Annotated in this window: 33 protein-coding genes and 1 pseudogene (1 of these 34 only partly in view); 32 read left to right on the top strand and 2 right to left on the bottom strand. The window is 26.5% G+C overall.

The annotated features are described in order from the left end of the window. The 23 genes and pseudogenes from J7M87_RS05725 to J7M87_RS05615 form a co-directional block, all read left to right on the top strand. Positions 1–392 (top strand): ATP-binding protein (locus tag J7M87_RS05725; protein ID WP_291649543.1); only part of this gene is annotated, 392 nt, incomplete at its 5' end. Continuing rightward, entirely contained in the window at positions 392–2,611 is a 2,220-nt protein-coding gene (locus tag J7M87_RS05720; protein WP_074124050.1) for a CD3337/EF1877 family mobilome membrane protein, read from the top strand. The genes J7M87_RS05725 and J7M87_RS05720, both read left to right, overlap by 1 nt. After that, on the top strand, positions 2,608–3,606 hold the full coding sequence (locus tag J7M87_RS05715; protein WP_074124052.1) for a bifunctional lysozyme/C40 family peptidase: 999 nt from the start codon (positions 2,608–2,610) through the stop codon (positions 3,604–3,606). Before J7M87_RS05720 ends, J7M87_RS05715 begins: the two co-directional genes overlap by 4 nt. Positions 3,607–3,619: 13 nt before the next feature. Beyond that, the gene (locus J7M87_RS05710) at positions 3,620–4,513 is read left to right on the top strand and encodes a conjugal transfer protein (protein ID WP_074124054.1); all 894 of its coding nucleotides are present in this window, start codon (positions 3,620–3,622) and stop codon (positions 4,511–4,513) included. A gap of 255 nt (positions 4,514–4,768) precedes the next feature. Beyond that, positions 4,769–6,232 carry a class I SAM-dependent DNA methyltransferase gene (locus J7M87_RS05705; protein ID WP_074124056.1) on the top strand — a complete coding sequence of 488 codons (1,464 nt, stop codon included), beginning with the start codon at positions 4,769–4,771 and terminating at the stop codon, positions 6,230–6,232. 1 nt (position 6,233) lies between these two features. Next, positions 6,234–7,469 carry a restriction endonuclease subunit S gene (locus J7M87_RS05700; RefSeq protein ID WP_207011495.1) on the top strand — a complete coding sequence of 412 codons (1,236 nt, stop codon included), beginning with the start codon at positions 6,234–6,236 and terminating at the stop codon, positions 7,467–7,469. Between the two features lie 121 nt (positions 7,470–7,590). Continuing rightward, entirely contained in the window at positions 7,591–7,800 is a 210-nt protein-coding gene (locus tag J7M87_RS05695; RefSeq protein ID WP_236872473.1) for a hypothetical protein, read from the top strand. A 20-nt stretch (positions 7,801–7,820) separates the two neighbouring features. Beyond that, positions 7,821–8,183, top strand: a complete 363-nt coding sequence (locus tag J7M87_RS05690) for a hypothetical protein (RefSeq protein ID WP_074124058.1) — start codon at positions 7,821–7,823, stop codon at positions 8,181–8,183. Between the two features lie 268 nt (positions 8,184–8,451). After that, a complete protein-coding gene (locus J7M87_RS05685) occupies positions 8,452–11,784 on the top strand; it encodes a DEAD/DEAH box helicase family protein (protein WP_074124060.1) in 3,333 nt (1,110 codons plus the stop codon). A gap of 169 nt (positions 11,785–11,953) precedes the next feature. Beyond that, positions 11,954–12,888 (top strand): annotated as a pseudogene (locus J7M87_RS05680) (IS1595 family transposase). Between the two features lie 847 nt (positions 12,889–13,735). Further along, entirely contained in the window at positions 13,736–14,119 is a 384-nt protein-coding gene (locus J7M87_RS05675; RefSeq protein ID WP_074124062.1) for a metal-dependent transcriptional regulator, read from the top strand. A gap of 244 nt (positions 14,120–14,363) precedes the next feature. Beyond that, positions 14,364–15,725 carry a salicylate synthase gene (locus J7M87_RS05670; RefSeq protein WP_207011496.1) on the top strand — a complete coding sequence of 454 codons (1,362 nt, stop codon included), beginning with the start codon at positions 14,364–14,366 and terminating at the stop codon, positions 15,723–15,725. Between the two features lie 39 nt (positions 15,726–15,764). Continuing rightward, the gene (aroF, locus tag J7M87_RS05665) at positions 15,765–16,739 is read left to right on the top strand and encodes a 3-deoxy-7-phosphoheptulonate synthase (protein WP_074124064.1); all 975 of its coding nucleotides are present in this window, start codon (positions 15,765–15,767) and stop codon (positions 16,737–16,739) included. 18 nt (positions 16,740–16,757) lie between these two features. Beyond that, a complete protein-coding gene (locus tag J7M87_RS05660; RefSeq protein WP_065986759.1) occupies positions 16,758–17,498 on the top strand; it encodes a thioesterase domain-containing protein in 741 nt (246 codons plus the stop codon). After that, positions 17,499–18,164 carry a 4'-phosphopantetheinyl transferase superfamily protein gene (locus J7M87_RS05655; protein ID WP_207011497.1) on the top strand — a complete coding sequence of 222 codons (666 nt, stop codon included), beginning with the start codon at positions 17,499–17,501 and terminating at the stop codon, positions 18,162–18,164. Between the two features lie 12 nt (positions 18,165–18,176). Beyond that, a complete protein-coding gene (locus J7M87_RS05650; protein ID WP_022618837.1) occupies positions 18,177–19,769 on the top strand; it encodes an AMP-binding protein in 1,593 nt (530 codons plus the stop codon). A gap of 19 nt (positions 19,770–19,788) precedes the next feature. Beyond that, entirely contained in the window at positions 19,789–26,016 is a 6,228-nt protein-coding gene (locus tag J7M87_RS05645; RefSeq protein WP_074124067.1) for a non-ribosomal peptide synthetase, read from the top strand. A gap of 12 nt (positions 26,017–26,028) precedes the next feature. Then, entirely contained in the window at positions 26,029–31,500 is a 5,472-nt protein-coding gene (locus tag J7M87_RS05640; protein ID WP_074124069.1) for a non-ribosomal peptide synthetase, read from the top strand. A 2-nt stretch (positions 31,501–31,502) separates the two neighbouring features. Continuing rightward, positions 31,503–32,621: a hypothetical protein gene (locus J7M87_RS05635; RefSeq protein ID WP_022618840.1), complete on the top strand. Its 1,119-nt coding sequence runs from the start codon at positions 31,503–31,505 to the stop codon at positions 32,619–32,621. Next, positions 32,618–33,697 carry a Gfo/Idh/MocA family oxidoreductase gene (locus J7M87_RS05630; RefSeq protein ID WP_074124071.1) on the top strand — a complete coding sequence of 360 codons (1,080 nt, stop codon included), beginning with the start codon at positions 32,618–32,620 and terminating at the stop codon, positions 33,695–33,697. Before J7M87_RS05635 ends, J7M87_RS05630 begins: the two co-directional genes overlap by 4 nt. Positions 33,698–33,728: 31 nt before the next feature. Continuing rightward, positions 33,729–34,325 (top strand): MptD family putative ECF transporter S component, encoded by a 597-nt coding sequence (locus J7M87_RS05625; RefSeq protein ID WP_022618842.1) that lies wholly within the window; start codon positions 33,729–33,731, stop codon positions 34,323–34,325. Then, a complete protein-coding gene (locus tag J7M87_RS05620) occupies positions 34,325–35,035 on the top strand; it encodes an energy-coupling factor transporter transmembrane component T (RefSeq protein ID WP_074124073.1) in 711 nt (236 codons plus the stop codon). The genes J7M87_RS05625 and J7M87_RS05620 overlap by 1 nt, the downstream gene beginning before the upstream one ends. 8 nt (positions 35,036–35,043) lie before the next feature. Then, complete coding sequence (locus tag J7M87_RS05615) at positions 35,044–36,504, top strand: energy-coupling factor ABC transporter ATP-binding protein (protein ID WP_074124076.1); 1,461 nt, start codon at positions 35,044–35,046, stop codon at positions 36,502–36,504. A gap of 180 nt (positions 36,505–36,684) precedes the next feature. Here J7M87_RS05615 and J7M87_RS05610 read toward each other — a convergent pair whose 3' ends face one another. Beyond that, positions 36,685–37,674, bottom strand: a complete 990-nt coding sequence (locus J7M87_RS05610) for an AraC family transcriptional regulator (RefSeq protein WP_074124078.1) — start codon at positions 37,672–37,674, stop codon at positions 36,685–36,687. A gap of 205 nt (positions 37,675–37,879) precedes the next feature. Between J7M87_RS05610 and J7M87_RS05605 the strand changes: the two genes are divergently transcribed. From J7M87_RS05605 to J7M87_RS05570, 8 genes are all read left to right on the top strand, one after another. Beyond that, complete coding sequence (locus J7M87_RS05605) at positions 37,880–39,637, top strand: ABC transporter ATP-binding protein (RefSeq protein WP_074124080.1); 1,758 nt, start codon at positions 37,880–37,882, stop codon at positions 39,635–39,637. Further along, positions 39,621–41,342: an ABC transporter ATP-binding protein gene (locus J7M87_RS05600; protein ID WP_074124082.1), complete on the top strand. Its 1,722-nt coding sequence runs from the start codon at positions 39,621–39,623 to the stop codon at positions 41,340–41,342. The genes J7M87_RS05605 and J7M87_RS05600 overlap by 17 nt, the downstream gene beginning before the upstream one ends. A 247-nt stretch (positions 41,343–41,589) precedes the next feature. Continuing rightward, positions 41,590–42,027 (top strand): sigma factor-like helix-turn-helix DNA-binding protein, encoded by a 438-nt coding sequence (locus tag J7M87_RS05595; RefSeq protein ID WP_074124084.1) that lies wholly within the window; start codon positions 41,590–41,592, stop codon positions 42,025–42,027. Continuing rightward, a complete protein-coding gene (locus tag J7M87_RS05590) occupies positions 42,011–42,250 on the top strand; it encodes a helix-turn-helix domain-containing protein (RefSeq protein WP_009901892.1) in 240 nt (79 codons plus the stop codon). The genes J7M87_RS05595 and J7M87_RS05590 overlap by 17 nt, the downstream gene beginning before the upstream one ends. 412 nt (positions 42,251–42,662) lie before the next feature. Continuing rightward, positions 42,663–42,809 (top strand): SHOCT domain-containing protein, encoded by a 147-nt coding sequence (locus J7M87_RS05585; protein ID WP_074124086.1) that lies wholly within the window; start codon positions 42,663–42,665, stop codon positions 42,807–42,809. Positions 42,810–42,877: 68 nt separating this feature from the next. Next, positions 42,878–44,632 carry a recombinase family protein gene (locus tag J7M87_RS05580; RefSeq protein WP_291649465.1) on the top strand — a complete coding sequence of 585 codons (1,755 nt, stop codon included), beginning with the start codon at positions 42,878–42,880 and terminating at the stop codon, positions 44,630–44,632. A 174-nt stretch (positions 44,633–44,806) separates the two neighbouring features. Then, positions 44,807–45,007: a helix-turn-helix transcriptional regulator gene (locus J7M87_RS05575; RefSeq protein ID WP_291649463.1), complete on the top strand. Its 201-nt coding sequence runs from the start codon at positions 44,807–44,809 to the stop codon at positions 45,005–45,007. A 159-nt stretch (positions 45,008–45,166) separates the two neighbouring features. Next, complete coding sequence (locus tag J7M87_RS05570; protein ID WP_291649461.1) at positions 45,167–45,328, top strand: hypothetical protein; 162 nt, start codon at positions 45,167–45,169, stop codon at positions 45,326–45,328. 299 nt (positions 45,329–45,627) lie between these two features. Here the strand turns inward: J7M87_RS05570 and J7M87_RS05565 are convergent, their stop codons facing one another. After that, a complete protein-coding gene (locus J7M87_RS05565; protein ID WP_291649459.1) occupies positions 45,628–46,812 on the bottom strand; it encodes an AraC family transcriptional regulator in 1,185 nt (394 codons plus the stop codon). Positions 46,813–46,926: 114 nt separating this feature from the next. On the opposite strand from J7M87_RS05565, the gene J7M87_RS05560 reads away from it, so the two are divergent. Further along, positions 46,927–48,371, top strand: the 5' portion of a protein-coding gene (locus J7M87_RS05560) for a glycoside hydrolase family 3 N-terminal domain-containing protein (protein ID WP_291649457.1). 805 nt of this gene lie beyond the right edge of the window; the window shows 1,445 of its 2,250 coding nt (coding positions 1–1,445); the start codon lies at positions 46,927–46,929; its stop codon lies off the right edge, out of view.

The following is a 48,371-nucleotide window of genomic DNA, read 5'->3' as shown; positions in this document are numbered from 1 at the left end:
TAGATTTAGATGAAGCTTGGACATTTCTTAATGTAGCACAAGGAAAAACTTTATCTAATAAATTAGTTAGAGCAGGACGTGCTATGAATGCAGGAGTGTATTTTGTAACTCAAAATGCAGGTGATGTATCAGATGAAAATTTAAAGAATAATATTGGATTAAAATTTGCATTTAGAAGTACAGATATTAATGAAATTAAGAGAACACTTGAATTTTTCGGAGTTGATAAAGAAGATGATAACAATCAAAAAAGATTAAGAGAGTTAGAAAATGGGCAGTGTTTAATACAAGATTTATATGGACGAGTTGGAGTAATACAAATACATCCAGTTTTTCAAGAGCTTCTTACTGCATTTGATACAAGACCACCTATAAGAAAAGAGGTGGATTAATGAAATCTAAGTCATTTAGAAATTTAAGTTGGATAACTGTTTTAATAGTAATACTTGTATTATTTTTTATCTATATAAGCGAATCTGTAGTTTATGCAGAAGGACTAGTAGATGAAACTATAAATTCAAATAATATATATTCAATGTATCCTTTAAGAAATTATCAGCTTGATTTTTATGTTGATAATTCTTGGGTATGGCTTCCTTGGAATTGGACTGATGGAATAGGCAAATCAGTGCAGTATGGATTATATTGCATAACAAATTTTATTTGGATAATCAGCTTATATCTATCAAATGCAACTGGATATGTTGTTCAAGAAGCATATAAATTAGATTTTATTAATGATATGGCAGATTCGATAAGTAAGAGTATGCAAACAATTGCTGGAATCAATCAAAATGGAATATCTAATAGTGGTTTTTATATAGGATTTCTACTTCTATTTGTTTTAATTCTAGGAATTTACGTAGCATATACAGGATTGATTAAAAAAGAAACTAGTAAGGCAATTAATTCTGTTATTAATTTTGTTGTGATATTTATAATATCTGCATCGTTTATTGCTTATGCTCCTGATTATATCAAAAAAGTAAATGATTTTTCTTCTGATATTAGCACAGCTGTTTTGAATTTAGGAACGAAAATTGTAACTTCTAATTCAAATAATGAAGGCAAAGATAGTATAAAGTTAATTAGAGATAATTTATTTTCTATACAAGTACAGCAACCATGGATATTATTACAATATGGAAATTCTAATATAGAAGAAATCGGAAAAGAAAGAGTAGAGAAGTTACTGTCTACAGATCCAAGTGAAGATGATGGAAAAAAACGAGAGGAAATAGTTAAAACTGAAATAGAAGAAAAACATAATAATAATTTGACTATAACCGAAGTTATGAGTAGATTAGGTAAGGTATTTTTTCTATTTATATTTAATATAGGAATAACCATTTTTGTATTTTTATTAGTATCTATGATGATATTTTCACAGATACTTTTTATTATTTTGGCTATATTTTTACCATTAAGTTTTTTACTATCTATGATACCCTCATATGAAAGTATTGGAAGACAGGCAATTGTAAAGTTATTCAATACTATAATGATGAGAGCTGGAATAACTCTTATTATAACTATAGCGTTTAGTATATCAACAATGTTTTATACAATATCCACAGATTATCCCTTCTTTATGATTGCATTTTTACAGGTAGTCACATTTGCAGGAATTTATATGAAGTTAGGAGATATTATGGGAATGTTTAGCTTACACTCAGGAGATAGTCAGAATATGAGTAGTCGTATGTTTAGAAGACCATATAGAACAATGCGAAATAAGAGTAAAAATATAGAACGCAATATAAGGAAGGCTTTAATATCTAGAGGAAAAGATAAAGAAAGATTATCATCTAACATAAATAATCCACAAAGGAATGTAAATAATACACAAAAAAGAACTGGTTATCCACACAGTAGAGAGAATTATGATAAATCAGTTAGTAAAGAAAGTTTTTCAAAACGTATTGGAAATACTGTTGGAGCATTTATGGATACAAAGAAAAATATATCCGATAAATCAAAACAAGTTAAAGAAAATATACAAGATATACCTGTGCAAGCTAAATATGCAGTTCATAATACAAAAGAAAAAGCTAAAGATAATATATCTGATTTCAAAAGAGGTATCGTAGAAGAAAAAGAAAAACGTCAACAAGATAGAAATAAAAAGCAGCAAAATCATAGAGAGACTATAGCTCAAAAAAGAGCTAAGTTAGGAAATATAGTAGAAGCTAAAGAAAAAAATTCTACAGATAACAAAAATATAGATGGCTACTCAGATTCAAAATATAAACCTTCAATTAATTCTGAAAGAGTGAAAAAGAAAAAAGGAGAAAATATTAGACCAACAGTTTCAAAAAAAATATATGATGAGAAAGACAGAGAAAAAAGTAATTCTATAAATAAAATAAAAAGATCTACAGAGAAACCTATCCATAAAGAAAGAGATATTGTAAATCAAAGCGAAGAACTATCTAATAAAGTTGAAAATAATCAAAGTGTAAAAGTAAAAAACAGTAAAACTATGAAGATAGAACGACATAATATTAATTCTAATTTAAAAGGACCTAAGTATAATCACATAGATATTAAAGAGAGAAAAATAAAAAATAAATCTAATTTTACTCCTGAGAATAAGGTGAGAAAACAATGAAAATAAAGCTGATAACTATTTTTATTAGTATATTCTTATTTATATTTGGAGTAATTTTAATGTTTGTACCTTTAATATCAGATGAGGATCATAACGGAGGTATGAATCAAAATATAATTGGAATGAATTTATCACCAGAAGTTCTAAAATTTAAGCCTATGGTTGAAAGATATGCTAAGAAATATGATGTTCAAGAGTATATAAATTACTTACTTGCTATTATGCAAGTTGAATCAGGTGGAACTTTAGTTGATGTTATGCAATCTTCAGAATCACTAGGGCTTCCACCAAATACTTTAGGAACGGAAGAATCAATAGAACAAGGATGTAGGTATTTTTCAAATCTTTTAAAGACATCAAAAGAAAAAGGATGTGATACTAATTCAACTATACAAGCATATAACTATGGATTTGGATATCTAAACTATATTAAAAGTAATGGAAAAATTCATACTTATAGTTTAGCAGAAAACTTTGCAAAAAATATGGCACAGGGAGTTAGGGTAACTTATACTAATCCAATAGCTGTTGCTAAAAATGGTGGGTGGAGATATAAATATGGAAATCAATTTTACGTAGAGTTAGTACTTCAATATGTTGGAACAAGCGAATTTAATGATGAAACAGTTAAAATAATCATAAATGAAGCATTGAAGTATAAAGGTTGGAAATATGTATTTGGAGGAGATAATCCAAATACTTCTTTTGATTGTAGCGGATTAACTCAATGGTGTTTTAAAAAAGCAGGAATAAATTTACCAAGAACAGCACAACAACAATATGATATTATGCAACATATTGCACTAGATCAAGCAAAACCAGGAGATTTAGTGTTTTTTCATGGTACTTATAATGCTGGAACTTATGTAACTCATGTTGGAATATATGTTGGAAATAACAAGATGTATCATGCAGGAGATCCTATTGTATATGAAGATTTAACAGATAGCTATTGGCAAAAACATTTAATTGGAGCAGGAAGAATAAAAAAATAGATGGGGTGAAAATATGTTAAGAAAAAAGGATAAAAAACATAAGGAAAAGAAGATACTAGTTATAAGGGGAGGTACAAATAAAAAGTTTGTAATTGCTTTATGGATTATTTTAATTGTAAGTATAACATTTAGTGTTTATAAAAACTTTACTGCAATAGATAAACATACTATCCATGAAAAGAAGATTATTGAACAGAAAATTATAGATACAAATGGAATTGAAAATTTTGTGAAAAACTTTGCTAAAGAATATTATTCATGGGAGAATAACAAAGAATCTATTGAAAGAAGAACAGCTAAAATTAATGAGTATCTTACAAAAGAATTGCAGGAACTAAATATAGATACTGTAAGAAGTGATATTCCAACAAACTCTAGTGTAAAAGACGTTCAGATATGGAGTGTAAATCAGATTAAAGAAAATGAATTTGAAGTTAAATATTCTGTGGAGCAAACTATAAAAGAAGGAGAGGAAATAAAAGATATTACTTCTTCGTATGAAGTTGTAGTTAAAATAGACAACACTGGAAATATGATAATTATAAAAAATCCTACATTATCAAAAATGTCAGAAAAATTAAATTATGAATCTAAAAAAGAAGAAACAGATAGCACAATAGAGCAAAAAACAATTAAAGAAATTACAGAATTTTTAAATACATTCTTTAAGCTATATCCTACTGCATCTAAAAATGAGTTAGAATACTATGTAAAAGGAGATGCACTTAAACCTATAAATGGAGATTATATCTTTTCAGAATTAGTAAATCCTATTTTCAAAAAAGAATGGAAAAATATAAAGGTATTAACAGGTGTAAAATATATAGATCAACAAACAAAAATGATTCAAGTTTCTCAATATGAGCTTGTTTTAGAGAAAGATAATAATTGGATTATTGTTAAATAAAAATAAATGGTATGTACAAAAATTTATATGTACATACCATTTATTTTCTTTGATTTAAATGTTAGTAATGACATTTAAAAGTAGATTTAAGCTTAGAGATAGCAGTTTTTTTGTATAATAAAAATGATTTACATATATCTATATTTTTATCATAATAAAAAAAGAAAAAATTATTACCATTAAATTATATAAAATAGTATTTAAAAAAATATGATAAAATAAATATTATACAAAATGTTGGAGGAAATAAAATTTATGATTACAGGTGAGTTAAAAAGTAAGGTAGATAAGATTTGGGAAACCTTTTGGACTGGGGGACTTACAAATCCATTAGAAGTTATAGAGCAGTTTACATATCTTTTATTTATTAAAGGACTAGATGATGTAGAAACAAAAAATGAAGCAGAAGCTGTTTTATTAGGATTTGAACCAGAAAGAATATTTTCAGATAATGAGCAAGAATTAAGATGGAGCAAATTCTCTAATGAGGGAGATGCTCAAAAGATGTATGATATAGTTCAAAATAAGGTTTTCCCTTTTATTAAGAATTTACATGGAAATAAGGAATCAGCATATGCAAAGTATATGGGGGATGCTATATTCAAAATACCAACTCCACTTATGCTTTCAAAAATAGTTGATGGAATAAATGGAATAGAGTTTAAAAAGGAGAATGATACTAAAGGAGATTTATATGAATATTTACTATCAAAGTTATCTTCAGCTGGTACAAATGGTCAGTTTAGAACACCAAGACACATTATTGATATGATAGTAAAGTTAATGAAGCCAACACCAGAGGATATAATAGTTGACCCAGCAGCAGGTTCAGCAGGTTTCTTAGTATCTTCTCAACAATATTTAAGAGATAATCATAATGATTTATTTTATGTTCAAGGATTAAAGGAACATTTTAATAATACTATGTTCTATGGATTTGATATGGACAGAACTATGCTTAGAATTGGAGCTATGAATATGATGCTTCATGGAGTTGATAATCCTAACATAGAATATAAGGATTCCTTATCAGAGGTTAATACAGATAAAGAAAAATTTACTTTAGTATTAGCAAACCCACCATTTAAAGGAAGCTTAGACTATGAAGCAGTAAGTGCAGACCTTTTAAAAGTAACAAAAACTAAGAAAACAGAATTATTATTCCTAGCATTATTCCTTAGAATATTAAAAACAGGGGGAAGATGTGCATCAATAGTTCCAGATGGAGTTTTATTTGGAAGCACTAAAGGACACAAGGATATAAGAAAAGAAATAGTAGAAAATCATAAACTAGAAGCAATAATATCAATGCCAAGTGGTGTGTTCAAGCCATATGCAGGGGTAAGTACAGCCATTATGATATTCACAAAAACAGGCTCAGGTGGAACAGATAAGGTTTGGTTCTATGATATGAAAGCTGATGGATTCTCATTAGATGATAAAAGAAATCCAGTAGAAGAAAATGACATAAATGATATAATAGAAAGATTCTCAAACTTAGAAAATGAAGAAGATAGAAAAAGAACAGAGCAAAGCTTTTTTGTACCAGTAGAAGAAATAAGAGAAAATGGATATGACCTTTCAATCAATAAGTATAAAGAAATAGAATATGAAGAAGTAGTTTATGATGCTCCAAGTGTTATTTTAGGAAGAATCAAGGAACTTGAAAAAGAAATAACTAAAGGTTTAGAAGAATTAGAAGGAATGCTTGAGGTGTAAAATGAAGTATATTAAGTTAAAAGATATATGTGATTTACAAAATGGATTTGCTTTTAAATCAAGTGATTATATTGATAGCTCAACAGTATTAAATTGTAGAATGAGTAATATAAGACCAAATGCAAAATTTGATATAATGTATAATCCTAAGTATTTGCCAGAAAATTTTGTTGAAAGATATAAAGAATATATTTTAAATGATGGTGACCTCATAATTGCTATGACAGATTTGGCAAATGATCCTAAAATTTTAGGGGTGCCAACTATTGTTGAGACTAAAGGGAATACTTTATTGTTAAATCAACGTGTAGGAAAATTAATAATTTTAGATGATAAATTAGTTGATAAATACTATTTAAAATATTCATTAAGCTTACCTCAGCATAAGCCTTATTATAAGAAATTTGCTGGTGGAGGTTTACAAATAAATATCGGTAAAGAACAAATATTAAATTTGAAAATTCCAATTTCAAATATAGAAATTCAAAGAAAAGTAGTTGAAATATTAGATAAATCACAAGAATTAATAGACAAAAGAAAAAAACAAATAGAAGAATTAGATTTATTAATTAAATCGAAATTTATAGAGATGTTTGGTGACCCAATAAATAATCCCATGAAGTGGGAGGTTAAAAAAATGAAAGATATTTCAGTTAATATAATGAGTGGAAACACACCAAAAGGTGGAGAACAAGTTTATGTTGAAAGTGGAATTATGTTTTTAAGAAGTCAAAATGTATGGAAAAACAAATTATTATTAGATGATGTAGCTTATATAGACCAAGCAACACATAATAAAATGAAAAAAAGTAGTTTAAAAAATAAAGATATACTAATGACTAAAACAGGTAGAATAAATACAGAAAATAGTAGTTTAGGTAGAGCAGCAATGTTTTTAGGAGAAGATGATAGTGCCAATATTAATGGACACGTATATTTAATAAGGCTTCAAGAACAAATAATTAATGAGTTTGTTTTGTATATTCTTACAAGTAAAGAATATAGAGGATATATCAGAAGTGTCTGTGTTGGAGGAATTGATAAAAGACAGTTAAATAAAGAACATATAGAAGATTTTCCTATTATTTTTCCACCGATAGAAAAGCAAAAGAAGTTTGTTAGCTATGTTAATCAAGTAGACAAATTGAAATTTAAAATGGAGAATAGTTTAAAAGAATTAGAAGATAATTTTAATTCTTTGATGCAAAAAGCATTTAAGGGAGAGCTATTTAATTAATATAAGATTGAAGGAGAAGGTATTAGTGAAGGAATTTGAGTTGAATTTATATAAAGATATGGTTGATATCTATAAAAAGGCATAAGAAAGTTATGGATATAAGGCTCGTAGATTCTTGCAAATGATAAATGATAAAGGAGCTTTAATAACATCTAAAACTCTTATAAATAAAGATTCTAATACAGAGGGATTTATAGCTTTATGGGAAAATAATAGATTGGATTTATCTTTAGAGGCGCTTATAGTAAGTGGAAAGTATGATGAACTTTTTACTGAAGAAGAAAAAAACATTTGCAAATATAGATTAAGAGATTATGGATATAAGATTTAAGTTAGGGGAATAAAGGTTATATGGATAATAATATGAGAAATGAAATAGAATCATGGGGAATTCCTAATATAGATGAGCTAAAAGGCAGAAATATAAAGTTTGTCTTTAATTCAAGTGAAATTAATAAGGAAAAAGGCTCTTTTGTAGAATTACATTGTGAAAAGGAGTCTGTAAAATTTTGTTTATATGATTTTACTAATGACATAGAAATATTTACTATGGAGTTTTTTGCAAGACCTAAATCTTTATTAATGCTAACTAATGAGTTACCAAGCGTTAAGCTAGAATTATTAAATGTTAATGATTTTAACTTAAGAAGAAAAGGGATAGCATCTTATTACTTAGATAGGTTTAAAGAATATGCTATAAAACATAAGTATTAATGTATAAGAGTTACGCCTAATCCCAATGCACCTGTATTTCAAGGAGAAAGCAAAGACAATTCACTTGAGATAGATGAGTTAGTGAATTTTTATAAAAGTAAATCAACACCTAAAATGCCGATAAAAGTTTTAGAATTATAAATGTTTAGATAGTTAAGTTAAAAGCTTAGCTATCTTTTTTATTTGATTTAATAATGTATAAATTGATATAATTTTACTATAATTAGGAATTAATACATTTTAATATAAAAATCTGAGGAGAAGTTTAATGGGGAGAAATTTTGAATTTTTAAAAGGTAAGAAGCAGTTTGATGGATTTAGGGCACAATGCTTCGAAGCTGAAAAGAGTATTATTGTAAGTCCAGCTACTTGTGCAATTTTATCAAGAAGAGCTTTAGAACTTGCTGTTAAATGGGTTTATGGTAATGATTCAGAGTTAGTTTTACCATACCAAGATAGTATAAGTTCATTAATTCATAATGAAAGTTTTCGTGAGCTTATTGATTCAAGTATGTTTAATATTTTAAAGTACATAATAAAGCTTGGAAATGTAGCTGTTCATACTAATAAACCTATTAGTAGAGAGGAAGCTATACTATCATTACACAATTTACATCAATTTGTTAGTTGGATAGATTATTGCTATGCAGATAATTATACTGCTACTAATTTTGATGAAAGTTTACTTCATGAAGGTGACAATAAAAGAACTAGACCAGAGGAACTTAATAATCTTTATGAAAAATTAAGCTCTAAGGATAGAAAGCTTGAAGAAGTAATTGATGAAAATAAAGAGAAAAGAAAACTTGGAACTGAGAAGAGAAAAGAGAATACAGCAAATAATACTTTTAAAGTGGATAAGATAAGTGAAGCTGAAACTAGAAAAAGGTATATTGATGTAGAGTTAAAATTATCTGGGTGGACTTTTGGTAAGGATATTCAAATAGAAGTAGAAGTAAATGGAATGCCAAATGAATCAGGATTAGGATATGTTGACTATGTTCTTTATGGAGATAATGGAAAACCTTTAGCTGTGGTTGAAGCTAAGAGGACAAGCGTTGATGAAAAGAAGGGGCAACAACAAGCTAAACTTTATGCTGATTGTTTAGAAAAACAGTATAATCAAAGACCAGTAATATTCTTAACTAATGGATTTAGATATTATATATGGGATGACTGTGGAGATAGAGAAGTATTTGGATTCTATAAAAAATCAGAACTTCAATTGATGATAGATAGAAGAACATCTAAGAAAAGTTTAAAAGATATAAAGATTAGTGATGAAATATCAAATAGATATTATCAAAAGGAAGCAATTACTTCAGTAGCAGAAGCTTTTGAAAGAAATCAAAGAACAGCTCTATTAGTTTGTGCAACTGGAACAGGTAAAACAAGGACTGCTATTTCTATAGTTGATGTTTTATCAAGACATAACTGGGTAAAAAATGTTTTATTCTTAGCAGATAGAAAAGCGCTAGTTAAACAAGCTAAGAAAAACTTCTCTAAACTATTACCTAATCTATCACTATGTGATTTATTAGATAGTAGAGATAATCCAGAAGAATCAAGAATGGTTTTTTCAACTTATCCTACAATGATGAATGCCATAGACGATACTAAATCTAAAGATGGAGATAGACTATTTACTCCAGGGCATTTTGATTTAATAATAATTGATGAATCACATAGAAGTATTTATAAGAAATATAAATCAGTATTTGATTATTTTGATGCTTATTTAATAGGATTAACTGCTACTCCAAGAGATGAGATAGATAAAAATACTTATGATATATTCAATCTTGAAAAAGGAGTACCGACTTATGCATATGAGTATGAAAAGGCTGTAGAAGATAGGTATTTAGTTGATTATAGAACTATTGAAATTAAATCTAAAATTCTTGAAGGTGGAATTAAGTATGATGACTTAAGCCAAGAAGAAAAAGAAGAGTATGAAATGATGTTTGATGATGATGAAAATATTGGAGATGAAATAAGTAGTTCTGCTATAAATCAATGGTTATTCAATACTGATACAATAGACTTAGTTTTAAATAAACTTATGACTGATGGCTTGAAAATTGAAGGTGGAGAAAAACTTGGTAAAACAATAATTTTTGCTAAGAATTCTAGACATGCTAAATCTATAGTTGAAAGATTTAATAAGCTTTATCCAGAGTATGGGGGAACATTTGCAAGAGTTGTAGAACATAAAACTCCTTATGTTGAAAATATAATAGATGATTTTTCAGATAAATATAAAATGCCACAAATAGCTGTTTCAGTAGATATGCTTGATACAGGAATAGATATACCAGAGATATTAAATCTTGTATTCTTCAAAAAAGTAAGAAGTAAAACTAAGTTCTGGCAGATGATAGGTAGGGGAACTAGATTGTGTCCTGACTTACTTGGAATAGGTTTTGATAAAGAAGAGTTCTTAATATTTGATTTCTGTAATAACTTTGAATTCTTTAGAGTTAATCCTAAAGGTTTTGAAGGTAATAAAGTAGAAAGTCTTACAGAAAGATTATTTAATGTAAAAGTTGATATAGTTAAAGAACTTCAAGATATAAAATATCAAGATGATGAAAAGTATGTTAATTATAGAAATGAATTGTTAGGAGAATTAATAAAATCTGTACAAGCGTTAAATGATGAAAGTTATTTAGTTAGAATGAACATAGGTGTTGTTCATAAGTATAAAGATGAGAAGGCTTGGAATGCTATTGGTGCCATAGAGCAAAATGAGATTAAAAAACATATATCTCCAATAATTAAATCTATAAATGATGATGAACTAGCTAAAAGATTTGATTTACTTATATATGTGATTCAGTTAGCTAACTTACAAAATATTGTTTTCAAGAAGGGTATAAAGTCAGTAATGGAAACAGCTGATAAGTTATCTAAGTTAGGAACAATACCAGAGATAAAAGAAAAGAAAGCTATTATAGAAAGAATAGTAGAGCCTGAATTCTGGGAATGTGCCGATATATTTGATATGGAGAATGTGAGAGAGGCTTTAAGAGATTTAATAAAGTATTTAGAAAAAAGCACTCAAGGAATATATTACACAGAATTTAGTGATTCAATAATATCAGAAGAAAGCCACTCATCAATGTACAATGTTAATGACCTTAAAAGTTATAGAAAGAAAGTTGAATTTTATCTAAAAGAACATAAAGATGAGTTAGCTATATACAAACTTAGAAACAATAAAAAATTAACTGAGCAAGATATACAAACATTAGAAAAAGTTCTATTTAATGAACTTGGAAGCAAAGAAGAATATGAAAAAGAATATGGAAAAACACCAGTAACTCAATTAGTAAGAAAAATACTAGGATTAGATAGAAATGCTGCTAATGAAGCTTTCTCAGAATTCTTAAATAATAAAAGTTTCAATAGTTCACAAATACACTTTGTTAAGCTTATTGTTGATTATATTGTTAAGAATGGATTTATAGAAGATAATAAGATTTTAACAGAAGATCCATTCAGAAGTGTTGGGAGTATAATAGATTTATTCCCGAATAATGTTAGTGAAAGAGCAAAACTTATAAAAACTATAAACGAAATAAGAGAAAATACATTATAGTTTTATGAATTAAATAGAAAAATTGTATTTTTAATTTAAAAGGTGCTGTTTTAATTAAGTGTTGACTAGTGATATATTTGTGAAAATTGATTATAATATAAGTATAACGACTTTAGGTGGAGTATCTATGAGCAATGTTTCAGAATTATTAGCACAGGCAAAATAATTACTGAAGCAGGAGCAAGAGGAACTATTATCCTAGTTAGAGGAATTTGTAATCTTAAGCTCTAAAGCTAATCAGATAACTAAAGAAGTAAAAGAAATGAGGTTTTCTAAAGGTAGAGTTTGTTGTCACTGAAATGGGAAAAATAATGGTGTTCAAAGATATCTATGTAGAGATTACAACAAAAGCTTTTCAGATCTTACAAGTTTAGCAACGTATAGAAGAAAAAAGGGATTAGATAAATGACTTAAGTATTCAATATGTACACTTAATGGCTACCTTATAAGAAAATGTGCTGAAACAGTGGGAATTAATATTGTTACAAGTTTCTTTTGGAGGCACAAGCTTAAATTGGATTAGTGATTTTATTGGAGTAGGCTTAGTTGATGGTGTTGTAGAAGCTGATTAAGTATTCTTCTTCTACTCATATAAAGCTACTAAGTCATCAAATATTACAAGACCATCTCGTAAAATAGGTAATAGGTTAAGAAGAGGTGGACTAGTAATGAACAAGTGTGTATTGCAACTGATTTTGATAGGCAAGATAATTTTATTATAGAATTACTTTGTGTAGGTAGAATGACTTCTGAGTAGTTGAAAAAACTTTACGATAACCGTATAGAAAATGAAACTATTCTATGCACAGATTATCACAAAAGTTATATTCAATTTTCGACAGATATTAGATTGGAGTATAAGCAAATTAGAATAGGAAGATATAAAGAGGATATATACCATATTCAACATATAAATAGCCTACACTCCAATTTAAAAGGTTGGATGAGAAGGTTTAATTGGGTTGCAACAAAATACTTAAGCAACTATATGAAATAGCATAAATGGATGGGCACTTTTAGATATAAGAAAGAGATAATTATAACTAAAAAATTGTTAGTTAATAGCATATCTCCCATAAATATACGAGAGTAAATGAATTATGATTAACTATTAATACAATAAGGAATTTTTTAAATAGTTTCTTTTAAAATGGATTTATTTACTCTATTAATATATATTGTATAATTTATTTATAAGCTATAACTTAATTTATAAGGGGGAACTATAAGATTAACTTATGAAGATTTAAAAAAATGAAATAGTATAAAGTTTAGAAAACAATAGAAATTAGGTTCTATCCACCTCATCAAATAATATTGTATCATCAAGGTCTATGAGTATAATAAATATAGGATTGTATATATTTTCTCTATAAGACAAAATCTATACATATCTGAAATGATAGCTGAACAAATTGGATTTATGTAATACAAGAAAAAAGCTTTGCACTGATTGAATTAAAATATTTATTTACATCACAAATTTAATAAAAATGTGAGAAAAGAGTGGAGAAGGTGCATTGTCCACTCTTTTTGAGTTCAATATCAACATTTATTTAAAACAGAGCCATTTAAAAAAATAATAAATAATGAAGAAATTAAAATTTATATAGAAATTAATATTAAAACTAATGAAAAATAAAAAAATAAATTTACGATAAAACATAAGAAGAAAACAGTTTATTGTTAAAATATTAAATTTAATAATTTTATATAGATAATATTTATGGGTTTTGATATGTATTTAAAATTTATAAAAATTATTTTATAAAATTAGAAATAAAAAAACATAGAATTATATAGTAAATTATAATAAAATGGAGAGAATGGTGTTTTTATATTTAAATATATATTTGGAAAATTAGGTTAAATTACTATAAATTGCTGATGATATACATTGAAATAAAGACATATAGAAATTAGATATATTATATTTGAGAGAGGGAATAAAATGCACAGTTTATTTTTAGAAGAAAATTATTTAGAAGCTATATATATAGTATCATTAAGAAAAAAAGATGTTAGAAATGTGGATATTACAAAAGAAATGAAAATTGCTAAGTCGTCAGTTGCAGCAGCTATTCAAAGGTTAGTTGAAAGAGGATATATAACTTATGAAGAAGATAAAATAGTAAGATTTACACAGTCAGGTTTGAAAATAGCAAAAAAAATTTACAGAAAACATGTATTTCTTGCAAAAATATTGAAACATATTGGAATAGATGAAGAAACTGCTGAAAAAGAAGCATGTAAAATAGAGCATATTATATCTGATGATAGTTTTGAAAAAATAAATAATTATTTTAAAAAAGAAATTAATACCTTAAACCTATAGAAAGACAAAATTTAGTCCTTCTATAGGTTTTTTGATTATAAAGAAAGTATTTAAAATTTTAAGGATAACTTATTTATTAGCAATATTAATGTGTTTATGTATTATAAAGAAAAGTATAAATTAATAGATTATTATTTTTAAAATAAATGATATTGAAAATCTTTATCAAAAATGATACACTAAAAAATATAAAAGTAAGGACTATAGAACTTACTTTTATATAAATTGGAGAGGGAGATGTTATATGGTAAAAAATAATTTTGAGAATGGATATGATAAAAATATAAAAAAAATAACTCACGTAGTTTCAGAAAAAATGGAATTGATAAAATTAGCTACTTTTCTAGCAACTAAAAATAAAATACATAATGATTTTATTATATATGAAAATAATTTTGATATTTATCTTGGTTTAGGTGTTTTAACTAAAATAGATGTTAAGAAAGATAAATTTATTATTAATTCTTCAGAATCAAAAGAAGTAAAGTGCAATGAGTTAACTAAAGAATTAAAAAATATTTTAAAGGGAATATCCGATGAAGATTGGAATGCATATGGATTAATTGATTTTGATTATGCAAAATACATATATATGAATAAAAATAACTTAGATAATAAAAATTTAATTGAAATTATTTTTCCGCAAATTGATATAAATATAAAAAATACAGGTGATATTTTAATAAAAGCTAAGAATGAAAAAGATTTATCAGTTATTGAGAAATTAATATATGAATTTAAGGCTGTTAAAAATGAATATGAGATGACAGATGGTTCTGATGATATTATTAATTTTGGTAAAGATAAATATAAAGAAATCGTTAGTCAAGCTGTAAATGACATTAACAATGGTGAATATGAAAAAGTAATTCTGTCCAGAAAAATACCATTAAATAAAAGAGTAGACATGTACCAAAGTTATTTGTACGGACGTCAAAAAAATACTCCTGCAAGATCTTATTATATAAAAGTTGATGGAAGAGAAATTATAGGTTTTAGTCCTGAAACTGTAGTAGAAGTAGATAGAGAGAAAAATGTATATACTTTTCCACTTGCAGGAACAAGGGCATTATGTAAAAACTTAGAAGAGAGAAAAAGGTTAAAGAAGGAATTATTAACAGATACAAAAGAAATTGCAGAACATGCTATTTCTGTTAAATTAGCTTTTGAAGAACTTGAAAATTGTTGTGAAAAAGATAGTGTTGAGATTATAAAGTTTATGGATGTTATAGAAAGAGGAACTGTACAACATCTAGCATCAAGATTAAAAGGAAGACTTAAAGAAAATTTAAATGAATGGGATGCTTTAACTTCTTTATTTCCAGCTGTTACAGCAACTGGAATACCTAAAAAAGAAAGTATAGAAGCAATTTCCAGAATGGAAGAAAATGATAGAGAATTATATAGTGGGGGAGTATTTAAACTTAACAACTTTGGAGAACTTGATGTCGCATTAGTATTAAGAAGTGCTTTTCAGAATAATAAGGAAAGTTGGCTTAGAGTTGGAGCTGGTATTGTAAGTATGTCAAATCCAGAAAGAGAATTAGAAGAAACGAAAGAAAAGATAAGTAGTGTTTTAAATCAGATTATTTATGAAGAAGATTGATGTTAATTTATTTAATAAAAAAGTAAAGGTGGTGAATGGATGCACTATGTTTTTAAAAATAAAAGTGATTATTTAAAATGTAGGCGTTTTTTAGATGAATATAAAGTAGATTATTTAAATTTAAAAATTTCAAATTACTATTTAATTAACGTATTTGATGAAACCTTAAAAGAGTGGATAGAGAATAAGGAATTAACATTTAAAAGTACTGAAAGTATATCTTTGGAAAACGGTTATTTAGCTACGAAAAATTATAAAGAAAAAAGTATAATAAAAGTTAATGATATTGAGATAGGTAATGGTAGACCTGTCTTTATAGCAGGGCCATGTTCTGTTGAGAAAGAAGATACTTTACGAGAAATAGCAATTAAGGTAAAGGAAAGTGGAGCAGATGTATTAAGAGGAGGTGCATTTAAACCTAGAACGTCACCTTATGAATTTCAAGGACTCGGCAAAGAAGGTGTAGACATTCTTTATAAAATAGGAAAGGAACTAGATATGCCTGTAATAACAGAGATTTTAGATGTTAGAGATTTGGATTATATGATAGATAAGGTTGATATTTTACAGGTAGGAACAAGGAATATGTATAATTATCCATTAATTAAAGAGCTTGGGAAAGTAGACAAACCTATATTATTAAAAAGAGGTCTTAGTGCGAGTGTTAATGAGTTCTTATTAAGCGCAGAATATATTATGCTTGAAGGAAATGAAAAGGTTATTCTTTGTGAAAGAGGGATAAGAAATTATGATACATCTACTCGAAATATAATGGATATTGCAACAATAGCTCTTTTGAAAGAATTAAGTCATTTACCAATAATTTCAGATCCAAGTCATGCAACAGGAAAAAGAACATTAATATCTCCTATGGTTGATTCTTCAATTTCAGCTGGTGCAGATGGTGTTATTATAGAAACTTGTAATAATCCTGATGCTGCATGGAGTGATGGGAAACAAAGTATTTGTCCAAAAGAACTTCAATCTATAATAAATAGACATAAAAAAATTTAAATAAGTGAGGAAATAATTATGGAGAAATGGTTTGAAGTAATAAATAAAGATATTAAATGTGAAAATATAAAATTGATTTTATTTCCATATGCAGGAGGTGGGGTATCAATTTTTAGAAATTGGAAAGAGTTCTTTAAAGACATAAAACTTTATGCAGCACAGTATCCAGGAAGAGAAAATAGAATGTCAGAAACTCCTATTAATGAATTTAATACTCTTTTAGAAAAAATATTTGAAGAATTTAAAGTAATAATATCGGATAATAAACCTTATTATCTATTTGGTCATAGTTTTGGAACTAAAATTGTTTATGAACTTACATTAAAAATTATTTCAAAGGGTTTACCTCAGCCTAAAGGAATAATAGTTTCAGCGGGAAGAGCACCTTGCTATAAAGAAAAAAAACCAATTTATAATTTAGAGGATAGAGAATTTATAAAAGAAATTAATAGATTTTCAGGAACACCAATTGAAATAATAGAAAATATTGAAATTATGAGTTTGTTTATTCCAATGCTTAGAGCGGATTTCATAATCGATGAAACATATGTAAATGAGAATATAACAAAATTGGATATTCCAATACATGGATTTATGGGTACTGAAGATAAAGAGCTTACTATAAAGGAATTTAAGAAATGGAAAGATTACACCAATAAGGAGTTTACTTATACATATATTGAAGGTGGTCATATGTTTATTAATACAAATACAGAAAAGGTAACTAATGAAATTAATAAATTAATTAGAGGAAAATAAATGATAAAAACATATAGATTTACTAATTTTAAAAGATTTGATTTTAATGATGTTATTAAGCAGACATGTGATAATAAAGTAGTTCTTATAATTGCTAACATAACAATATTGAGAGATGAAAATATTATAGAAACTTATTTAAGTAGTGAGCAAATTCGGGAAAAGAATAATTATTATAAACAGATGGATCGCAATAACTATCTTTTATCACATGGAATTATAAATAGAATATTTTCAAGTATTTTAAGAGTTGAAGGGAAGGATGTAGTATGGAATTATACGAATTATAAAAAACCATATATTAAAAATAAGATGGGAATAAAGTTTAATATATCTCATACTAAAGGAGCGATAGCAATTGCATTATCGATAAATGATGTAGGGGTAGATATAGAATATATGGAAAAAAACTTTAACTATAAAGATATTGTAAATTATTCATTTAACAAAAATGAAAAAATAAATACGGTTATAGATTTTTATAAGTATTGGGTAGCAAAAGAGGCTTATCTAAAATACAAAGGAATAGGTTTGATTCAGGATTTAAGATCTATAGAAATTATTGAGATTACTAATAATAGGGGGATATTAAAAGACAAGAATAAGACTAAAACTTTTGAAATTAAAGAAATTAATGATGATTATTCGGTAGCTATATGCTTTTAATGGAGGAAAATTATGAATTTTAAAATAAGAGAACAGTTAGAAAAGTATTATGATGAAAATATATGGGAACATATTACATTGGGGGAAGCTTTAGAGAGGTGGAGTGAAAAATATAAGAATAAAATTGCAGTTATAGATGAAGATATTGAGTTAACTTACAAAAAATTAAATGAAGAAGTAGATCATTATGCAGAAGGGTTGCTGAATAATGGAATTAATAAAGGGGACAAAGTCTTGTTACAATTACCTAATTGTGCAGAATTTATTATTATTTCATTTGCTCTTTTTAAAGTTGGAGCTATTCCAATTATGGGACTTCCAGCTCATAGGAAAAGAGAAATAAAAGGAATATTAGAAAAGTCAGAAGCTAAGGCTTATATTGCTAAAGATAAATATTTGGGGTTTTCTTATATAGATATGATTAGAGAAATACAAAACGAAATTGATAAAAAAATAAACGTATTCATACTAGGAGAAAAAGAAGAGTATAAGAGTTTTTATAATTTAAGGTGGGGAAATAGAATTTCTGACAGTAAAAAGAATAAAGCGAGTTACAAAGATATTGGGTTATTATTATTATCAGGTGGAACAACTGGAATTCCTAAATTAATACCAAGAAGACATACAGATTATTTATATGTAGCAAAAGAGTGTGGGAAAATATGTAAAATGAATAAAGATACAGTTTATCTAGTATCTTTACCTATAGCTCATAACTTTCCTTTAGGATGTCCTGGAGTTATAGGCACATTAATATATGGTGGAAGAGTTGTTATTTGTCCAACTACAAGTCCTGATGAAATTATACCTCTTATTGAAGATGAAGAAGTTACAATTACAGGGCTAGTTCCTGCTATGGCAAATATGTGTATGGAATTTTTAAAAATAGAGGAATATGACCTATCCTCACTAAAAGTTTTACAGGTAGGTGGATCTGTTTTAGATTCAATTACAGCTGAAAGAATAAAAAATGTTTTTAATTGTAAATTACAACAAATTTTTGGGATAGCAGAAGGACTAATATGTTGTACTGACCTAGAGGATGATATAGATATAATATATAAAACACAAGGTAAACCAATTAGTAAATATGATGAAATTAAAATTATTGATGATAATGGAGAAGAAGTTCCAGATGGAGAATATGGAGAGTTAATTGTTAGAGGTCCATATACTATTTATGGTTATTATAATTTGAAAGAAGTGAATGTAAATTGTGTTACTGAAGACTGTTACTTTAAAACAGGGGATAAAGCAAAGAAGTTGAAAAATGGTAATTATCAGATTGTTGGAAGATTAAAAGAGATGATTAATAGAGCTGGAGAAAAAATAATACCTTCTGAAATAGAAGAGGTTTTACTAAAACATAAAGATATTATAGAAGTACAAGTAGTAGGAGTTCCTGATGAAATATTAGGAGAGAAAATAGGAGTATTTATAATAAAAAGAAATGAAGAAATTAATTTAGATGAAATAAGAGATTACCTTAAGAAAAATGGCTTAGCACATTTTAAAATGCCTGATATAGTAAAATATGTTGAAAGTTGGCCGCTTACAAGTGTTGGGAAAATAGATAAGAGTAGGTTAATAGAGTTAGTTTTGTAAAATAAGGAGGTCAGTTAGAATGGATGAAAAAATATTAAGAGAAAAAGCTATAGATAATATAAAAAAGGCTATAAAAGAAGAATTAAATATTTCTATAGACATAAGAGATAATCTTATCCAAAAAGGTTTAAGTTCAATTCAGGTAATGAAAATATCAGGAGGGTTAAGAAAACTTGGATTTATCATACCTTTTGCGAAATTAATGGAAAGTCCTACAATAGAAAAATGGGAGGATTTAATTGAAAATACACCAATAAAGGTAAATAAAAAAAGGTTATCAAAAGAAGAAAATTTATATGATGAATTTCCGCTAACTGATATTCAATATGCTTATTTAATTGGTAGAGAAGATAATCAAGTACTTGGTGGTATTGGTTGTCATGCTTATTTAGAGATAGATGGTGCAAATATAAAAGTAGATAAACTTAAAAGTTCATGGAATAAATTACAATATTTTAATCCTATGTTAAGAGTTAAGTTTAATGATAATGGTACGCAACAAATAATGAAAGTTCCATTTTCAGAAGATATAAGTGTATATGATTTTAGGTTATTTAAAGAGAATGAATTAGAAAATAGACTTTTAGAAATTAGAAAAAAGTTATCTCATAGAAAGTTAAAGGTTAAAGAAGGAGAAGTTGCAGGACTTAATATTGCAATATTACCTGAAAATAAGTATAGAATATTTTTAGATGTTGACTTACTTGTTGCCGATGTAATGAGTTTGAATATTTTAATTGATGAATTATCTAAGATATATAATGATGAACTAATCTTAGAATCATCTGATTATACCTTTAAAGATTATTTAAAGAATAGAAAATTTGATGAACAAACTATGAAAGAGGATGAGGAATTCTGGAAAAATAAGGTTTTAACATTTCCAAAAGAGTCACCTAATTTGCCATTAAAGAAAAAAGCAGAACTAATAGATAAAACAATATTTTCGAGAAGAAGAAAGGTATTAGATAAATTTTCATGGAAAATTATGAAAGAAAAAGCTGCAAAATATAAGGTTACTCCTTCAATGGTGCTTCTAACTTGCTATTCCATGATTATTGAAAGATGGATAAATCAAGATAAATTTGTAATTAATATTCCTTTATTTAATCGAGAAACTGAAAATGCAAATATAAAAAATATGATAGCTGATTTTACAAGTTTATTATTGGTTGAGTGTGAACGAAAAGAAAATGAAACATTACTTGAAAAAATAAGAACTATATCTAGAACATTTTTAGAAAATGTTTCGCATAGTTCTTACTCAGGAGTAAAAGTACAAAGAGATATTTATAAGGAAGTAGGTAAAAATATAAATATTGCACCTATAGTATTTGCATGTAATATTGATTATCCATTAGAAACTGAAAAATCTAAAAAAGTACTTGGAGAAATCACATATATGATTTCACAGACACCGCAGGTTTGGCTTGATTTTCAAACTTATGTGGTAAATGGAGAACTTATATTGTGTTGGGATGTAGTAGATGAATTATATCATGAAGGAATGATTGATGATATGTTTGATGCTTTCTATGAACTATTATATCGTTTAATTGAGAATGATAATTGGGATAAAGTATATGATGTATTAACTGAAAGTCAAAAGGAAGTTAGGGAAAAAGATTTTAAAAATATTTTACCTTTAGAATATCCTAAAAAAACATTATACAATGACTTTATTGAAATGGTAAATAAATATCCCGACAATATTGCAATTATAGATACGGAAATAGAACGAAAGATAACATATAAAGAAGTATATGATATGGCGCTATTAATTGCCTCTAAATTGATATCAAATGGAGTGAATAAAGGAGATTATGTTGGTATTACTTTACATAGAGGATATAAACAAATTATTGGAATACTTGCAATCTTATTTTCAGGAGCTGCATATGTACCTATAGGAATTAATCAACCGAAAGGAAGAAGAAATAAAATTTATAAACAAATAGGTATTAAACATGTCTTAAGTGATGAAAATGTAATAAAAAGTTTATCGCTTTATGAAGATAAAATAATGTTAGTTGACATTGATGATTTAGAAAATATAAAGAGTATAAAATACCCTGTAGAAATAAGTTGTTTTGATACAGCATATGTAATTATGACATCAGGAACTACAGGAATTCCCAAAGGAGTAGAAATTGCTCATAATAGTGTTATAAATACGATAATAGATATAAATAAAAAATATAATATATGCAGTAATGATACTATTATTATGGTTTCAGCTATTGATTTTGATTTATCTGTGTATGATATATTTGGATTATTGTCAGTAGGAGGGACAGTTATAACATTAAATGATCATAACTTTAAAGATCCTGATGTTTGGATAAAACTAATAGAAAAATATGATGTTACCTTATGGAATTCTGTTCCTATTATTTTTGATATGCTTATTACTATGGCAGAAGGAAAAGATATATATCTTCCAATTAAGACGGTATTACTTTCTGGGGATTGGATAGCAACAACATTGCCAGGAAGATTTTATAGTAGAAGTAAAAACTCTATAGTGGTAGGGATGGGTGGAGCAACAGAAGCATCTATTTGGTCAAACTATATTAATATACCGAAAGAGATACCTAATGATTGGATTTCTGTTCCATATGGAAGTGCGTTGAAAAATCAAGTTTATAGAGTAATAGATGATTTAGGAAGGGTTTGTCCAAATTATGTAAAGGGAGAACTTATAATAGGTGGAGTAGGTGTTGCTAAAGGATATATAGGTGATAAAAAATTAACTAAAAATAAATTCATACAAATTGATGGTATTAAGTGGTATAAAACAGGGGATATGGGGAGAACTTGGAATGATGGAACAATTGAATTTTTAGGAAGAGTTGACAATCAAGTTAAGATAAAAGGTCACAGAATAGAGCTTGGAGAGATAGAAGACTCTATTTTAAAAAATCCTAATGTTAAGAATGTAATTGTAGAAGTTTTAAAAATTGGTGCAAATGAACAATTAACTGCTTTTATTGAACCTAATTTAAATGATAATGGAAAATTATCAGAGTCTAGTAATATATTAAAAGAAGAGATTATCAATACGAAAGTTAAATATGAAAATTATAGAACTTATTTGGAGAAAACAAATATATTTGTAATAAGTACTATATTAAGTATATTTAGTGAGATAGGTTTGTTTAAAGAAAATAATTGCTACACTTTTTCAGAGATTATTGAAATAGGTTGTATCAAAGTAGAATATGAAAAATTGATTTTACGTTGGCTATTAATTTTAGAAAAATATACAGTTATAAATTTTAATGAAGGTAAATACTCGTTAAATAAAGAAAGTGAGATATTAAATAATATTTTACAAGAAGATACTAGAGAGATTTATAATTTAGGGTTATTAAAATCTGAAATATTAAATATATTACAAGGGAAAAAAGATGCTATTGATGTATTTTTCAATAAAGATTTTAAATTAAGTCCTATAGATTTTTTAAGAACTTTAAAAAATTATGATAAAAATATTCAAAGAATTATGGAAATAGTAGGAAAATTATTTAATAAACAAAAAGAAACATTGAGAATATTAGAGCTAGGTGGTAGAGATGCTAAGTTTACAAAGTCAATACTAGAAGAGATTGAACTAAAAGTTTCTCAATATATATATTGCGATAATTCACTATTTTTTAAAGATGAGTTTGAAAATATTGAATCTAAATATGATATTTTTGAATTTAAAAAGGTAAATTTAGAAGATAATCTTTCACAGGTTTTTAAAGAAAAACAATTTGACTTAGTGATACTTTATAATTCCTTACACCGTTTTAATGATATAGCTAAAAAGGTTAAGGAAATTAAGAATATTATAGTAGATGAAGGATTTATAATAGGAACTGAAATTAATGATAACTCTCTTTTGTGTGAAATAAATGCTGCAATACTTGAAAGAGGATTTGAAAATTTTGATTTAAGTAGACAAGAAGGAAATATCATTCCTAATCGAGAGTTTATAAAAAATATTTTTTGTGATAATAGAATAGAAGAGATTTATATTTCAGATTATGGAAAAATTGAAGAGACAGGTAATTTTCTATTTATTGGAAGGAAAGCAAAATGTTTATTTTCATCAGAAGATTTAAAGATATTACTAAAAGATAGAGTTCCCGAATATATGATTCCTCATGAATTCATAGAAATTGAACAAATTCCTTTAAATAAAAATGGAAAAGTAGATAGAAAAAAACTTAAAGAATTAATTGTTAACAATGAATACAAGTATAAAACATTAGAATATGAAGATCAAATGGAAGTTAGTGATGAAACTACAAAAATTTTGATTGAAATATGGAAAGAAATATTATTAAAAGACGAAATTAGTTTAAACTCAAACTATTTTTATGTAGGTGGAGATTCATTGATGGCAACAAAGTTGATAGCTAAAGTAAAAGAAAAATTAAATATTGAAATTTCTATAGGAGATGTATTTAGTCATCCTGTATTAAAAGAGTTAGCTAGTTTTATAGACGAGAATAAGGAGATTAACTGTTTAAACACTGAAGAGGGTTTACAATTAGATTTTAAAAATAAATATGAACCATTCAACTTAACTGATGTACAATTTGCATATTGGATTGGAAGAAGTGGAGCATATTCTTTAGGTTCGGTTTCGACTCACTGTTATTTTGAACTAGATTGTTTTGAAGTAAAGGTAGAAAGACTACAAAAGATTATCAATAATATGATAAGGGAACATGATATGCTTAGAGCTATTATTTTAAAAAATGGAAAACAGCAAATATTAAATAATGTTCCACCATTTATATTAATTATTAATGACATTTCATCTTTTGAAAAAGATGAGCAAAAAGTGGTATTAATGGGAATTAGAGAAGAGATGTCTCATGAAATTTTAAAGACTGATAAGTGGCCATTATTTAAATTCAAGGTAAGTATTTTGAGTGACAATAAACTAAGATTGCATATAAGTTTTGATAATATTATTTTGGATGGATGGAGTATGTTTCATATTTTAGGTGAATTAAAAGAAAGATATGATAATGAAAACTTTATTTTGAAAAATCCAGGAGTTTCATTTAGAGATTATGTTTTAACTCTTGAGAAGATGAAAAAATCTTCAAAATATGAAGAAGATAAAAACTATTGGCTAAGCAGAATAGATGATTTTTTAGAAGCTCCTAAATTTGAATTTATAAAATCAGAATATGAAATAAAAAATCAGATTTTTAAGAGAAGAGAAAAAATTATTGAATGTGCTAAATGGGAGAAATTGAAAAAAGTAGCAAGGGAGAATAATATTACTCCTACAATATTTTTGATTACTATATTTTCAGAAGTTTTACGAAAATATAGTTTAAACAAAGAATTTGTGTTAAATATCACACAATTTAGTAGAGAACAAATTCATCCTAAAATTAATGATATTGTCGGAGACTTTACAACTTTAACTTTTTTAGAGGTTAAGAATACTAAGGATAATACCCTAATTAGTAAGGCTAAAAGTTTGCAAAAACAATTAACAGAAGATATTAACCATAGATTATATAGTGCTGTAGAGTTTGGAAGAGAATTAAGACTGAAAAGAAATAATGAAAAAGGATCTTTAATGCCGATAGTATTTACAAGTGGATTAGGTTTGGATCAGAAGAGAAAGGACAGTTGGATAGGAGAGCTTGTTTATAATATTTCTCAAACTCCGCAAGTTTGGCTTGATCATCAAGTGGTTGAGGAAGCTGGGAATCTTAAGATAATATGGGATTCAGTTGATGAAATATTTCCAGAAGGTTTATTAGATGAGATGTTTAGCGATTATATTGAGTTATTTGAAATAGTTTTTAATGCTAATACTAGTCTTAATATTAACACAAGTATTTTCTTTGAAAATAGTAAATATAGAATTAAATCTGAAGTTGGTACTAATAATACACATTATTCTAAGATTGATTCTATAGATAAAACTATTAATGAAAATGAGTCAGAAGAAGATTACTATGAGAATACATCTATAGAGGTTATTGAAATATTGCAGAAAGTTTTAAATATTGAAAGTATAAAATTTGAAGATGATTTTTTTAAGTTGGGAGGAAACTCTTTAAATGCTGTTCAATTTATAAATTTAATTAATAATAAGTATGGTATTAATATATCTATGCTTTTAATAGCAGAGAACTCATTAGTATCAAAAATAGTTAAATTAGTTAGTGATGAGATAACTTCTAAAATGAAGAGTGGGAAAGATAAAGAAGAAGGATTTATATAGGGAGGTAAAAATATGACTGTAGAGGATATAATTTTGAAGTATCAGCAAAAGGGTGTTCATTTATATTTAAAAGATAAAAAATTATATTTTGATGCTCCAAAAGGAATAATTGATGAAAAGGCAAGAAAAGAAATAAGTGACTGGAAAAACGAAATAATTCATTATTTAAAATATAATGATTATGAAGTTGTAATAAATAAAGAAGGAATATATACCCCTTTTAAATTAACAGACATCCAAGCGGCTTATATGGTTGGTAGCAATGAATCATATAGTTATGGTGGAATTGGGTGTAAAATTTATTGTGAAATAAAATACCCCAAATTAGATTTAGTCAAGCTTCAAAATGCTTGGAATCAAGTAATTGATAATAATGATATGCTTCATGCAAAAATAAATATTAATGGAACACAACAAATACTTGATAATTATATATTACCTAAAATTAAGTTTTGGGAAATGGAGGATTCTAAAGAACGAATTATAGATGAACACTTGAAAAATATTAAGGAAAGATTATCAACTAAGAAATATGAAATTGGAGAATGGCCGTTATATGATTTAGAAGTAACCAACTTGAAAGATTCAAGTATTTTACATTTATCATTAGATATGATGATTGCTGATTTTATGAGTATTAAGATTATATTTGAAGAATTAGAATCATATTATTTTGAGGGGAAGGCTAAAGTTAATAAAGAACTATCATATAGAGATATTATTGTATATTATGAAAATAAAAAAATGAATCCTAATATTATAAACAAATATAATAAAGATGAAGAATATTGGAAAAATCGTATTAATAGTTTACCAGAAGCTCCTGTTCTTCCTATAAAAGAAAATAGTAATAAATTTTCTATAAAACAATACAATGAATTTATTAATAAAAAAAGAAAATTTGAGTTGGAAAAAATGTGCAAGGAATATGGTATAACTGTTTCAAGTTTTATTTTGGGAGTTTATACTGAGGTTTTAAGATATTGGTCTCAACAAAAGAATTTTTGTATTAATGTTACCATATCTGATAGAGAAGATATTCATCCAGAGGTTAAAACTACAATAGGAGATTTTACTGTTGTCAACATACTAGAAATATCGGATGAATATAAATTAAGTTTTATTGAGAGAGTAAAAAAGATACAATTACAATTATGGAATGATATGGAACATTCGTCATATTCAGGTGTTGAAGTTTTAAGAGAAATGTCAAGGGCTAGGAACAAGAAAGTTGTTATACCGTATGTATACACTAGTGCTCTTGGAATTCAGGATAATAATGAATTTGAAAAAATTAGTAAATATGGAGAACTTATATATAAAATTAGTCAGACACCACAAGTATTGATTGATTGTCAAGCTATACAATATAAAGATGGTATATTAGTAAATTGGGATGTTAGAGAAAATGATTTTCCAGATGGATTAATAGATTCTGCATTTGAAGTTTTTTCAAATATATTAAAAAATTTAGAAATTAGAAAGTTGATTAACGATAAAAATATTATTAATTTACCTAATAGCTTGAGAAAAAATAGAAATAAAATAAATGATACTTATAAAAATTTTGAAAGAAGAACTCTTGTTAAGGGATTTTGTGATAATGTTAAGAGTCGACCAGAAGCAGAGGCAATTTCTTTTAATGGAGTTTCATACTCTTATAGTGATCTTGCTGATTATGTTGTAACAGTTCAAAATGAATTAATAAAAAGAGGTTGTAAGCCTGGTGATATTGTAGCTATACACTTAAACAAAGGAATATGGCAAATAGCAGCTACATTAGGAGCTTTGATGGTTGGTGCTATTTATTTGCCAATAGATATAAATCAACCAATTTCTAGAATAGATAGAATATGTAGTGATTCAAAGGCGAGATTTGTTTTAACTTCACTAAATAATAGATTAGGCCAAAAAATATATTCAAATGAAATATGTAAAGTTTATATTGAAAATTTAAAGGTTTCGAAAGGACTTGAAATCAAGAAAGTGGGCTGCAATCCAGATGATATTGCCTATGTAATATATACATCAGGAAGTACAGGCAATCCTAAAGGGGTTGTAATTACTCATAAAGCTGCAATGAATACGATAAATGATATCATACAAAGGTTTAATATAACAGAAAAAGATAGAGTTATATGTATTTCTAATCTTGCATTTGATTTATCAGTTTTTGATATTTTTGGTATTTTAACTGCTGGAGGAACATTAATAATACCAAGTGATAATAAAAATGTATCAGAGTGGAATTATTTGTTAAAAAAAGAAAAAGTAACGATATGGAATACTGCTCCTGCACAAATGCAAATGATAACTTCTTATTTAGAATCAGAGAAGATTAATGGTTCAGATAGTCTTCGTGTTGTCATGTTATCTGGTGATTGGATACCATTATCTTTACCCAATGAAATAAAAAGTTTATTTAAGAATTCAAGAATAATTAGTTTGGGAGGAGCAACAGAAGCAAGTATATGGTCTATATTTCATGAAATAGATATAGATAATAATTATAAAAGAAGTATAACCTATGGAACTCCATTAGCCAATCAACAATTCTATGTGCTTGACTCTAATTTGAATGAGTGTCCTGATTGGGTAAGAGGAACTTTATATATAGGAGGAAAAGGATTAGCAAATGGATATCTTAATGATAGAGATTTAACAGCACAAAAATTTATTTTCCATAATAATTTAGGAAAAAGACTTTACAATACTGGTGATTGTGGAAGATATTATCCAAATGGGGATATTGAGTTTTTAGGAAGAGAAGATGGACAAGTAAAAATAAGAGGTAATCGAGTAGAATTAAATGAAATAGAAGCTATATTAAATACATTTCCCGGTATTGCTAACTCTACAGTTGTTATATCAGGTGAAAATGATGATATTATTGGAGCATTTATACAACCTGATATAAGTTCATATTGTAAGGAATCAAATGTTAATCAGAGGATAAGAACAAAAAATGAACTCTTATTTAAAAACAAAGAAAAATATGGAATAGTTAAGCAATTTAATGAATGGATTGAAGCATCTAATAATACTGCTATATTAGATATTTTAAAAACATTTCAAAGTATTGGTATATTTACAGACTTTAAAATATGGCATACAGAGAATGAGATTATAAATAAAATAGGAATTAAAAGTTCATACATATCTTTATTAAGACGTTGGTTAAAAGTACTTGAAAATGAGCGTATTATTGAAAAAAATGAAGAAGATGGATATAAAGCTATAATGTATGTAGATGGGAATGAAGCTGATAATGAATGGGCAAAATGGACAAAATTAGAAGAGAAGGTTCATTATAGTGAAGTTATGATGAAATATTTTTCGGAATCTAGAAAGAATCTGATTCCTTTATTGAGAGGAGAGATTGATCCTATTGAATTATTTTTTCCGGGAGGAAAATTTGATATTGCTTTAGAGGCATATAAATATAATAAAGTTAATTCTTTTATGAATAAAACTATAATTGATAATATTAAATTAATTTTGGATGATTTTATGAAAATAGATTCTAAAAATAAGTTTAAAATATTAGAAGTTGGAGCTGGAGTAGGGGGAGTTAGCCAAGAGTTAATAGAATCTATAAAAGAATATCCAGTTGAATATATGTTTACAGATATTTCTCAGTCATTTTTAAATTTTGCTCGTAGTAACTTTAAACAATATCCATGGGTTGAATTTCAATTGTATGATATAAACAGAAATTATTGGGATCAGAATATAAATTCATCCTCATATGATTTAATATTATGTAATAATGTGCTTCATAATGCAAGTGATTTATTACGTGTAATGAAACAGATTAAAGAAATGGTGAAACCTAATGGATATATTGTAATTTTAGAAGAAACAGAGAATAATTATACATTATTAACATCGGTTGAATTTTTAAATGGATTTAACAATGTAAAAGATTTTAGAAATGAAAATAATCAAGTTTTTTTGGATAAAAATCAGTGGGGAACAATTATAGAGAAAATAGGAGGAAATATTGTATCGATTTTACCAAAGATTAATGAATCTTTAAATGGATTTGGACAAACATTATTTGTTATACAAATTGAATCTAAAATAAAATCATTAAATGAAAATAAAATAAAATCATATTTGAAACAAAATCTACCTGAATATATGATTCCAAATCATATCGAAATATTAAAAGAGTTGCCTATAACTGTAAATGGGAAAATAGATAGAAAAGCTCTTATGAATAGAGTTAAAAGTGAAAAAGAAGAAGTACAAAATAAAACAGAAAAAATACAATTAAAAACTGATTTAGAGAAAAGAGTAGCAGAGATTTGGAAATTAATCTTAAAAAGAAGGGATATTTATGCAAATGAAAATTTCTATGAAATGGGAGGAGATTCTTTAGTTGCAGCTCAATTAGTTGCCCAGTTAAAAGAAAATATAGTTGAAGCAAAAGAGTGGCCTTGGGATAAGTTAATGGTTGCATTAATTGAATCACCTACAGTTGGAGGGTTGTGTAAAAGACTTATAGAAAAACAAAGTACAATGTCTTCAAAGAAAGAAAATAAGATGAGTGGATTAATTTACTTAAAAGAGGATCCAAATAGTTCAATAACTAGAGTATTAATACACGATGGAACAGGAACTATAAACCCTTATGATAAACTTATACCACTAATGAAAGAACTTGATGGTGATTTAGTAGCTATAATATGTGATAATACTGAAAAATATTTATCTATAAAATCAGATGAGTTAATTCAAACATTAGGAATAAAATATGCAAAAAAGTTAATAGAATCTAGCGAAAAAGATTTTGAACTAATAGGTTTTTGTATTGGAGGATTAATTGCTTTAGAAACGGCAAAAGTTTTATCTGAAAATGGAAAGAAAGTAACTAGGTTAATTAGTATAGATACAACTCCGAGTAAAAAAATGATATATAATGAATTACTTATGGAAAGAGCATTTGGGATGATTATAGGTTCAAATGTATATAGAGCAGGGCATATGGTAGAAGATTTTGAATTAAAAAAAGCTATTTTATCACTAGGTGAAAAATACGGATATGGATCTGTAATTTCAAACGAAGAATTATTAGTGATGAAAGAGGAATTCAATAATGTTATAAAGTGCTATGAGAAGTTAGCCTTGATAGATAAAAAAGAGCGTTTTAAGAAAATTTACAGCAATATCTATAAATATGGAGATAAAAATATTATTTATAATGAAGAACAGTTACCACCAATATATGAAGTTTTTTGTCATAGTTTTAAAGCTATGATATCTTATAATCCAGGAGTGTACTTTGGAAAAACTGTAATTTTAGATTGTAGTAATCAAAAAACAACTTTTTTACCAATTGATGATTGCGATAACGAACTTTTTTGGAAAAATGTTATTATAGGAGAATCTTCAAGAGTTAGGATAGAAGGAAATCATCTAACATGTTTGCAAGAATCATATGTAAAGAATGTGTTTCATTTATTATATAAGGAGATGTAATTATGAAAAGAAAGGTTGGCATTTTAGGTTACGGTGGTAAAGTAGGGCAAATAGTTGTTGATATTTTAAAAGAAAAGTATTTATTAAAATGTGGACAACGAAGTATATCAGAAGATATTTATATTAACTCAGATGACACAATAGAATATTGCAAAATTGATATATGTAATCATGAAATGTTAAAAGAGTTTTGTTTAGATTGTGATCTTTTAATTAATTGTACAGGACCATCATATTTTACATCATGTAAAATAGCTGAAGAAATTCAAAAATATGATATAAAATTTGTAGATATTTTTGGAGTTACTTTATTAAATAATAAAAAGGCTTTATCTAACTTAACAGGGGTTATAGGAGCAGGGAGTTTTCCAGGATTTTCAGCAATTTTAGTCTCATGGATAGCTGAGCGTTATGGAAAAAGTATTGAAAATTTATCTATTTATGCGGGAGGGAAAGAGCTTATAACAACAAATGCTTGTGTTGATGTTTTAATGAGTATGGTTGAAAATTTTGGTAAAACGGATAGATATATTTTTAATGGAAGCGTATCTATAAATGAAAGAAAACCAAATGAATCAAAGTTATTTAATATATTTGGTAGAAAAGCATATATTAATGAATATTTAACGGATGAGATATACAATGCTGGAATTAAATATGGAATTAAGGAATTACATTGGTATAATGTTCAAATAAATCCGTTATATAAAACAGTAATGGATAGAGCTGTGATGGATTTAGCTAAAATTAAATCAAAAGATGATATTTATCAAGTTGCGGAAAAAATAAAGATAGATTTAGAAAAAAGTAATTATAATTCAAATAATTGGTATAAATATTGGATTGAAATAACTATAAATAATGGATTTGGAAAATATTTAGAGAATATAGAGGTGGTGTGTAGTGATACATATAAAATTAATGGAATAATAGCAGCTATGTGTGTAGAGAGATTGTTAAATAATAAGTATCATAAAAATATTTATTGGGCATTTGATTTGTTGGATAGCGAAATAGTAATAAAAAACTTGGTTTCAAATGGAGCTATAACTGATATAAAAGTTGGTAATGAGAGTATAATGAATAAATTATTTACTGAAATAGAGGAGGGAGAGATTTGAATGATAAAGTAAAACTAAAAATTTTAGTTTGCGGAGTTGGTTTTGGTCAATTTTATCTGAAGGCACTGGAAAGATTAAAAGATGAATATGAATTAGTAGGTATTTTTTCTAGAGGTAGTGAAATTTCTAAAAGATATGCAAAAAAATATAAAGTACCATTATTAACAGACATAAGCGGTATAAGCAAAAATGATGTTGATGTAGCTTGTGTTGTAATTAATTCAACTCTTTTTGGAGGCAAGGGAAGTCATATAGTTGAAGATTTTTTAAAAAAAGGAATTAATGTTATCCAAGAACAACCTGTTCATATAGATGATTATATAAATTTTTTAAAACTTGCACAACTGCATAAGTGTAAATATAAATTAAACACTTTTTATCCTGATTTAAGAATAGTAGATAATTTAATAAAAATAGTTAAAAAACTAAATGATTATTCTGAATTAAGATATATTACAGCAGAATGTAGTGTTCATGTTTTATTTCCACTTATTGATATATTAGGAAGAGCATTAAATGGTATAAAACCTTGGAAATTCAAAAAAATATCTGATGTAAAAACAGACTCACCATTTTGTATTGTTTCAGGATATATTAATGATATTCCAATATGCATAAATATTCAAAATCAAATTGTATCTAAAAATCCTGATAATTATATGTTATTACTTCATAGAATTGGATTCACTACAAATTGTGGGAATTTGTTAATGACTGGAACCAATGGGGTTATTATATGGGAGCCTTGCATTGAAAAACAGACGAATGAAGAAGGTAAATTTGATTTAGAAGTACAAAATGAATTTTCAAAATTAAATACATTTGAAATTGTAAATAAACAAGAAAATATTACATTTTATGATATGATGCTAGGAGATTGGGTTAATGGATTAGTTAGTTCAGTTTTAGAATTTAAAGATGAAATAATAAAGGAAAAGGAAGTTGGTAATAATGAGCAATATTTAATTGCAGTAATACAAGCATGGCATGATCTGGCTATAGAAATAGGTAGACCAACTATAATTAATGAATATTATAAAAGTCCTTTAAGTTTGAAAGAATTAATGAAATTTTAACTATGTATAAGAAAATATTAGGAGGTAATTTATGTATAAAAATAAAGGATTAACAATAAAGAATATGGTAACAATTGGTGTTTTTAGTGCGATTTATTGTGTATTTTACATAATTGGAGGAATTCCATTTGGAATAAATCCGGTATTAACATTTTATCAAGCAATGGGCAGTGCTTTATTGTGTGGACCTGTATATATGCTTTTGGTGGCTAAAGTAGGGAAAAAATGGAGTGTTTTTATTTTGGGAATTGTTGTTGGAATTCTCCTATTTATTACAGGTATGCATTGGGCTATGGTATTAGGTTGTATTATTATGGGATTTATTGCAGACATAATAGCTAGAATTGGGAATTTTAAAAGTAAAAAAATGAATATTATTTCATATATGATATTTTCTCTTGGAGGAGTAGGAAGTTTTTTAGCATATTTTATAAATCCAAATGGATGGATTAGAGCAATGGTAGAGAAAGGTACGGATCAATCATATCTTGATACAATGAATGCGGTAGCTAAACCTTGGATGATTTATGTAATCATTATAGGAACACTTCTTGTTGCAGCTTTTAGCGCATGGGTTGGAAGTAAATTATTAAAAAAACAATTTGAAAAAGCTGGTATTGTAGACTAATGATATATTTTTCAAAAGAGGGATTAAGATTTGATCCTAGAATAAAAATTTTAATATTATTTATATGTGTAATTACCGCAACTATTACTCCATCTTTAGATTATGAATTAGAATTTGTATTGTTAATAGGTGTATTTGCAATAGTAAATAAAAAATGGAAGTATGCTCTAAAAACTATTGTTATATATGTATTTATATATTTTCTTTCAGTATGGACAATATATAATGCTCCAGGTTCGCTAAGAGGTATACTTATGGCATTCTTAGGTCTAGTTCACAAAGTTTATCCTTGTGCTATGATGTCTGGAATAGTTATATCAACAACAAAAGTTAGTGAATTTTTAGTAGCAATGAATAAAAGTCGTATACCACAGAAATTAATTATTCCAATAGCAGTAATGCTTCGATATTTACCATCGATACAAGAAGATTGGCATTACATTAAAGATGCAATGAAAATGAGGGGGATTTCACCATCATTAAAGGGATTTATAACTAGTCCTTCCATTACTGTTAATTGTATTTATGTCCCATTAATGATGGCTGCTTCAAAGGTGGCAGATGAACTAACAATTGCGTCTGTAACTAGAGGAATAGAAAATCCGAAACCTAGGACTTCTTTGATTCAAATTAAGATTAATAAAGTAGATATTTGTGCATTATTAATATTCGTATTATTTCTAATTTGGGGGATTTACTTGGGGAGGTGATTTGTTAAGTGATTGAATTTAAAAATATTTCATTTTCGTATTGTGGTCAGAAACAAGGAAGTCTTAAGGAGATAAATTTGCATATAAAAAAAGGAGAGTGTGTATTACTATGCGGAAGAAGTGGGTGTGGTAAAACTACAATTATTCGTTTAATCAATGGAGTGATTCCACATTTTTATACAGGGGATTTGGTAGGAGATATTTTAATAGAAGGAGAACATATATCAGAATTTCCAATGTATAAAATTGCAGAGTATGTTGGCTCTGTATTTCAAAATCCACGTACTCAATTTTTTAACATTGATACCGATAGTGAGATTGCTTTTGGACTTGAGAATATGGCATATGATTCTGAGAGAATAGCTAATATAGTAGAAAAAGTAGCTATAGATCTTGATATAGAAAAACTTAGAGGGAGAAGTATATTTAAATTATCAGGTGGTGAAAAACAAAAAATTGCTTTCGCATCTGTTTATGCAATGAATCCTGATATTTTTTTATTAGATGAACCTTCATCAAATTTGGATATGATATCTATAAAAAATTTACGTAAGAAATTAAAAAAACTAAAAGATAAAGGGAAAACAATTTTAATTGCAGAACATCGGATTTTTTATTTAATGGATTTGGTAGATAAGATTATATATTTAGAGGAAGGGAAAATAGCTAAAGTGTATTGTCCTAAAGAATTTAGAAAAATACCTTTAGAACAAAGAAAAGCTATGGGATTACGTTCTATTAATCTTTCAGAAGAAAATTTTAAATATAGAAACCTATTAAATGGAAAAAAAGATTTAAAAATTAATAACTTAACAGTATTTTATAAAAAAAGAGATATAATAAAGAATTGCTCTTTTCAAGTAGATAAAGGAGAAATTATTGCACTTACTGGGAACAATGGCGAAGGTAAAACCACTTTTTCACGTGTTTTATGTGGATTACATAAAGAATATATTGGTGATATTTTTTGGGGAAATAAACAAATTAAAGAAAAAGAACGTTTGAAAATTTCTTATATGGTTATGCAAGATGTGAACTATCAATTATTTGCAGAGAGTGTACAAGAAGAATGTTTACTAGGGATAAAAAATCCTGATAAAAATAAGGTAAATGAAATTCTAAAAAGATTAGATTTATATAATTTTAAAAATTTACATCCAAATAGGTTATCAGGTGGACAAAAACAAAGGGTTGCTGTAGCTGTTAGTATGATATGTAATAAAGAAATATTGATTTTTGATGAACCAACTAGTGGTTTAGATTATGAAAGTATGATTAAAGTTTCAAAATTGCTTAAAGAACTTGCTAGTATGGGTAAGATTATATTTGTTATTACCCATGATTATGAACTTATTTGTCAAGTTTGTACTAGGATATTACATTTAAGTGGAGGAAAGTTTAAATATGATTTAAATTTAGATGAAGAGAATTTTAAAATTATTGAAAAGATATTTACTAATAAAGAGTGAGGCCATAGAATTGAATATAAAAAGAACGAGTCTGTATTTAAAGTCTATATAAGAAATTGAAGGAACATGTTATTTAGCAATATGTATACAAATATAAACTTTATAGTAAATGTTTAGTTAAACAAAAAATAAAAAAAGATATTTTTCAACAAAAAAATGTTGAAAAATATCTTTTTTAAATTATGGCTTGATTTTATTATTATTTTTATTTTTACAACATATTGATTGTATATATTGATCGTTGGATCCCTTAAGATCTTTTGGATAGATATTTTTGTATCTTTTAAACAGAGTAGTAAATCTACTATGAGAGTTATATCCTACAGATTTAGCAATATCTTTAATATCAAGATTTGTAGTTAAAATTAAATTTTCAGCTATATTAATTCTTTTTCTTTGAGTATATTCTGTTATACTCATTTGATACTTGTGTTTAAAAGTATTTTTGAGTTTGGTTCCGCTCATCATAGCTATTTTTTCTAAAAGTTCTTGAGGAATATCAAAAGTTAAGTGATCATCTATGTAATTTGCTACGTTTTCAATTGCTTTTTCATCTTTTTCAGAAATAGGTTTAACATATTTCTTTTGTTCATAGGCATTTAAGGTAATTGATAACCACTCTTTTGCTTTAGCTTCAAAAAATAAACTAGCTGAAGTAGAAGTCATTTTACAGTTTAAAATAGAATTTGCCAATTTATTTATATGTTTTGTAATTAGATCTCGTGTATCAAGGAATATATTTGAAATATCATCATTGGTAGTATCTAAATATTTTTCAATCATATTTTTTTTGAAATTTACACCAACACTGAAATAAGGATGGTTACCATGTAAAAGAAAACGTATATCTGAATTATCAACATTCATGATAAAAACTGTATTTGAAGTCATATTCTGATAGGGATTAAACCATTCACCATTTGCAGTAATTATATAAGTTGATGAAAAACTCATATAAGGTTTTATAGTGGGAAAGGAATCTACAATCATTTCTTTTTTTATAAAAAAATCATGAATGTCAATAATAAAATATTCTGTTTCGTAAAACCAGTAAATACCAGTTATTTCTTCATTATCAATATAGAAAGCATTACCTGCTGAAGAATATTTTTGACATTTGGAGCATTCTGTATATCCTATATCTTTCAGCATATTTTCAAATTTTTTCAAACAAAACACCTCTTTATAAATATCATGATAAGACATTTATTTTTGATTTTATTGTATCACAATATTTGAAATGATACAATAAATGTAGATTATATGATCTTTAAAAGTAGGCTTTATCTAATTTTATATAAAAAGTTGAATTTTAAGAGAAGTTTACAAAAAAAAATATTATGTCTAAATGAAATAATTTAAAGGGAGGAATAATATGTTTAAAGTTTACAGAAAACTACTAAAATATGTGCCTGAGAAAAAATATCTAGCATATATATCAATATTACTTACAACTGTTAGTACTGTAGTTACAGTTGGTTCATATTATTATTTAAGTGAATTTTTGAAAGGACTTATTGTGAATAATAATATATATAAGTCTAAAGAATATGCATTAATTATTACTGGAATGTTAGCAATTGGTGCAATACTTTATTTTATAGCAGTTTTTATTTGTCATATTATTGGGTTTAGATTGGAAACGAATCTAAGAAAAAGAGGAATTGATGGATTGACAAAGGCAAGCTTTAGGTTCTTTGATTTGAATTCATCAGGGAAGATAAGAAAAATTATAGATGATAATGCATCACAAACACATCAAATTGTAGCTCACCTTATTCCAGATAATGCAGGAGCAGTCCTTACCCCTATTTTTATTCTTATATTAGGATTTTTTATAGGTATTAAGGTAGGCGTTGTTTTAGTTTCACTTACAATAGTATCAGGAATTCTTTTAAAACTTATGATGGGTGAACAGGAATTTATGAAATATTATCAAAAAGCTCTTGAAAATTTAAGTAGTGAAACAGTTGAATATATTAGAGGAATACAGGTAATAAAAATATTTGGGACAGATGTATCTTCATTCAAAACTCTTTATAAAGCAATAAAAGATTATTCGAAATATGCCCATGATTATTCACTAAGTTGTAAAAAGCCATATGTAAGATATCAATGGTTTTTTTGTGGGGTGGTTTTAATTACAATTCCTATTGTAGCACTTACAATGGATATATCTAAAAATCCTCAAATACTTGCTGTTGAGTTGATTATGATTTTATTTTTAAGTGGTATTATTTTTAACTCTTTTATGAAAGTTATGTATGTATCTACGTATGCTTTTCAAGGAATTTCAGCAGTAGATAAATTAGAAGAACTTTTTAATGAAATGCAAAAAGATAAATTAAGATTTGGGAATAAAGATAATTTTAATAATTTTGATATTGAATTTGAGAATGTTAGTTTTGGATATACAAAAGATATGATTATAGATAATTTGAGTTTTAAATTAAAACAAAATAAAAGTTATGCACTTGTTGGAGCTTCAGGCAGTGGTAAATCTACAATTGCAAAGTTGATTTCAGGTTTTTATAAAGTTAATAAAGGGGTTATAAAAATAGGAGGTGAACCAATTGAAAAATACAGAGAAGAATGTTTAATTAAAAATATTGCTTTTGTATTTCAAAATGTTAAATTATTTAAGACAACAATATACGAAAATGTAAAATTAGCTAATGAAAAAGCAACAAGAGAAGAAGTAATAAATGCGCTTTATTTAGCGGGTTGTGGTTCTATTTTAGATAAATTTAAAGATAGAGAAAATACTGTTATAGGAAGTAAAGGGGTATATTTATCTGGAGGAGAAAAACAAAGAATAGCAATAGCAAGAGCGATTCTCAAAGATGCAAATATAGTTATACTTGATGAAGCAAGTGCTTCCGTTGATCCTGAAAATGAGCATGAACTTCAAATTGCATTTTCGAATTTGATGAAAGGTAAAACTGTTATTATGGTTGCACATAGACTTACAAGTATACGAAATGTAGATGAAATTCTAGTTATAGAAGATGGTAAAATTATCGAAAGAGGTAACGATTTAGAATTGATGAGTATAGATAGTAAATACAGAGAATTTCAAGAAACATACGGAAAAGCTAATAATTGGAGGATAGGATATGGAGAATTTTGTTAAAAATAAGTTTGCACTAACAGAACAGGGAGCAAAGGATTTAGTAAAAGCAAGTTTTGTAAGTTTTTTAATTTATGCTATTAATATGGTTCCTTCGATTTTATTAATGATATTTATAGATGAGCTTGTTTTAGGAAACATAAAAAGTAATGAATTTTACATTGGATTTTCTATAATTGTTCTGGTAATAATGTATCTTCTATTAAGTATTGAATATGATTTTCTTTATAATGCTACATATAAAGAAAGTGCTAATTTAAGGATAGATATTGGACAAAGATTAAGTAGATTACCTCTCTCATACTTTTCTAAACACGATTTGTCTGATTTATCGCAAACAATTATGAGTGATGTAGAAGCAATAGAGCATGCGATGAGTCATGCTATACCAAAAGTATTAGGATTTTATATATTTTTTCCTTTATTATCATTAATGTTAATTTTGGGAAATTTAAAACTTGCTTTTGCAGTAATATTACCTGTAATTTTAAGTTTTTTACTTATGTATATTTCTAAGAAAACACAATTAAATGAAATAAAAAAACATTATTTAAAATTAAGGGAAAATTCAGAATCTTTTCAAGAAACCATTGAAATGGGACAGGATATTAAAAGCTTTGGTTTAGCTGAAAAATTTAAAAGAAATCTTTATAAAAAGATGGAAGATGGAGAGAAGTTACAATTAAAATCAAATTGTGTACAAGTTATTCCTGTTGCAAGTGCTGGTATTGTTATGTATATTTCAATTGCAGTAGTTATTTTAATTGGAACAGATATGTATATATCTGGGGAAATTAATATTCTATACCTAATTGGGTATCTATTGGCGGCTGTGAAAATAAAAGAACTTGTAGATGGTATCACTGAAAATGTGTCGGAACTTTTTTATCTTGATTCTAGAATAAAGAGAATAAAAGAAATTAGGGGAAATGAAATACAAGAAGGCAAAGAAGTAAATATTAAAAATTTTAATATAAAACTTGAAAATGTTACTTTTGGATATAACAACAATAATAAAATACTAAAAGGAATATCCTTTATTGCTAAACAAGGAGAAGTTACAGCATTAGTAGGGATGAGTGGTTGTGGTAAAACAAGTATACTTAGACTAATATCAAGGCTATATGATTATGATAATGGGAAAATAAGTATTGGGAATATTGATATTAAAGATATTTCTACAAAGGCTTTATTTCAAAAGATATCTATTGTATTTCAAGATGTAACTTTATTCAATACTTCTATTATGGAAAATATAAGAATAGGTAAAAAAGGGGCTACTGATGAAGAAGTAAGAGAAGCTGCTTGTCTTGCAAACTGTGAAGAATTTATAAAAAAATTACCACATAAGTATAATACTTTAATCGGCGAAAATGGGGCTTCACTTTCAGGTGGAGAAAGGCAAAGACTTTCTATAGCAAGAGCGTTTTTAAAAGATGCTCCTATAGTTATTTTAGATGAAATTGCAGCAAGTCTTGATGTGGAAAATGAGAATAAAATTCAGGAAAGTCTTAATAGACTTATGAAAGATAGGACAGTAATTATAATTTCTCACAGATTAAAATCTATAGAAAATGTAGATAAGATTGTTGTTATAAATGATGGTAAAGTTGAGTGCTTTGGAAAACATTGTGAGTTATTGGAAAAGTCAAATTTATATAAAAAGCTTGTTGAGGAGGAACGATTAGTAGAAGAATTTAAATATTAAAATTAATAAAGATTATAAATACACTGTGATTTATAAAATAGATTATGATTTGTAATTTGAAAGCATGATTATTTTTAATTTAAAAAAAACATAAGATATTTTTTAGCATGTAATTAGTTTTATGACTAATTATGTGCTTTTTTTATATATTTTACGGAATTATTATTATGCTATTCGTGGTAATAGTAGAAGGGGAAAAGAAAGCGGTTTATCACCACTTTAGCTTAATGCGAGAGGAGGTGAGAATATGAAAAACAGAGTAATAAGCAAGGAATCTATCATATATGAGTTTGATAGCTTTTGTAAAAAAGCATTAAAAAATGAATCTATTGATATTGAGAGAAAAAATAAATATCTTAGGCAAATACAAATCTTATTTTGTGAATTATCAGAAAAGCAAATAAATAATATTTTTTCAAATGATTTTTATTTTAGTGATTGTTATAGCTTTAATGTAAAAGGATTTAAAATTCATATAACAAACGATATTTTAGGAGAGGCTATCAGCTTATTACCAGAATTAAGACAGAAAATAATTTTACTTTCATATTTCATTGGTTATAACGATAAAGAAATTTCAGGATTTTTAAATGTTAGCCAAGATACAGTATGGTATCAAAGAACTGTTGGAATCAAAACATTGAGAAAAATATTGGAGGTAAAGAAAAATGAGTTCGCTACATAAAACTAATAAATTATTATCATATGATGTTATTTATGCAGCTACAAAAGGAGATGTAATTTCTATAGAGATAATTCTAAGAAATTATGAAGCTTATATTATTAAACTTTGTACAAGAACTCTATATGATAAAGGTGGGAATGTTTATAGATGTTTAGATGAAGAAAAAAAGAGTTTACTTGAGTTAAAACTGATTTATACAATCTTAAAATTTAAAGTAGCATAATATAAATTTGGCTAGAGGAGTATTTAGACCCCTTCTATACTCTCTCTAGCTTAGGAAATATCGGCATATTAAAGTATATTAAATTTTAATATATTTTAATAGACCGATATTATATAGGTCTAGATTGATCTTTGAAAATTGAATAAAACAATTATATACATTTAATATATAATGAGCCAACAGACTAACTCGCCAAGACCTTTTATATAATAGAAGAGAGCGATTAAAGTTAGTGACCTGTAAGTCATTTTGGCAAAATGACTGCCATGATTTATATATTAGTATAATGATACTCCCGTTTAAAATAACGGTATACCCATAAGAATGGGATAAGGTGAAATTCCTGTGGAGCTTGCCAGAGCCGTATAATTGTTTACTGAAATATAGAATATTTAATTAAGGATGTGTAAAAATGAAAAATAAATTAATTAGATATACTATGCAATTAGCCATGTTAAAACAACTTCTTGAAAAAGAACTTATTTCCATTGAGGAGTATAATATAGTAAAAAATAAATTAATGAAAGATTATAATATTATTTCTGATATAACAACTTGAATTGTATATTGCTTTGAAGTATTATATATACAACAAAGGGAATACAAAGTTGGGAGGCTATATAATATATGAAAGAAGTGGAAATAATAAAGAAGAATGATTATTTAGAAAATCGAAGAAGAGGTAAATATATTGACCGTAAAAGGGTAGCAGCATATTGTCGTGTTAGTACAGATAGTGAAGATCAACTTAATAGTTATAAATCACAGGTATCGTATTATACTGATTTAATAAATAATAATATAGAATGGTGTATGGTTGATATATATGCAGATGAAGCAATTACAGGAACACAGGTAAATAAAAGAGAAGATTTTCAAAGAATGATAAATGATTGTATGAATAATGAAATTGATATGATAATTACTAAGTCAATTTCTCGTTTTGCTAGAAATACATTAGATACATTAAAATATGTTCGTATGTTAAAAGAGAAGAATATAGCGGTATATTTTGAAGATGAAAAAATAAATACTCTAACAATGGATGGAGAATTACTTTTAGTTGTTCTAAGTTCTGTTGCACAACAAGAAGTAGAAAACATATCAGCTAATGTAAAAAAAGGTTTAAAGATGAAAATGAGACGAGGAGAATTAGTAGGATTTCAAGGATGTTTGGGATATGATTATCATAAAGAAGATAAAACATTAACAATAAATGAAAAAGAAGCAGAGATTGTCAGATACATATTTAATAGATATATTGAAGGTGCAGGCGGTTCAATTATTGGACAAGAATTGGAGAATCTAGGTTATAAAACTAAGTATGGTAGTACAACATGGAGTAATTCTACAGTTTTAGGAATAATAAAAAATGAAAAATATATTGGAGATGTATTATTGGGAAAAACTTTTACTATAGATCCGATATCTAAAAGACGATTAGATAATTTAGGTGAAGAAGAAAAGTATTATGTGAAGAATAATCATGAACCTATAATTAGTAGAGAAATTTTTGATAAAGCACATGAGATATTAAATAGAAGAAGTAAAAATAGAGGTAAATATGAAGCGGGAGTTACAAAGAGAGAGAAATATAGTCGTAAATATGCTTTTAGTTGTATGATGGAATGTGGATTTTGTGGAGGAACTTTAACAAGACGAAATTGGCATAGTGGATCTGAGTATTCTAAAGTAATTTGGCAATGTGTAGTTGCTACTAAAAAGGGTAAAAAATATTGTCCAGAAAGTAAGGGGATTTCAGAGCGTGTAATAGAAAATGCTTTTGTTGAAAGTTATCGTTTATTATGTGACGAAAAGAAATCTGTATTAGAAGAATTGTTAAATAGAATTAATGATACTGTAGGAAGTAGTGAAGTTAATAATAAAATAAAAAAAATAGAAAAAGAATTATCAGTAATAGAGAAAAAAATAAATAATTTAGTTGATATGAGATTAGATGATATTATAGAGAAAGAAACTTATGAAATAAAATACCAAGAACTAATAGATAATCAAGAAAAACTTTTAAATGAAAGAAATAAGTTAAATGTGGTAGCTAAAAATGAAAAGAGTATGAAACAGCGACTTAAAGAATTCAAAAAGACTTTAGAAGAAAATGAAGTTTTAGATAAATTTGATAGAGGTGTATTTGAAAGTGTTGTTGAAAAAGTAATTATAGGTGAGAAGAATAAAGATGGAGAAAATGATCCAACAAAAATTACTTTTATATATAAAACTGGATTTAAAAATACTTTAAGTAGTGATGAATTTAAGATACCGAGAAAAAATGCTAGGGGTAGACATAAAAGAAAAGAATTGTGTTTACATGGTAATAATGAGGTTGAAAATTTATGTTCACATAGTAGTTCAAACACACATTGAATGTGTAGTATTATTACATAGAAAATAAATATAAAATTCCCTTAAGAATGATTTTTAGCATTTTTAAGGGAATTTCTTATGATATTTCTAAAAGAAGATAATGTGTTTGTTATACACATATAAGATGTATATAATTTTTTTAATTAACTATTAAAAAAGGATTATGAATAATATATGAATTTAATTATAAGTGAGATTTTAGATTATATAAAAATTAATATATTTATTTCTGATTTAAAAGTTGAAGATATAGCAACTCATTTTGGATATGATAAATATTATTTCAGTAGTGAATTTAAGAAAATAACTGGCTATTCTTTGAATGAATATATCATAAGTATTAAAATAAGAAAAAGAAATAGAACTTATGGATAAAGTAAGTAATATTACAAATATTTAATATATGGCTGAATATTCTAGAGCAAGTACTTTTTCTAATACTTTCAAAAAGTATACTGGAAGTTCAGTAAAGCAATATAAAAACGAAATTAGTAATATTTATGATTCAATTAAAGAATATGTAGTAATGAAATAATGGCTTTTGAAGAAGTTGTTTATACAAGAGATGAAAAGGCTATAGAATATATTGCAAATTCTACATTTAAGCTAGGCGATAGTTTGCTTATGCTGGAGATATTATCGGAGAAAGCTAAAATAGAAGGTGGGAAAACGAAAGTCAAATATCTATTTGGCTAAAAATAGACACTATTATCGAAATTAAAAGTTTAGAAAAGAGTTTATTAAGTACTGGATCTAAAAGCATTATACCTTTATATCAGACATTTTAGAATTCGAAATATACAAAGATTAAGGATAAGTTTGGTATTGTATTGGAGCTAAATATTCAAGTATAGTAAGATAATATACATTATGTTAGTTCAGATAAATAGATGTAGTTGGGAATATAATGAAAAGAAAATACATCGGTATAAGAAGAAGAGTTCAGCAAAATAAGCTATCTAAATAAAAAATAACTTATTTAGATAGCTGTAACCTTATAAATATTGAAAATGAGATTCTTTAAACTCTTTAGGGGTTTGTCCTATAATTCTTTTGAATCTATCTATAAAATGGCTTTGACTAGTAAAGTTTAATAAATAACTAATTTCTTTATAAGAATAATCTGTAAATAACAATAATTGCTGTGCTTCTTCAATTTTTTTATTAAGAATATAATTTGAAATACTTTTATTAACTTCTTTTTTAAATTTAAATGAAATATACGAGATGCTTTTACCTGTTGTTTGAGATAAATCATTTAAAGTGATTTTATCATAAATATGTGTATCAATATATGAAATAATTTGTTTTATAGATAAAGAGTAAGTACGAACATTTCTATTATTTTTAATAACATCCATAAATTCATATGTGGCATATTTAGTGTAATCTATGCATTTGGGTGCATCAGGTATATTTTTTAATCCTTGAATTAATGAATCTGAAAGGCTAAATGCTGTATCTAAGGAAACTCCTTCACTTATTGAAATTCTAGTTAAAAGGGCAACTATTGCTGAAAATTTCAGATTGTAATTTTGAAGGGGATTGTCAGACAAATTTACTTTATAAGTTTCAGATAGTTTTTTAAAAAGCCAATCGATTTTATCTTTTTTTCCAGATTTAACATATTCAATATATTTCAATTCAAATTGATATGAATCTCTAGTAGATTCTTCACTTCTTCTTTTATAAAGGTTGTTTTCAAGTAGGTGTTTAGAAGTAATATTACTATTGGTTTGCTTAATGTACTTTATAAATATTTCTTCATCCTTTAAAGGAGTCTTATGAAAGATGAAATAAACTAATTTACTAAAATCTTTGAAGCTTTCTATTGTTTCTTTTGAAATTTTATCAGACAAGGAATTAAAGTCTAAGATATTATTTTCAATTGCTATTTCCATATTAGAAAAACTATCTAGCAATATTGAGGGGCCTATAAAAACAACGTAACTTTTGTTAGAAATGTTTAAATGAAATGAGGCTAGCAATAAGATAGAATTATTTATAATATGAAGATTATAATTATCTTTTTCATACAAGTAATCAAAAAATGGAGAGTTAAAATTTGTTAGAAAGAATTTGGGAAATAATATATTCCTATTCATGTCTGTGATAATTAGGGGAACTTTCGCTCTATTATATAATTGATTGCCGATAAAACATAAGTCTTTAAACTCCATATATACCTCCTAAAAAACCTTATATAAAAGATAAAAATATGATATAAAAATCATTATATCTTATTATATAATACTCACATAGAAACTTAAAGCAATTTTAAAGGAGGGTGAATAATGAATAGAGAGGAATTAAGAGAATTATTAAATTCACTTACAATAAGGGAGAAGATAGCACAAACTGTACAATTAAATGGCAATATATTTACAGAAAAAGAAAAAACAATGAATACTGGACCAGTTAAAGACTTAGGTTTTAAGGATTCTTTTGATTTTTATGAAATAGGTTCTACATACAATGTAAACGATTATGAAGAGGTTTATAGAATTCAAAAAAACTTTTTAGAAAATAGCAAGCATAAGATACTATTACTGTTTATGTCAGATGTAATTTATGGGTTTAAAACTATTTTTCCAATACCTTTAGCTCAAGCTGGATCATTTGATTTTCAGTTAATAGAAGAATGTGCAGCTATATCTGCAAAGGAGTCATATCAAAATGGATTGCATGTTTTATTTTCTCCTATGTTAGATTTAGTAAGGGATCCAAGATGGGGGAGAGTTATGGAATCACCTGGTGAAGACGTATATTTAACCTCTAAGTTTGGTAAGCACGTTGTAAAAGGATATCAAGGAGATGTAGGAGAAGATGACAAAATTCAAGAAGGGCGCGTAGCTGCATGTATTAAACATTTTGCTGCTTATGGTTCTCCAGAAGCAGGTAGAGAATACGCAGATGTAGATATGTCAGAATTAAAGTTTAGGCAAATTTACTTACCAGCTTATGAGGCAGCCTTAAAAGCAAATGCTAAATTAGTTATGACAGCATTTAATTTATTAAATGGAGTTCCTTGTACAGGTAATAAGTGGCTTAATAGAAAGATATTAAGAGAAGAAAATAATTTTAATGGTGTATTAGTTTCAGATTTTTCAGCTATAGAAGAACTAATTTATCATGGATATGCAGGTGATAAGAGAGAAGCTGCAAGACTTGCTATGGAAGCAGGTGTTGATTTTGACATGATGACATCTACCTATGCAAATGAAATTGAAGATCTTATTTTAAGTGGAGATATGGATATATCTTTATTAGATGAAGCAGTTTGGAGAATATTAAGTTTAAAAAATGATTTAGGACTCTTTGAAAACCCATATAGAGGATTAGAAATAGAAGAAACAGGTGTATATTTAACAGATTATGCAAAAGAGAAGGCAGTAGAATTAATAGAAAAATCTGTTGTTTTATTAAAGAATAAAGATAAAGTTCTTCCATTAAGCAATAATAAAAAGATATCTGTAATTGGACCTTATGGAAGTAGTAAATTTACTATAGGATTTTGGGGGTCTGTTTCAGGAAGTCCAATGGACACAATTCCTCTAAAAGATGGGCTAAATGATTACTTTGAAAAGGATAATATAAAATATTCTAAGGGCTATAATTTATTCAATGAATATGAGGAGTTTGGTGCACTAAAAGATGCGGTTAAAAAGATAAATGGAGAAATTGAGGATTCTAAAAAACTAATTGCAGATGCAGTAGAAACTTCAAAAGACTCAGATAT

Origin of the sequence: Clostridium sp., from assembly GCF_017888565.1 — a bacterium.
Taxonomy (GTDB): domain Bacteria; phylum Bacillota; class Clostridia; order Clostridiales; family Clostridiaceae; genus Clostridium.
This window is presented reverse-complemented; position numbering and strand designations above follow the sequence as displayed.

Bases quoted from the DNA above. Each gene is read 5' to 3' on its own strand.
- J7M87_RS05705 (WP_074124056.1), top strand. From the start codon at position 4,769: ATGATTACAGGTGAGTTAAAAAGTAAGGTAGATAAGATTTGGGAAACC.
- J7M87_RS05700 (WP_207011495.1), top strand. From the start codon at position 6,234: ATGAAGTATATTAAGTTAAAAGATATATGTGATTTACAAAATGGATTT.
- J7M87_RS05710 (WP_074124054.1), top strand. From the start codon at position 3,620: ATGTTAAGAAAAAAGGATAAAAAACATAAGGAAAAGAAGATACTAGTT.
- J7M87_RS05670 (WP_207011496.1), top strand. From the start codon at position 14,364: ATGGTAAAAAATAATTTTGAGAATGGATATGATAAAAATATAAAAAAA.
- J7M87_RS05580 (WP_291649465.1), top strand. From the start codon at position 42,878: ATGAAAGAAGTGGAAATAATAAAGAAGAATGATTATTTAGAAAATCGA.
- aroF (WP_074124064.1), top strand. From the start codon at position 15,765: ATGCACTATGTTTTTAAAAATAAAAGTGATTATTTAAAATGTAGGCGT.
- J7M87_RS05720 (WP_074124050.1), top strand. From the start codon at position 392: ATGAAATCTAAGTCATTTAGAAATTTAAGTTGGATAACTGTTTTAATA.
- J7M87_RS05690 (WP_074124058.1), top strand. From the start codon at position 7,821: ATGGATAATAATATGAGAAATGAAATAGAATCATGGGGAATTCCTAAT.
- J7M87_RS05565 (WP_291649459.1), bottom strand. From the start codon at position 46,812: ATGGAGTTTAAAGACTTATGTTTTATCGGCAATCAATTATATAATAGA.
- J7M87_RS05620 (WP_074124073.1), top strand. From the start codon at position 34,325: ATGATATATTTTTCAAAAGAGGGATTAAGATTTGATCCTAGAATAAAA.
- J7M87_RS05570 (WP_291649461.1), top strand. From the start codon at position 45,167: ATGGCTTTTGAAGAAGTTGTTTATACAAGAGATGAAAAGGCTATAGAA.
- J7M87_RS05600 (WP_074124082.1), top strand. From the start codon at position 39,621: ATGGAGAATTTTGTTAAAAATAAGTTTGCACTAACAGAACAGGGAGCA.
- J7M87_RS05625 (WP_022618842.1), top strand. From the start codon at position 33,729: ATGTATAAAAATAAAGGATTAACAATAAAGAATATGGTAACAATTGGT.
- J7M87_RS05635 (WP_022618840.1), top strand. From the start codon at position 31,503: ATGAAAAGAAAGGTTGGCATTTTAGGTTACGGTGGTAAAGTAGGGCAA.
- J7M87_RS05640 (WP_074124069.1), top strand. From the start codon at position 26,029: ATGACTGTAGAGGATATAATTTTGAAGTATCAGCAAAAGGGTGTTCAT.
- J7M87_RS05675 (WP_074124062.1), top strand. From the start codon at position 13,736: ATGCACAGTTTATTTTTAGAAGAAAATTATTTAGAAGCTATATATATA.
- J7M87_RS05660 (WP_065986759.1), top strand. From the start codon at position 16,758: ATGGAGAAATGGTTTGAAGTAATAAATAAAGATATTAAATGTGAAAAT.
- J7M87_RS05575 (WP_291649463.1), top strand. From the start codon at position 44,807: ATGAATTTAATTATAAGTGAGATTTTAGATTATATAAAAATTAATATA.
- J7M87_RS05595 (WP_074124084.1), top strand. From the start codon at position 41,590: ATGAAAAACAGAGTAATAAGCAAGGAATCTATCATATATGAGTTTGAT.
- J7M87_RS05585 (WP_074124086.1), top strand. From the start codon at position 42,663: ATGAAAAATAAATTAATTAGATATACTATGCAATTAGCCATGTTAAAA.
- J7M87_RS05655 (WP_207011497.1), top strand. From the start codon at position 17,499: ATGATAAAAACATATAGATTTACTAATTTTAAAAGATTTGATTTTAAT.
- J7M87_RS05645 (WP_074124067.1), top strand. From the start codon at position 19,789: ATGGATGAAAAAATATTAAGAGAAAAAGCTATAGATAATATAAAAAAG.
- J7M87_RS05715 (WP_074124052.1), top strand. From the start codon at position 2,608: ATGAAAATAAAGCTGATAACTATTTTTATTAGTATATTCTTATTTATA.
- J7M87_RS05695 (WP_236872473.1), top strand. From the start codon at position 7,591: ATGATAAATGATAAAGGAGCTTTAATAACATCTAAAACTCTTATAAAT.
- J7M87_RS05605 (WP_074124080.1), top strand. From the start codon at position 37,880: ATGTTTAAAGTTTACAGAAAACTACTAAAATATGTGCCTGAGAAAAAA.
- J7M87_RS05685 (WP_074124060.1), top strand. From the start codon at position 8,452: ATGGGGAGAAATTTTGAATTTTTAAAAGGTAAGAAGCAGTTTGATGGA.
- J7M87_RS05590 (WP_009901892.1), top strand. From the start codon at position 42,011: ATGAGTTCGCTACATAAAACTAATAAATTATTATCATATGATGTTATT.
- J7M87_RS05650 (WP_022618837.1), top strand. From the start codon at position 18,177: ATGAATTTTAAAATAAGAGAACAGTTAGAAAAGTATTATGATGAAAAT.